Below are 54,737 nucleotides of genomic sequence, written 5' to 3' on the forward strand. Positions count from 1 at the left end.
GGCTGATGGCGCAGGGCCGCACTGAGAAGGCGGATGGCGCGGGGGCGGTCGCCGCGCTGCAGGGCGACGGCTCCGGCGAGGCCGAGGGCCGTCGGATCATCGGGGTAGAGCTTGAGGAGCTGATCGAGCGCCGCGGCGCCCCGCGCGATGTCGCCGCGCTGCAGCAGAGCCAGCGCTGCGCCGAGCTGCTGGCGTGGGGCCCGCCGGGGTGCGGCGGGCGGCATCAGCCGACCTCTTCGATCAGCGGCAGGACCTCGGGCAGGGCGGTGAAGCGCCGGAAGCGCGAGGTGTCTTTCGGATCGTCGTCGAGATCCATGGCCCAGACGTGCTCGGAGGGGACGTGGACGCCCCAGGCGCCGGCCTCGATGGCGGGGACGACGTCGGCGCGCATGGAATTGCCGATCATCATGGCGCGCGGGGCACCTTCGCCGTGGCGCGAGAAGATGCGGCGGTAGACCGGCGCGGTCTTGTCGGAGACGATCTCGATGGCGTCGAAATATTCGGCAAGGCCGGAAGCGGCGAGCTTGCGCTCCTGGTCGAACAGGTCACCACGGGTGATGAGGATGAGCGTATAACGGCCAACGAGGCTTTTCAGCGTGTCCTCGACGCCGGGGAAAGCCTCGACCGGATGTTGCAGCATCTCGCGGCCGATGGCGAGGATATCGGCGATGGTCGATGCGGGCACCTTGTTGTCGGTGACCTCGATGGCGGTCTCGATCATCGACAGGATGAAGCCCTTCACGCCATAGCCATAGTGCAGCACGTTGCGGCGCTCGGCGGCGTGCAGGTGCTCGGTGAGGTGCGGACCTACGACATGGGGCTTCAGCAGCTCGACGAAACTCGCCGTGGTGAGCTCGAAATAGCGCTCGTGATGCCACAGCGTATCGTCGGCATCGAAGCCGATGGCTTTGAGTTCAGGCATTGGTGAGCGCGTCGCGATCCTTCTTGCTCAGGCGCTCGGAGGCGCTCTTGAGCTGGCCGCAGGCGGCAAAGATATCGCGGCCGCGCGGGGTGCGCACCGGGCTGGCGTAGCCGGCGCGATTGACGATATCGGCGAACTGCTCGATGCGCGAGGAGGTCGAGCATTCGTAGTTCGAGCCGGGCCAGGGATTAAAGGGGATCAGGTTGATCTTGGCCGGGATGCCGGCCAGCAGGCGCACCAGCTCGCGCGCGTCGGCGTCGGAGTCGTTGATGTCGCGCAGCATGACATATTCGAAGGTGATGCGGCGCGCATTGGACAGGCCCGGATAGTCGCGGCAGGCCTGGATGAGCTCTTTGAGCGGATACTTCTTGTTGATCGGCACAAGGAGGTCGCGCAGGTCGTCGCGCACGGCATGCAGCGAGATTGCAAGCATGACGCCAATTTCGGAGCCGGTGGGGCCGATCTGCGGGACGACGCCCGAGGTCGACAGGGTGATGCGGCGCTTCGACAGCGAGATGCCGGAATCGTCCGAGGCGATCAGCAGGGCCTGCTTGACGTTGTCGTAGTTGTAGAGCGGCTCGCCCATGCCCATCATCACGACATTGGTGACGGCACGGCTGTCGCCGGTGGAGCCACCGGAGCCGCGCGGGGCCGGCACGAGGCCGCCATCGTCGGGCCGGGTGCCGCCGGGGAAATCGCCCAGGCGTTCGCGGGCCATCAGGATCTGGCCGAGAATTTCGCCGGCGGTCAGATTGCGGACGAGCTTCTGGGTGCCGGTGTGGCAGAAGGTGCAGGTGAGGGTGCAGCCGACCTGGGAGGAGACGCACAGCGTGCCGCGGTCGGCCTCGGGGATATAGACGGTCTCGACCTCGACCGGCGGCATGTTGGGGTTCTGCGGGTCGCGGAAGCTGAACAGCCACTTGCGGGTGCCATCGACCGAGATCTGTTCGGAGACGATCTCGGGACGGTCGAGCAGAAAGGCGTCGCCCAGGCGCTGGCGCAGGCCCTTCTGGATATTGGTCATGCGATCGAAATCGGTGACGCCGTTGTGGTAGATCCAGTTCCACAGCTGCGAAGCGCGCATTTTCGACTCGCGCTCATCAAGGCCGAACTGGGTCAGGGCCGCGCGCAGTTCGGGGCGCATCAGGCCGACAAGCGACTGGCGCCGCGCCGGCTGGCGGGCGGGATGGGCGATATGATCTAGATCGAGTGCGATGCTCATCGGCACGGCTTTCCTGGGCAGCAGCTGACCCGGCGCATCGGGCGCAAGATTGCGGCATCTAACATAGTCGCGCGCGCCACGCAAAACAGCCCCCGGCATGGCGGGGTTGCAGTGCGTGGGCCGCTGGCCAGCCGTGCTGTCGCCGGTGGGTGGCTAGCAGTCGCCTTCGATGGCGCGCGAGGCGGCGGTGGCGCCCGACAGCGAGAAGGTCTCGGAAATCTTGATGCCCTTTTCGCTGGTGCCTTCGATGGTGACCGAGGAACCGGCGCGCAGGGCGCCCGCGAGATTGTCGTTCTGGGCCGGATCGAGCAGCCAGGCCGCATCGCGCTGGGTGAAGAGCTCGTAGCTGCGGCCACCGACATTGGCGGTCGCCGGGGTGTCGGCGGCGAAATTGAAGCCCGCCACGACGTTGAACTCGTTGCGCACGCTCTCGGATGGCCGATGCGTCAGATAGAGATAGGCCTCGGTATAGCCGTCGGGGATGGGATCGACCGAACGGGCCTTGGCGAGGGCGAAGCAGACCTTGCCGGTCGCTTCGGTGGCGGCATAGGCCGACCAGTCGCGATATTCGCCCAGAAGCCGGACCGACTGGCCCAAGGCGGGGCCGGCCATCGAAACCAGAAGAACAGACAGGGCGGCGCAGGAGCGCAAGATCATGGAAACGAGCCTTTCGGTTCCGGTTGGTGGGTGGGGCGGAGGACCCGCCTCAGCCACCTAACGCAGCCGCCCCTCGATCAGGTGCACGCTTTCTGAATTTCATTCATCGCCGCGGTGACGCCAGACAGCGAATAGGTGTCGCTCATGACGTTGCCCTTGGACGAGGTGCCCTTGACGACAAGCTTGGAGCCGGCCTTGAGGGCCTCGACGAAACCGGGTTCATCCGCCTCGACGGCGAGCCAGGCGGCTTCGCCCTCGGTGACCATGCGATAGGTCTTGCCGTCGATGGTGGCCGAGGCATTGGAATTGGTCGGGTCGAACGGGTAGCCGACCATGGTCTGCACCTCGTTGCGGGTGCCGAGCCCCTTGCGGTTGATCACCAGGAAATGAATGGGGCTGCGCCGCACCTGACGACCGTCGATCTGCTGCGGACCCCAGCTTTCCGGCTGGGCCGAGATATAGCACATGGCACCGTTCGCATCCGTGCCGGACCAGGCGGTCCACACGTTGAAGGTTCCCAGCTGTTTGATTTCCTGTGCGGCTGCGGGGGCAGCCAGCATGATGGCCGCCATGAAGCAGCCAACCAAGCCTAAGCGCTTTGATGTCATCGCCCGAACACCTTTGTCCGATGTTGCAGTTCTGGCCAGCTGCACCACGGCACCGTGCCGTTTGGAGATCACCGTGGTCGTCAACCGCCGCTGCATTTGAATTAAGTCGACCTATCGTTGGTAATCGTGACGGCATTTTGGCGTGATGCAGCGCTCTGTTCCCTGTTTGCGCCGTCGTAGTGAAGGAAGCGTTAACTTGGCTCACGCAGCCAGGGGATAGGTTTCCTCGACACGATAGGGACCGCCGCCGACGGAATCGCGGCTCGAATAGAGCACGAAGCGCTCCACGGGGAACTCGTACGGACCGAAATGACCGGCAAAGGCAATGGACTGGGCGACGTCGATCGGGGAGACATTGCGCAGGCGCGCCAAAGCCACGTGAGGCAGGAATTTCCGGCCTTCCGGGCGCAAACCCAGCCGTTGCAGCACCCGCTCCTGCGCCGCCTGAAGACGCGACAGGGCGGCATTGGGATTGGCCCCGGCATAGAGCGCGCGCGGCTTGTCGCCGCCGAAGGTGCCGAGATGATCGAGGCGGATGGTAAACGCTTCGGAGTTCACCAGATGGTCAAGCATGTCGGCGACTTCGTTCGCCGTGTTGTGATCGACATCCCCGATAAAGCGCAAGGTAATGTGATAATTCTCGGGATCGATCCAGCGGGCGCCATGCAGGCCGCCGCGCTTGAGGGCCAGAACATCGGCCACGTGGCGGGGCACTTCGAGACCGGTAAAGAGCCTGGGCAAGACCTGACCCTCCTCTCGCCGCAGCGGAAAAGACGTGATTCGCTGGTGGTTTCAGTCAAGCGTAGCCCGTGATTTTGCGGATGGGCAATGGGGTCGCCGGGGCTTCCCGCGTCAAAACAAAACGGCCTTACGGTTGCGACATTACGCTTCAGTCATGCCGTGGGCCGAAACCTTGTAATTGCAGGGGTGTGCCGCCATATTGATCATCGACGCTTGGTGCAGGATTGCGGTGGCGCAACTGCATTGCCAGTGAGGAGAAAATCTACAATGGCTGAATTCGACCGTCCGACTATCGCCGCACAGCGGGCTGGGACCGCCGCGGCCATCGACGAGGGCCTGCGCAGCTACATGCTGAAGGTCTACAACTACATGGGCATGGGGCTGGTCGTGACCGGTCTCATCGCTTATTTCGCCAATGCGGCGGCCATAACGACCGACCCGAATGCTGCGGCTGCACAGCTGCAGAACGGTGAGTATCTGACCCAGTGGGGCGCGCTGCTTTATGGTAGCCCGCTGATGTGGGTCGTGGCGCTTGCGCCGCTCGGTTTCGTGCTGGTGCTGAGCTTCGGCATCAACAAGCTGAGCGTTCCTGCCGCGCAGGCGACGTTCTGGGGTTTTGCGGCCATCATGGGCCTCTCCCTCAGCTCGATCTTCATGGTCTATACCGATGCCTCGATCGCCAAGGTGTTCTTCATCACCGCGGCCACGTTCGGTTCGATGAGCCTTTACGGCTATACGACCAAGCGCGACCTGACGAGCATCGGCAACTTCCTGATCATGGGCCTGATCGGCCTGATCATCGCTTCGGTGGTCAACATCTTCCTGCAGTCGGGCATGATGGACTTCATCATCTCGGTGGTGGGTGTGCTGGTTTTCGTGGGCCTGACCGCCTATGACACCCAGAAGATCAAGGAAAGCTATCACGAGAGCCTTGGCGCCGAGGCGCTGGCCAAGGGCGCCATCATGGGCGCGCTGAGCCTCTACCTCGACTTCGTCAACCTGTTCCTGATGCTGCTCCGCCTGTTCGGCAATCGCGAGTAAGCATCGGTCTCAGGACCAAATCTTTCGGGGCCGCGGTGAAAACCGCGGCCCTTTTGTTTGTCCGGCGTTCCGTGATGCCGGCGTGATGGCCGGCGCGGGCGCGGGCTGACACGGCAGCCGGAACCTGATCTTTTGGCCCTATCGTGAGCTGGTCCGGGGGAGGATTTCGATGGGACACGACGCCGCCGAGAACACCAAACAGTATGGCCAGGTCGACAAGCTGCAGGCGCGGGCGCGGCTGCATCAGCTCTATTCGCGGCAGGAGACGCCGTGGTTCCCATTTGTCTTCTCTCAGGGCGGGGTGAACGCCGGCGACAGCGTGCTCGACATCGGCTGTGGGCCGGGATGGTTCTGGGCCGCTTCGAACGACAGTGCGCCGGATGGGTTGTCGGTCACGCTGTGCGATCTCTCCGAGGGCATGGAGCGCGAGGCCACCGAGCGGGTCGAGGGGTTGGCGCGGGACTGGCGCGTTGCCGCGAGTGTCGCCGACGTCACCGCGCTGCCGTTCCAAGACGAGAGTTTCGACGCGATCTTCTGTCTGCACATGCTCTATCACGTCACCGACCAGACCCGCGCCGTCGACGAATTGCACCGGGTGCTGCGGCCCGGCGGGCGGCTTGTCGTCACCACCAATGGCCGCGAGGACATGCTGGCACTGTATGGCCTCGCCGGGCGGGCCTTCGATATCGACCCGACCAATCCTGCCGCGGCGCTGTTCGGCTTCGAAGATGCCGAGCGCCTGCTGAAGGACCGGTTCGGCAATGTCGCCCGCCACGACCACCAGAGCGGTCTGTCCATCACCGATAAGAGCCATGTCTTTGACGCGCTGACCTCCTACCCGCCGGGCGACACCGCGCCGCCCGAGCAGCTCGAGGCGCTGCGCACCGCGATCTCGGAGGCCTTTGCTGCGGGCGGGGGCAGGCTCGAGGCGGACAATCAACGCGCCGCTTTCGTCAGCGTGAAGAAGCGCCCCGACTAGCCGAGCCGCTTTTCCATGGGGATGCCGGCAGACTGCGCCGCCGAGGCGTCGGCAACGGCGTCACGCCAGCCAGCCGCGCGATAGAAGCGGTGGGCGGTGCGGGTGCTTTCCAGGCGCCCGATGGTCGCGCCGCGGCTTTGCATCGCCTGTTCCAGCACGGCAAGGAGTGCCTTGGAGACGCCGCGGAAGCGGGCCCAGGGCGCGACGTAGTTGAGGCCGATCTCGTCGTCGCGGTTGAGGCAGCCGACCGCGGCAAGTTCGCCGTCGCACTCGGCCACCAGCATGAGCCGTGCGTGGGCGAGCATGCGCGCAACACCCTCGGGCGCCTTGTTGGCCGTCCAGGCGGCGATGTGTTTTGGATCAGCGTGGTGGTCGTCAGCGCATAGCGCGGTGATGGAGGCGATCAGCACGGCGCTCATAGCCGGGATATCAGCCGGCGTGGCCGGCCGGACCGTGATCACTTGACGACGGCCATCTCCAAGGCGCGCAGCACATTGGCGAGTTCATGGCCGCGCTTCAGAACGCGCCCATCCTGACCGGTGACGAGATACTGGCCTTGGCGATTGCGCAGCTTCGGGTTTTTCTCGACGACGTAGATGGGACGCTCGGAGGCGCGCTTGTAGATCGAGAACAGGGCGCGCTCGCGCAGGAAATCCATGGCGTAGTCGCGCCATTCCCCGGCGGCGACCTTGCGACCATAGAGGTTGAGGATGCTGGTGAGCTCGCGGCGGTCGAAGCTGACGGCTGCCGGCGCCGGGCTGGAAGGCTTTGGGGGCGCCGCCGTCGTGGCGAAGTTGACCAGGTTCCCAGAAGATTTGCCAGAGCCCTGGCGCTTTATCTCGTCGGCCATTCAGCCTCCCGTCGTCTCTCTGTCATGATCGCGCCGATCGGTCGGCTTGTCCAGATTAGAGCTGCTGCGAACGCAGAATCCCAGATTCGGTCACAATGCGTCCCTCATCACGCCAGAATGCGGGATCATAAAACAATCATTGCCTCCAGTGGTCGGCATCAGGGTTGATTGAGCCCCCAAACCTAGATGCTCTGGTGTCGGCCGCTTCTACATGCACAGTCAGTCAGCTCCCGCCGGTTCGTCCGACGGGAGTTTTTTCATCTGCGGGTGCGGCTGGATTGAGCGGGGCTCAGTGGGTGATGCTGGCAGCGCCGAGGATGGGGCCGGGCAGGCCGTCGCTTTCCTGCTGCACCATGATGACCGCGCCATTGGTGTCGCCAGTCAGCACTTCGGAGACGGGCAGCTTGAGATGTGCGCCGTCGGCGCCATCCCACATGCCCAGAAGCTGGCGGCCGGTGACGATCTGCGTATAGGCGAGGGTGCGGCCCCGGTTTTCGCCACGGTCGATCTCGACTTCCGCGCGATCGATGAAGGTGACGAGCCAGACCACCGCGTCGGGCAGGTTCGGATCGGCGGGGATCTCGACCTCGATCATGTTGTCATGTTCGTTCAGCGTCATCTCAAGCGGCAGGGAGGCCTTGCCGAGCGCCGCATCGACGTCGTGGCTCTTCGAGCCCACGACATTGGTGCTGCCGTTGACGACCATCTGCGGGGTGTAGATGCGCGAGGACCCCCAGGCGGCGGCGTAGTCGCGCTGCAGCTCGGAATTGTCCGCGTGGCCGAAGGTGTCCTTCCAGCCGATATAGTCCCAGTAGTCGACGTGATAGGCGAGCGCGACGATGTCCTGACGCTGGCCCAACTGGTCGAGCATCGCGTCGGCCTTGGGGCAGGAGGAGCAGCCCTGAGAGGTGAACAGTTCAACCACCGCCCGGGGCTCGAGGCGCAGTTCCGCAGCCATGGACGCGGGCGCGAGCAGGAGGGGCAGGACAAGCGTGCCGATGAACAAACGAAGAGACATGGCACTTTTGTATGCAGCGCCACGGAGCGGCGCTACTCAATTCGACGCGATATTTCGTGATTATGCGCCCGGCGCGTGGCCGGGCGCTAAATCGTATCAGGCCGCGACGAGGTTGCGCAGCACGTAGTGCAGGATGCCACCGTTGCGATAGTAGTCGAGCTCGTTGACCGTATCGATGCGGCAGCGGGTGGTGACGTTCTCGACCGAGCCATCGGCGCGGACGATCTTGACCACCACATCGGAACGCGGCGTGAGGGTTTCGAGGCCCTCGATGCTGACCGTCTCGGAACCGTCGAGCCCCAGGGTCTGCCAGCTCTGGCCCTCGGCGAACTGCAGCGGCAGGACGCCCATGCCGATCAGGTTCGAGCGATGGATGCGCTCGAAGCTCTGGGCGATGACCGCGCGGACGCCGAGCAGCCGGGTGCCCTTGGCCGCCCAGTCACGCGAGGAACCGGTGCCGTATTCCTTGCCGGCGAAGACGACCAGCGGGGTGTCCGAAGTCTGGTAAGCCATGGCCGCGTCGTACATCGGCATGGTTTCGCCATCGGGGCCCTTGGAGAAGCCGCCTTCGACGCCCGGCACCATCTGGTTGCGGATGCGGATGTTGGCGAAGGTGCCGCGCATCATCACCTCGTGATTGCCGCGACGGGCGCCATAGGAATTGAAGTCCTTGGGCGCGACCTGGCGTTCCACGAGGTACTTGCCCGCCGGAGTGGAGGGCTTGAACGAGCCGGCCGGCGAGATGTGGTCGGTGGTGATCGAATCGAGGAACAGGCTGAGAATGCGCGCGTCCTTGATGTCGGTGACCGGTTCGGGCTCCATCTTCAGGCCCTCGAAATAGGGCGGGTTCTGCACATAGGTCGAGCCGGCGTTCCACTTGTAGGTCTCGCCGCCTTCGACGGCGATGCCCTGCCAGTTCTCGTCGCCCTTGAAGACGTCGGAGTAGCGGCCGAGGAACATCTGCGGGGTGATGACGGTGCGCACCACCTCGGCGATTTCCTGATTGGTCGGCCAGATGTCCTTCAGATAGACGGGATTGCCGTCCTTGTCGGTGCCCAGCGGATCGGTGGTCAGGTTGACGTTCATCGAACCGGCGAGGGCATAGGCGACGACCAGCGGCGGGGAGGCCAGGTAGTTGGCGCGCACGTCCGGATTGACGCGACCCTCGAAGTTACGGTTACCCGACAGCACTGAGGTGGCGACGAGATCGTTCTCGTTGATGCAGGCCGAAATGGCTTCCGGCAGCGGACCCGAGTTGCCGATACAGGTGGTGCAGCCGTAGCCGACCAGATTGAAGCCCAGCGCATCGAGATCGGCCGTCAGGTTGGCCGCGTTGAGATAGTCGGTGACGACCTGCGATCCGGGGGCCAGCGAGGTCTTCACCCAGGGCTTGGACTGCAGGCCCTTTTCCAGCGCCTTGCGGGCAAGCAGGCCGGCGGCGATCAGCACGTTCGGGTTGGAGGTATTGGTGCACGAGGTGATCGCGGCGATCACCACATGGCCATCCTGAAGGCCATAGTCCGAGCCGGTGACCGGGAAAGCGGCCTCTTCGGGGATGTCGTCGACGCCGGTGGCGCCTTCATCGACAAAGCGGCTCTCGCTGCGGCTGTCGGGAGTCTCGGTGCGCTCGATGCGGCCGCCCGCCAGTTCCTTCAGCGCCTCGGCGAACTTCTGCGAGGCTTCGGACAGGGCGACGCGATCTTGCGGGCGCTTGGGGCCCGAGATCGAGGGGACGACGGTGGAGAGATCGAGTTCCAGCGTATCGGTGAACACCGGATCGGCTGCGTCGGAGGTGCGGAACATGCCCTGGGCCTCGGCATAGGCCTTGACCAGCGCAACGCGCTCGGGCTCGCGGCCCGAGGTTTCGAGATAGTTCAGCGTGTCGTCGTCGATGGGGAAGAAGCCGCAGGTGGCGCCATATTCGGGGGCCATGTTGGCGATGGTCGCCTGGTCCTCGAGGGTCAGTGCGTCGAGGCCGGGGCCGTAGAATTCCACGAACTTGCCGACGACGCCCTTCTTGCGCAGCATTTCGACGACGGTCAGCACCAGATCGGTAGCGGTGATGCCTTCGGCAATCTGGCCGGTGAGCTTGAAGCCGACGACCTCGGGAATGAGCATGGTGATCGGCTGGCCGAGCATGGCGGCTTCGGCCTCGATGCCGCCGACGCCCCAGCCGAGCACGGCCAGGCCATTGACCATGGTGGTGTGGCTGTCGGTGCCGACGAGCGTATCGGGATAGGCATAGGTGTCGCCGGTCTCTTCATCGACGCGGGTCCACACGGTCTGGGCCAGATATTCGAGGTTCACCTGGTGGCAGATGCCGGTGCCGGGAGGGACAACGCGGAAGTTGTCGAAGGCTTTCTGGCCCCAGCGCAGGAACTCGTAGCGTTCGCCGTTGCGCTGATACTCGAGATCGACGTTCTGGTTGAAGCTGAGCGGCGTGCCGAAGCTGTCGACCATCACCGAGTGATCGATGACCAGATCGACCGGCACCAGCGGGTTGATCTTTTGCGGGTCGGCGCCGAGCTGGGCGGTCGCATCGCGCATGGCGGCGAGATCCACAACGGCGGGCACGCCGGTGAAATCCTGCATCAGCACACGGGCGGGGCGATAGGAAATTTCGTGGTCGGACTTGCGGGTCGTCAGCCATGTGGCGACGGCCTGAATGTCCTGCTTGGTGACCGTGACGCCATCTTCGAAGCGCAGCAGGTTCTCGAGCACCACCTTCATGGCGTGCGGCAGGGCAGAGACGCCCTCGAGCCCGTTCTTTTCGGCTTCGGGGATGGAGAAATAAGAATAGGTCTTATCCCCGACGGTCAGGGTAGATCTGGATTTGAAGCTGTCGAGGGATTTCGAGGTCACGGTATCGCCTTCCGCTTGAGTTGCAAGGCGCCGCCTCGGCCCTGACAGGAACCCAAAAGTCCCGTAAAACCGGGGGGCAGAGCGGCTTGACTGGAAACATTCCAATCTGGTCAGGCTTATAGAGAAACAAGTTCGCGCTTGCCAGTGGGCAGTTTGGTTCATAGGCATTCGCCATGATCGCCGCACGCGCAGACCAAAATGCACCCAGTGCCCCCCTTTTAGAGGTTGCGGGGCTTTGTGTCAGCCGCGGGGTGCGCCGGCTGGTCGATGGGCTCGATGTTTCCGTCGGGGCCAATCAGGTGCTGGAATTGCGCGGGGCCAATGGCGTCGGCAAGTCGACGCTGCTGCTGGCGCTGGCGGGAATCGTGCGGCCCGAGGCGGGCAGCGTGCGGTTCGCCGGGGGCGGGCCCGAAGTCGATCCGCGCGAACGCATGCAGCTCATTTCCTATCAGCACGGGCTGAAACCGCGGCTGAGCGTCGTCGAGAACCTCAGGTTCTGGCAGGCGCTGCATGGCGCCAGTGGCAGCGCTATCGAGCTGGCGCTGGAGGCGGTCGGGCTCGGCGGGCTCGGGGCGCTGCAGACGGGGTATCTCAGTTCGGGGCAGGTGCGGCGGTTGTCGCTGGCGCGGCTGCTGGTGTCCGAACGGCCAATCTGGCTGCTGGACGAGCCGACGGCGGCGCTTGATGCCGAAGGTGAGGCGCTGGTGGGGCGGCTGATCGATGCGCATCGGCAAAAGCCGGACGCGGTGATCGTCGTCGCGACGCATCATGCGCTGCAGCTGGCCGATCCGACTGGGCTCGTCACCGTGACGCTGGGGAAGGGCGCATGAACGCGTTCCGGGCGGTGCTGGTGCGGGACCTGAAGCTGTCGCTGCGGGCCGGTGGCGAGGCACTGGTGCTGGTGCTGTTCTTCGTGCTGGTCGCGGTGATCGTGCCCTTCGCGGTCGGGCCGGACCGGCCGCTGCTGGCGCGACTGGGACCGGGGATCGTTTGGATCGCGGCGTTCCTGTCCATGCTGCTGGGGCTCGACCGGTTGTTCCGCGCGGATGAGGAGGATGGGGCGCTGACGCTGATGCGCTTTTCGGGCCTGCCGCTCGAAGCGATCGTTGTCGCGAAAGTGATGGCGCACTGGCTGGTGACGGCGCTGCCGCTGATCGTTGCGACGCCGCTGCTGGCGGTGCTGCTGTCGATGGAGTGGGGCGCGTGGTGGGTCACGGTGCTGGCGTTGGTGCTGGGTACGCCGGCCCTGACGGCACTGGGGGCCGTGGGGGCTGCGGTGACGGTGGGGTTGCGCGGTGGCGGGCTGCTGGCGCCGGTGCTGATCGTGCCGCTGGGGATTCCGGTGATCATTTTCGGCGTCGGGGCCACCGATCCGCTGGCCGGCAGCGGCGCGTTGCTGCTGCTCGGCGCGCTGAGTTTGCTGACCTGCGCCTTTTCGCCCTTCGCGGCGGCGCTTGCCTTGCGTTCAGGGGCAGAATAGACCGCTTTTCATGAGTGTCGACGCGCCCGCCAAAGCCAATTGGTTCAGCCAGCTTGCCCACCCCGGTCAGTTTCTGCGGTGGAGCCGGTTCGTCCTCGTGCCGCTCGCTGTGGTGACTGCAGCCACCTTCGCCATCGGGCTGTGGCTGAGCTTTTTCGGCTCGCCCGAGGACTACCAGATGGGCGACATGGTGCGGGTGATGTATGTGCATGTGCCCAACGCCTGGCTGAGCCAGTTCGTCTATGTGGCGATGGCGATTTCGGCGCTCGGCACGCTGGTGTGGCGGCATCCGCTGGCCGATGTGGCGAACAAGGCCGCGGCACCGTTGGGCGCGGTGTTCACCGCGCTGGCGCTCTACACCGGATCGCTGTGGGGCCGGCCGACCTGGGGCACCTATTGGGAATGGGACGGGCGGATGACCTCGACGCTGGTCCTGTTGTTCATCTACCTGGGCATTGTCGCGCTGTGGCGCAGTTTCGACGACCAGCTGCGGGCGGGGCGGATCGTCGCCGTGGTGACGCTGGTGGGCGCAATCAACATTCCGATCATCAAGTTCTCGGTCGACTGGTGGAACACGCTGCATCAGCCGGCGAGCGTCTTCACCGCAGAGGGGCCGAAAATGCCGGGGTCGATCCTGGCGCCGCTGCTGGTGATGATGCTGGCGTTCACGCTGCTGTTCGTGTTGCTGCAGACTATACGCATGCGCACCGAAATCCTGCGGCGGCGGGCCGAAACCCTGAGCCGTCAGGCCGCCATGCAGGGGGTGTCGCGATGATCGCCGAGGGTGCGCATGCCGGGTTCATCGCCTTCTCCTACCTGGGGGTTGGCATTATGACGCTCGGCACGATCGGCTATGTGCTGTGGGACGCGCGGCGGATCAAGGCGCGGCTTGCGGCGCTCGACAAGGCTGGCATCCGGCGCCGGTCGGAGCGCCGGGACTCGTGAGCCGTCCGCAGGTCATCCGGATAGCGCTGGCCGTGTTGCCGCTGGTGCTGCTGGTCGGGCTGGTGGTGGTCTTTGCCACCAGCATGAACCGGGACCCTTCGCTGGTGCGCTCGGTGCTGATCGACAAGCCGGCGCCGACGTTCGCCTTGCCCGCGGTCGCCGGCAGTGGTGTCGATGGCTTCGATACGGCGTCGCTGAGCGGCGATGGCGTGACTGTGGTCAATGTGTTCGCCAGCTGGTGCATTCCGTGTCGTGACGAGCACCCGCTGCTTGAGCGGCTGAAGGCGGAAAGCGGCGCGGCGCTGTTCGGGATCAACCAGAAGGATGCGCCGGACAATGCGGTGGCGTTCCTCAATGACCTCGGCAATCCCTATGACCGCATCGGTGCGGACCGGGACGGGCGCGTGTCGATCGATTGGGGCGTCTATGGGGTGCCCGAGACCTTTGTCGTCAATGCTGCGGGGATCATCACCTACAAGCATGTCGGGCCGATCACGCCGCGCTCGCTGAGCAAAGAGGTTCTGCCTGCAATCGCCAAGGCAAAGGCGCCCGAATAAGGGAACGAGTCGGGCAAGAAACCGTTTTGTCCTCAACGCCGCAAAACGCGGCTCGCAATTGAGGAGAAGACACATGCCGACAGGAACCAGCCTGCGCAATGTCGAACAGGGTATGAAGGTCTACGATCTGGACCGCCATCATATCGGCAAGGTCGAATATGTCCGCTTCGGCGACGACGATCCGTCGACCCCCGAGGTCGAGGCCGCCGGGAGTTCAGCCTATCCCGAAGACAACAACCACTCGATCATCGAGGACCTCGCCGAGGCTTTCCGCAGCGACGATCTGCCGGAAGAAGTCCGCGAGCGCCTGCTGTCGCAGGGCTTCGTCCGTCTCGATGCCGATGGGCTGTTCGCAGCCGACCGCTACATCACGCCGGACCAGATCACTTCGGTGACGAGCGAAGGCGTGACGCTGGGCGTGAGCAAAGACGATCTGATGAAGCGGCCGTAATACCGCTCCGACGCTCTGACGATTTGTGGCCCTGTCCAGCCTGGACGGGGCCTTTTGCTGTCCTGGGTCAGTTTGCTGTCCTGGGTCAGGCGGTGGGATCGACCGGCGGTATGGCCTGCGCGTTGGCCTTCTTGTCTGCCTCGTCAGGCGCGTATTTCGTCAGCAGCGACAGCTGCAGCATGGAAAACACGATGGTCACCGGCATGACGCCCCATAGCTTGAAGCCGGCATAGAACCTGTCGCCCGCCTCGGTGTCGGCAAAGAACATTTCCGAGCCGCGCCAGGCGATCTCGTTGAGCACGGCGAGCCCTAGAAAGAACAGGCCCCAGCGCAGCGTGAGCACCTGCCAGCCCTTTTCCTTCAGCTGATAGACTTCGCCGAAGACATATTTCAGCAGCGACTGGCCGAACAGCAGACCACCCAGCAGTGTGCCTCCAAACAGCAGGTTGACGATGGTCGGCTTGATCTTGATGAACAGCGAATCCTGAAACCACAGGGTCAGACCGCCGAAGACCAGAACCATGGCGAAGGTGATCAGCGGCATGACGGCGACGCGCTTGAACAGCAGCCAGGAGATCGCCAGCGAGATGGTCATCGCCACCATGAAGGGGGCGGTGGCGAAAATGATCGGGCTGGCGAACCAGCTGCGCAACAGTTCGCTGCTTTCCAGCCAGCCTTCACCGAAGCTGGTGCAGATAAAGAAGATGATCAGCGGCCCGATCTCGAGCCCCAGGCGGATCATCTGCGGGCGCAGCTCGTCCCAGTTTAGCTCTTCGGTCTTGCTGTCGTCTGTCATGAAGTGGTCCCTGCGATCGCTGCCGCAAAATCGCGCGCGGCGAACGGCTCAAGATTGTCGACGCCTTCGCCGACCCCGATGAAATGCACCGGCATGGCGTGCTTGTTGGCGATGGCGACGAGGATGCCGCCGCGCGCCGTGCCATCAAGCTTGGTCATGACCAGCCCGGTGACGCCGGCACGCTTACCGAAGATATCGACCTGATTAAGGGCATTCTGGCCAGTCGTCGCATCAAGGGTGAGCAAGGTTGCGTGAGGGGCAGAGGGTTCGACCTTCTTGATGACGCGGATGATCTTTTCGAGCTCGCTCATCAGTTCGTCGCGGTTCTGCAGGCGCCCCGCGGTGTCGATGATCAGCACATCGGCGCCTTCGGCCCGGGCGCGCTCGACCGCTTCATAGGCGAGGCCCGAGGCGTCGGAGCCGGCCGGCTTGGCGACGACCGGCGCGCCGGTGCGCTGGCCCCAGACCTGAAGCTGTTCGATGGCCGCGGCGCGGAAGGTATCACCGGCGGCGAGCATGACCTTCTTGCCGTCACGGGCATAAAGGCTGGCGAGCTTGCCGATCGTGGTGGTCTTGCCCGAGCCGTTCACGCCGACCATGAGGATGACATAGGGCGTTTTCGCCGGATCGATGACCAGCGGCTGGGCCACGGGATCGAGCACTGAAACGATCTCGCGCGACAGGACGGCGCGGACCTCTTCGTCAGTGACGTCCTTGTCGAAGCGGTCGCGGCGCAGCGCATCGGTGACGGTGACGGCCATGTCGACGCCGAAATCGGACTGGATCAGGATATCCTCCAGATCGTCCAGCATCGCCTGGTCGAGCTTTTTCTTGGTGAAGACCGCCGCGATGTTCTCGGTCAGCTGGTCGGAAGAGCGCTTGAGCCCGGAGGCGAGACGCTGGAACCAGTTGAGCTTTTTCGGCGCCTCGGGCGGGGTGATGTCTTCTACCGGCTCGGTGGGTTCGGCCGCGTCGTCGTCGACACGCTCGGCATAGTCCGAGGTCGCCTCGGGCGGGCCGGCGGGTGGCTCTTCGCTCTCGGGCGTGACCTGCATGCCGGCGTCGTGCATCGCCGCCTCAAGCGCGATCTCTTCGCCGGGGGGCAGGATCGGCGGGTCGTTCTCGTCGATGGTCTCGAGGACGTAGTCCTCGTCGCTCATACCGGCCTGCGGGGCCTCAGGCTCAGGCGGCTCAGGCGCGGCTGGCACCGGCTCGGCCTCGCTCTCGGGCGTGACCTGCATGCCGGCATCGTGCATCGCCTCTTCGAGGGCAATCTCGTCGGCCGGGGCGAGGATGGGCGGGTCGTTCTGGTCGATGGTTTCGAGGACGTAATCCTCGTCGCTGAGACCGGCCTGTGGGGCTTCGTCGTCAGTTGTCTCACCAGGTTCCGGCGCAGGCGCAGGCGGCGGCTCGGTTTCGGCCTCGGGCGTGATGCGCATGCCGGCTTCATGCATTGCCGCTTCCAGCGCGATCTCCTGATCGGGCGGCAGGATGGGCGGCACATCGGTGTCGATGCGTTCGACGAGATAGTCCTCATCGGAGAGACCGGTAGAGGACACTTCCGGTGTATCGGCCGGCGGGGCCGGAGTGGGCTCTGGCGGGGTTTCGGCGCGACCGAACAGCCGCGAGAAAAAGCCTTTTTTCTTTTCAGCCATCAGGCTGCGCTCCTGAGTGCTTCGCCGATGAGGCCATCGGGGGTGACGCCGACAATACGGGCAGACACCAGTTCGCCCTGATGATGCCCCGGGATCGACACGGGGATGAAGTGTTCCTGACGGCCGAGGCCGTCGGTTTCGACCAGAACGGTCTCGACGGCGCCAAGACGGGTGGTTGCGAGTTTTTGAAACTGGACGTCGCCAAGGGCCCGCAGCCGGGCGGCGCGGCGCTTTGCAAGACTGCGATCGACCTGCGGCATGCGGGCCGCCGGGGTGCCCGGCCGCGGCGAATAGGGAAAGACATGCAGATAGGTGAGGTCGGCCTCGGTGACGAAGCTGAGCGAGTTCTCGAACATCGCGTCGGTCTCGGTGGGAAAGCCGGCGATGATGTCGGCGCCAAACACCATGTCGGGCCGTAACGCGCGCAGCTTGCCCACCACCTCCAGCGCCTCGGCGCGGGAATGGCGGCGTTTCATGCGTTTGAGGATCATGTCGTCGCCGGACTGCAGCGACAGATGCAGATGCGGCATGAGGCGCGGATCGGTGATGGCTTCGTAGAGCGCTGGATCGGCTTCGATCGAGTCGATGGAGGAGATGCGCAGCCGCGGCAGATCGGGCACGTGGCGGAGGATCTGCTGCACCAGCTTGCCGAGTGTCGGCGTGCCCGGCAGGTCCGGGCCGTAGGAGGTGATGTCGACTCCGGTCAGCACGACTTCGCGATAGCCGTTGGCAACAAGCTTGTTGATCTGGTCAACAATCTGCCCCATGGGCACGGAGCGGGACGGGCCGCGGCCGAAGGGGATGATGCAGAAGGTGCAGCGATGGTCGCAGCCGTTCTGTACCTGCACGAAGGCACGGGCGCGCCCGTCCATGCCCTCGATCAGATGACCGGCGGTCTCGGTCACCGACATGATGTCGTTGACCTGCACCTTGTCGTTGAGCGGCACGCCGAAGGCCATGGGCGCGTAGCTGTCGGCCTTCAGCTTGTCGGCATTGCCGATGACGAGGTCGACTTCCGCCATGTCGCCGAAGCTGCGCGCTTCCGTCTGGGCGGCGCAGCCGGTGACGACGATGCGTGCCTTGGGGTTGTCGCGGCGGGCCTTGCGGATCGCCTGGCGGGCCTGGCGCACGGCCTCGCTGGTGACGGCGCAGGTGTTGACGATGATCGCATCATCGAGGCCGGCCTTTTCGGCCTCGGTCTTCATCACCTCGGACTCATAGGCATTGAGCCGGCAGCCGAATGTCAGCGTCTCGATGGCCATCAGGCGGCATCCTCCGCCGCGCGGGTGAAGGCGCCGGTCATCGGATCGAATGTTCCGGCGAACTCGCGTTCGGCCGGGCCGGTGAGCAGCACGTGCTCGTCAGCGCGCCATTCGACGAAGAGATCGCCGCCCGGCAGCGTGACGGTCGCCTTGCGACCGGTGCGGGACGTCCGCACCGCATTGACCAGTGCGGCGCAGGCGGCGGTGCCGCAGGCTTGGGTAAGGCCGGCGCCGCGTTCCCAGGTGCGCAGAATGATGTGGTCGGGAGCGACGACGCGGGCGATCGAGATATTGGCGCGCTCGGGGAAGATCGGGTGGTTTTCGAGCAGCGGGCCGAAGCGATCGAGCGCGTAGTTCCACACGTCGTCCTCGACCCAGAAGGTGGCATGCGGATTGCCCATGGAAGCCACGGAGGGGGTGTGCAGCACCGGCGCGTCGATGGGGCCGACCTGCAGTTCGATGCCGGTGGTGTCGTAGAACTCTTCGGCCAGCGGAATGTCTTCCCAGCCGAAGCGCGGCTTGCCCATGTCGACGGTAATCAGCCCATTCTCCAGCTCGTCGCCGGTGATGATGCCGGCGAGGGTCTGGAAGACGAAGTGGCGCGTGCCGGTTTCGGCGGCGAGCGCCTGGACGACGCAGCGCATGCCATTGCCGCACATTTCGGCCAGCGAGCCGTCGGAGTTGAGCACCTCGACATAGTTGTTGGTGCCAGGCGTCTTCGGATCATGGATGGCCATGATCTGATCGAAGCTGGTCATCGGGTCGGCATTGAGCGCGACGGCGGCACCGGGCGCGACGCGGCCGGCGCGCCCGCGCATGTCGGCGACGATAATCTGGTTGCCCAGCCCGTTCATCTTGAGGAAGGGGGCCGTGCTGGTTGTGGCCGAAGTCATGGCAGTGCCCGGGCGCCGTGGTCTGATGACGCCTATATGGCGGATCACGGCGGCAATTGCCAGTGGCGGGGCGTTTTGGCTTTGCTGGCGGATGCCATCAAGAGCGCCTCACCCTCCCGTCTGTGAAGGGCGAGGCGCTTCGGTGTTGCGTCGGTCGCTAGCCCTTGACCTCGGCCCAGCCGTTGGTCTTTTCGCTTTCGAAGACCGCGTCGATGACGCGCATGGTCTTGATGGCGTCCTCGACGCCCCAATCCAGCTTTTCCTCGCCCAGGACGGCGCGGGCGAAGGCGTCGACCTGCAGCGTATACTGGTCGCAGGGCGGCAGGATTTCGCGGCGGCTCAGATGGCCCTCCGGCGAATAGCCGGGGTCGATCAGGATGGCGGTGGCCTCATCCTCTGGGGCGTTGAAGGGCACGATGATCTCGACGCGGCCCTTGGTGCCGATGAGCTCGAGCGACTGGTGGCCCACAGACTGGGTGGAGCAGGTGAAGCTCGCCTGCTTGCCGCCGCCGAAATCGGCTATGACCGAGGCGAGGCGATCGGTGTGCATCTGCGGATCGCGATCGATCAGCGAGACGACGCGCTGGGGTTCGGACTCGAAGAGGAAGCGGGCGCCGGTGATCGGGTAGCAGCCGATGTCGTAAACGCCGCCGCCGCCGATATCGGCCTGGTTGCGCACATTGGTGGGGTCGGTGAGGAAATAGGTGAAGACGCCGCGCACGGCGCGCAGTTCGCCCAGCTCGCCCGAGCGGGCGATTTCGCGGGCACGGTGCCATTGCGGGTGGAAGCGCACCATGAAGGCTTCGTAGTAGACGATGTCGTCGGGGATCTCGCGCAGGCGCTCGGCCTCGGCGGCGTTCAGCGCGGCGGGCTTTTCGCACAGCACGTGCTTGCCGGCCTTTGCCGCGGCGAGCGTCGTTTCGACATGCAGGTGGTTGGGCAGCGGGTTGTAGATAGCGTCGACATCGGGGTCGTTGAACAGCGCTTCATAGCTGCCGTGGATCTTCACGTTCTTGCCCTCGAGGCCGAGTTCCTTGACATAGGCCTCGGCCTTGCTGCCGTCACGGGACGCGACGGCGACGACCTCGCCCAGTTCGGATTTCAGGATGGCCGGTGTGACCTTCTTGAGACCGATATTGGCGGTCGACAGAATGCCCCACCTGATTTTCTTCGCCATGACACTTCCCTCCTCGTCTAGACGGGTTGTGTTAGCGACTGGGGGACAGGGCGGCAAGGGGAACGGACGGGGCAGGGCTTGCGGCCGCCATTGCCTCGCGACCATCATGGCCCGGCCGTGCAGCTGTTTCGGGGCGGCGGAGTGTGTTTACTGGATCACCGGGACAAGCCCGGTGATGAGGGCCGGGAAATATGGGGCAGACTGCGGGCGATTTCACCTGTGTGGCCCGCATCTCGCGCCCGCCTCGTGGTTCGACACGCTCACCATGAGGCTTCGCGGGCTTGTGGCTCGACAGATGTCGGAACCGGTTGGTCCTGGATCAGTGCTTCCGCGCCTCACCCTGAGCCTGTCGAAGGGCGAGCCGTCCGCACGGACGCGCCCTACGCCACCTGGCCGGCGGCCCAGCCGGAGGCCCAGGCCCATTGGAAATTGTAGCCGCCGAGCCAGCCGGTGACATCGACGCATTCGCCGACGAAATAGAGGCCGGGGACGGTGCGGGCCTGCATGGTGGCGGAGTCGAGGCCTTTGGTGTCGATGCCGCCCAAGGTGACTTCGGCGGTGCGGTAGCCTTCGGACCCGGTCGGCTTCATGGTCCAGTGGCGCAGCGCCTCTTCGATGCGGGCGAAGGTCTTGTCGGACATGTCGCCGAGCATAGTGGTGATGCCGAGTTCTGTGGCGAGCATCTGTGCGAGGCGTTTCGACAGATGCTGGCTGAGCACGGTCTGCAGCTGCAGTTTCGGGGTTTCGGCGCGGGCCTGGCGCAGGATGTCGGTCAGTTCGCCATGCGGGAACAGGTCGATGGCGATGGCATCGCCTTCGCGCCAATAGCTCGAGACCTGCAGGATCGACGGGCCGCTCAGGCCGCGGTGGGTGAAGAGCAGGGCTTCCTCGAAGCGGGTTTTGCCGGTGCCGACGGTGACCGGATCGACGGCAATGCCGGAAAGCGGCGCGAGGCGTTCGAGCAGGCGCGGCTCGAAGGTCAGCGGCACGAGTGCGGGGCGGGTTTCGGTGACGGCGAGGCCGAACTGCTCGGCGAGGCGATAGGCGAAGCCGGTGGCGCCCATCTTGGGGATCGACTTGCCGCCGGTGGCAACGATCAGGCTGTCGCCAGTGAAATTGGCAGCGGCGGTCGCAACGGTGAAGATGCCGTCGGCGTGGGTGACGCCCTCGATCTCGATGCCGAGCCGCAGGTTGGCGCCAGCCTTGGTGAGTTCGGCGGTCAGCATGTTGACGATCTGCGTGCTGGCGCCGTCGCAGAACAGCTGGCCGAGGGTCTTTTCGTGATAGGCGATGCCGTAGCGCTCGACGAGGTCGATGAAGTGCTGCGGCGTGTAGCGGGCCAGCGCGGACAGCGCGAAGCGTGGGTTGCGGGACAGGAAGCGGTCGCGCCCGGCCTTGGTGGTGGCGTTCACATTGGTGAAGTTGCAGCGCCCGCCGCCCGAGATGCGGATCTTGTCGCCAGCCGATTTGGCGTGGTCGAGCAGCAGCACCTTGCGGCCGCGCTTGCCGGCCTCGATGGCGGCCATCATGCCGGCAGCGCCGGCGCCGAGGATGATGATGTCGTAGTGGTTGAGCGGCGTGTTCATGGCGCGGGGCATACTATGTTGCGGCTGCCTGCGATAGGGGCCGAGGCGGCAGGCAGGGCGCGGCTTCGCCATCCGAGGATAGGCAAACTCCTATTGTCGGTGCGGTTTGCCGATTGACTAATTGCGCAACAGGCGTAGAACACCCGCGCCGTAAACAAGGAGCCGGTGCATGCGCATCGCCCAGAACACGATCGTGACCTCGACGCTGGCCGGCGGCCAGCGCGTCGGTGCGTCGGCGGCCAGCAAAACCACCAAAACCCCCTGAGCCGATCCCCGGGCATCTCCCGCCGGGGAGAGGCCCGAAGCCAATGTGCCGCGGGGCCGATCGCGTCCCCAGCGCGGGGGAGTGAGGCAAAAAGGACTTTCGAAATGGGTTATCGCGTCGCAGTCGTCGGGGCCACGGGCAATGTGGGCCGGGAAATGCTGAACATTCTGGCGGAGCGGAATTTTCCTGCCTCCGAGGTGATCGCGCTGGCTTCGGCCAAGTCGCAGGGCCAGGAGATCAGCTATGGCGACAAGCGCCTGAAGGTGCGCAATCTCGAGCATTTCGACTTCACCGGCGTCGATTTCGCGCTGATGTCGGCGGGCTCGGGGATCTCCAAGGCCTATGGCGAAAAGATCGGCCGCACCGGCTGTATCGTCGTCGATAATTCGAGCTTCTGGCGCTACCATTCGGACGTGCCGCTGATCGTGCCTGAGGTGAATGCCGAGGTGCTGGACGGCTATATGGCGCGCAATGACCGCAAGAACATCATTGCCAACCCGAACTGCTCGACGGCGCAGCTGCTCGTGGCGCTGAAGCCCCTGCATGACTTCGCCAAGATCAAGCGCGTGGTGGTTTCGACCTATCAGTCGGTTTCCGGCGCCGGCAAGGAAGGCGTCGACGAGCTGTGGGCGCAGACCAAGGGCATTTTCGTCAACGACAAGCCCGAGACGCGCAAGTTCACCAAGCAGATCGCTTTCAACGTCATTCCCCATATCGATGTCTTCATGGAAGACGGCGCGACCAAGGAAGAGTGGAAGATGGTGGCCGAGACCAAGAAGATCCTCGACCCCAAGGTCAAGCTGATCGCAACCTGTGTGCGTGTGCCGGTGTTCGTGGGCCATTCAGAAGCGGTGACGCTGGAGTTCGAGAACCCGATCACCGCCGACGAGGCGCGCGACATCCTGCGCGAGGCGCCGGGCGTCAGCGTGATCGACAAGCGCGAGGACAGCGGCTACGCGACGCCGGTGGAAGCGCAGGGCGACAACGACACCTATGTCAGCCGCATCCGCGAGGATTCGACGGTCGAGAACGGGCTGGCGCTGTGGGTGGTGTCGGACAATCTGCGCAAGGGTGCGGCACTCAACACGGTGCAGATTCTCGAGACGCTGATCGAGCGCAATCTGGTGGACAACAAGGCGGCGTAAGGGGCACCTGCGCCGACGCGGCCCGTTTCAGAGGTCCATTTTCCTCCTCATCACCGGGCGTGTCCCGGTGATCCAGGGGGCCGCGCACGATCGCTTCTGGATGGCCGGGATAAACCCGGCCATGAGGGCCGAGGGCGTATGTCGTGCGGCAGATGCGCCAAACGGCGGCGCTGCCGGACGCTGTTTTCCATGGCGTTACACTCTCGATCGGACCTTTGATGCCGCTGCGCCATATTCTGCTCTCCTTTGCCGTCGCGACCGTTCTGGGCATGAGCTTCGTTGCGGTGCGCTGGGGTGTCGATGAGGTGTCGCCGCTGTTGATGACGGCGGCGCGCTATGCGCTTGCGGCTTTCCCGGCGCTGTTCTTCATCAAGCGCCCGCCGGTCAGCTGGCGGCTGCTCGCGACCTATGGGCTGCTGATCGGGGTGGGGCAGTTTGGCCTCTTGTTCCTCGCCATCAAGCTCGGCATGCCGGCGGGGCTGAGCTCGCTGGTGATCCAGCTGCAGGTGTTCTTCACCATCGGGCTCGCCTTCGTCTTCTTCGGCGAGCGGCCGAGGCCGTGGCAGATCATCGGGGCGCTGGTCGCCTTCGGCGGTATCGCGGTGATTGCGCTCGAGCGGCTGGAGGGCGCGGCGCTGCTGCCGCTGGTGCTGACTATTGCCGCCGCCGGGTTCTGGGGGTTCGGCAACATGGCCTCGAAGCGGGCCGGGCGGATCGACATGACCGGTTTCGTCGTCTGGTCGGCGCTCTTTCCCGTGCTGCCGCTGGTTGCCGGCGCCGTGCTGCTCGACGGGCCGGGGATATTCGCGGCCGCGGCGCAGAACCTCACCTGGCGCGGCCTGGCTTCGGCCGCCTTCATGGCCTGGGGGGCAACGCTGTTCGGCTTTTCCATGCTGGCGCGGCTCTTGAGCCTCTACCCCGCGAGCCAGGTCTCGCCTTTCATGCTGTTCGTGCCCGTCGCGGGCATCGCCAGCGCCGGGCTGCTGCTGGGCGAAACGGTAACCGGGATCGAGATCGCCGGCAGCGCGCTGGTGTTCCTGGGCCTGATGATCAATGTTTTCGGCGGACGCCTGCTGCGCAGGTTCGCATGATCATCTTGCGTCCGCCGCGCCCGGACGAGGGCGAAACGCTGGCGCGGCTCTTCACCGCGTCGCGCAAGCTGCTCGATTTCCTGCCGCAGCTGCATACGCCCGCAGAAGACATCGTCTTCATCACGACAAAGGTGCTGCCGGCCTACCGCATCACGGTGGCCGAGGTGGACGGGGCGATCGCCGGCTACATGGCGGATGAACCCCATGAAGTGCAGCAGCTCTATCTCGATCCCGGCTTCCTGCGGCAGGGTATCGGCACGGCGCTGATGAATGACGTCAAGGCGCGCAATGACTGGCTCGCGCTTTGGTGCTTCGAACAGAACCACCGCGGCCGCGCGTTCTACACCCGGCACGGCTTTGTCGAGATCGGCCGGTCCGATGGCGACACCAACCCCGAAGGCGCGGCCGATATCCGCTTCCGCTGGCAGCGGGGATAGCCCACCGGCAGCACTGCTGGCACTATGTCCGGCGGCAGGGGGACGGGCGCATGCGGGCGGCGATTTACACGAGATATGGCGGGCCGGAGCGCCTGCGGCTGGCGGAGGTGGCACCGCCGCAGGCGCAGGCGGGACGGATGATCGTCCGCGTCATGGCGGCCTCGGTCAATTCGTGGGACTGGGACAAGCTGACGGGCAATCTGCTGGGGCGGATCGGCGGGCCGTTCGGGCCGCAACACAGGTGCCTCGGCGCCGATATTGCGGGTGTGGTCGAAAGCGTCGGGCCGGATGTGACGGCTTTCCGGGTGGGCGACCGGGTGCTGGGGGATCTCACAGAGAGCGGCTGGGGCGGCTTTGCCGAGCTGGCGTCCGCCGATCCGCGCTATTTCACGGCCGTGCCCGAGGCACTGGATTTTCCCGAAGCGGCGACGATTGCGCAGGCGGGGCTGCTGGCCTGGCAGGGGCTCACCCTCGGTGGGGCACTGCAGCCGGGCAGATCCGTTCTGATCAATGGCGCCGGCGGCGGCATGGGCAGTTTTGCGGTGCAGATGGCAAAGCGCGCCGGCGCGATCGTGACCGCGGTCGACAGCGCGGCGAAGGCCGGTCTGATGCGCGAATTAGGTGCCGATACGGTGCTCGACTATCGAAGAACCGATTTCGCCGCGCTGGACGCGCGCTATGACGCGGTGCTGGATGCCATGGCGCGGCGGCCGATGCGGGCGCAGCTTTCGGTGCTGAACCGGGGTGGCCGTTATGTGGTCGCTGGCGGGTCGGTGCGGGCGCTGCTCGCCACCGCGCTGCGGGGCCAAACGCTTGGCCGCGAGGCGGATACGCGCTGCGACCTGCTGTTCTGGCGCCCCGATGAGGGTGATATGGCGGTCGTGGCGCAGATGGTGGCGTCGGGCGACATCCGGGTGCCGATCGACGAGGTCTATCCGCTGGCCGAGACGGCGCGGGCGATGGCAAGGATCGGGGCCGGAGAGAGCCTCGCCAAGCTGGTCGTCCTGCCGCAGCTCTAGTCGGCCAGCAGGCTGGCGAAGCGGGCGGTGTCGACATTGCCGCCCGAAATGACGATGCCGGTGCGACGGCCCGCCGTAGGGACCACGCCGGTGAAGGCGGCGGCTGCGGCCAGCGCGCCGGTCGGTTCGACGAAGAGCTTCATGCGCTCGGCGAAAAACCGCATGGCATCGATCAGCGCGGCATCCGGAACGGTGACGATCTGGTCGACGAGGTCGGCGATTATGGGAAAATTGATGGCGCCGAGCGCCGGGGTGAGCGCCCCGTCGGCGATCGAATGCGGCACCGGAATGGTGACGATGCTGCCCTGTTGCAGCGACTGCCGGCCATCGTCGCCGGCTTCGGGTTCGACGCCGATTATACTGATCCCGGGGTTGAGATGGCGGGCGGCGATGGCGCAGCCGGCGAGGAGCCCGCCGCCCCCCAGTGGCACGACGAGCGTATCGAGATCGGGGACATCGGTCAGCAGTTCCAGCGCTACCGTCCCCTGACCGGCGATGACATCGGGGTGGTCGAAGGGCGGAATGAGGGTCAGGCCGCGTTCGCTGGCGAGGCGGCGGCCGATCTCGGTGCGGTCTTCGGTATAGCGGTGATAGCTGATGATCTCGCCGCCATAGCCGGCGGTCGCGGCGCGCTTCATGGCGGGCGCGTCGTGCGGCATGACGATCGTCGCCTTGGTGCCGAGCATGGCCGCGGCGCAGGCGATGGCCTGGGCGTGATTGCCGGAGGAAAAGGTGACGATGCCGGCGGCGCGCGCCTCGTCGGGCAGCGCAGCGATGGCGTTATAGGCGCCGCGGAACTTGAAGGCGCCGACGCGCTGGAAATTCTCGGGCTTGAAAAAGAGTTCTCCGCCGGCCGTTGCATCGGCGGTGCGCGAGGTGAGGACCGCGGTGCGGTGGGCCTTGCCGGCGAGGCGCGCGGCGGCGGCTTCGACATCGGCGAAGCCGGGACGAGGGAGCGGTGTGGTCATCAGTGGTCCGGGGTCGTGGCGGGGCCAGGGTCCATGCCGACCGAGTGGACGGCGACGTCGCGCAGATGCTGGCGCATGGCGGCTTCTGCGGCAATGGGGTCGCGGCTGGAAATAGCGGTGAGAATGGCCGCATGCGCGGCGACGAAACGGCTGGCGCGTTCGGCGGTGTGCGAGGCCTCGCGCATCAGCGTCCAGTCGGCGCGGCGGCGCACGTCGAGCACAGTGTCGAGCATTTCGAGCAGCAGCGGATTGCCGGCGATCTCGGCGATCAGCCGGTGAAAGCCGATGTCGGCCTTTTCATAGTCGCTGGCGCTGGTGGTTTCGTTCACAGCGGCGGCCGCCCGGCGGAGGTTTTCGACATTGGTTCGCGTGGCGTGAATGGCGGCAAGCCGCGCCAGTTCGGGCTCGATGACGAGGCGGGCCTCCATCACCTGGACCGGGCTGACCCGGTCGCTGAGGCGTCCGCTGGGCGGAGCGCCGACGAAGGTGCCCTGGCCCTGATGCCGCCAGATGGCGCCTTCGCGTTCCAGCCGGTCCAGCGCCTGGCGGATCGCGCGCCGCCCGATGCCGAGTTCTTCGGCCAACTGGCGTTCGGGTGGCAGGCGCGCACCCTGTGGAGCGTCGGCAATGCGCTGGCGTAGCGCTGACAGGGCGGCGAGGGCGGGGGGCAGTTCGAGTGCGGTCACATCAGCTCAGCAGTTGAATGAGGTCCCAGATCATCTTGGCTGACGTTATGAACAGAAAGAAGGCAAAGCACAGCTGAAGGGCGCGCTGCGGAATGGCGTGGGCGATGCGGGCACCCCAGGGCGCGGCAATGACGGTGCAGGGGATGAGCAGCGCCGTGCACAGCACGTTGACATAGCCCAGCGACAGCGGCGGCAGATTGGGCTCGCCCCAGCCCAGGATGATGTAGCCGATGGTGCCGGGGACGGCGATGACGAAGCCCATGGCCGCCGCGGTGCCGACGGCGCGGCGCATGTCATAGCCGAAAAAGGTGAGGAAGGGGACGCTGAGCGTGCCGCCGCCGATGCCCATCATGGTGGAGATGAGGCCAACGACACCGCCGAGTCCGATCTTGACGGGCTGATTGGGGAAGTCATTGAACACGGCATTGCCTTCGCGCCGGAACACCATGCGCAGGGCGACGATGAGCGCCACGGTGGCAAAGATGGCGGTGAGCACCCAGCCTTTCAAAAACCCGGCGAGAATTGTGCCGAGGACCACGCCGACAAAGACGGACGGTGCCCAGCTGCGCAGCAGCGGGAAATCGACGGCCCCGCGCTTGTGGTGACTGCGCACGGAACTGAGCGAGGTGACGATGATGGTCGAAAGCGAGGTGGCGACGGCGACATGCATGCGCACATCGGGGTCGATATTCATGGTGGTGAACAGCTGGTAGAGCACCGGCACGATGATGATGCCGCCGCCGACGCCGAGCAGGCCCGCCAGGATGCCCGCCGCGAGCCCGGCGACCAGGACGACCGAGAGCCAGATAACAAGTGTCGAGCCATCCATGCCCAGTGCGGCGAAATCCATGCGTGTTCCCTCCAGAAGCCTTACCAATCCGAACCAATTTGTTCGTCGTATCAGTCACGCAACTAGCAGATGCAGGGCTGCGAGGCCAGTGAGTTCAGCGCCTGAGGGGTCGACCGTGAATTGGTTTTCATTGGTTTGACGTGCGTAAAAGGCCGCTGTGGTCCCGGGTTTCTGCGCATCGCGGCGGTTACCCTAACGGCAGATGTTCTCCGCGCTGCCCGGGGTGCGTGCTAGGGCCGCCCTGCGGTACGCTGGTGACGGGGTGGCGGCGGGTACGGAGGATGAGGCCATGGCCCGACCGCCTGGACGCGTCCCGTCACTGGCGTATGGACGCCGGGAACGTGCCGCAGGCTTGACGCGGGGGGGCTGAGGCCGCAAACGGGGAGTCTCTCCTTTTTCGTCGCTCCGCGTTCGCCGGATCCGGCCAATCTTCAGATATCGCTCATGTCCGCGCCCCGCCTCGCGCATCCGCCGCGCCCGAAATCGCCGCCGCTCAGCGAACTGACGCCACGCCAGGTGCAGTGGATCGTCGGTGGCGCGGCGATGACGCTGGCGACGCTGCCGGGGCAGACGATCTTCATCGCGCAGTTCAACACGGCGCTGCGCGAGACCTTCGGGCTGAGCCATGGCCAGTTCGGCGGGCTGTATACGATCGCGACGATGTCGAGCGCGACGCTGCTGGTGTTCGTGGGTGGACTGGTCGACCGGTTCAGCGCGAGGGGGCTGGCGGTGGCGGCGATTGCCGGGCTGGCCTTGACGGCAGTGGCGATGGGGCTCCTGGGGCATGTGGTGCTGCTGGTGATGGCGCTGGCCTGCCTCAGATTCTTCGGGCAGGGCATGCTGAGCCTGATCGCAATGACGACCATGTCGCGCTGGTTCAACCGGTTTCGTGGACGGGCGCTGAGCTTTGCCGGGCTGGGCTTCACCATGGGCGATGCGACACTGCCCTTCATCATCACCATGTCGATCGCCGCGTTCGGCTGGCGGCAGGTGTGGTTCGGCACCGCCTGCATGCTGGTCGCCGTGGTGGCGCCGCTGATCTGGGTGCTGTTTCGCGATCCGCCCGATGGCAAACGGGCCAAGGCGAGCGGCACGATCAACCCAGACGGGGCGACGAGTTCGACGCTGACCGGGGGCCGTTGGACGCGCGGCAAGGTGCTGCGCGATCCACTGTTCTATTCGGTGCTACCCGGCATCATGGGGCCTCCGGCAATCGGCACACTTTTCATTTTTCACCAGGCGCATCTGGCCGAACTGCGCGGCTGGGACCTGACGGTGCTGACGGCGCTGTTTCCGTTCCTGAGCCTGACGGCAGCAGGGACGAGCGTTTTCGCCGGGTTCCTCGTCGACAAGTTCGGCGCCTACCGGATGATGCCCGTGGTGCTGCTGCCACTTGCCACCGCCTGTCTCGTCGTTGGCACGCTGTCGCCGGTGTGGGCGATTCCGCTGATCTTCATGTGCATCGGGCTCACCATGGGGCTGATGAACCCGGTGGTCGGATCGCTGTGGGTCGAGATCTACGGCAATACGCATCTGGGCGCGATCCGCGCCATGGTGACGGCGGCGATGGTGGCGGCTTCGGCGCTCGGGCCCGGACTGGCCGGCGGGCTGATCGATATCGGCATCGACCTCGACTGGCAGGCCTTCGGCTACATGAGCTACTGCGTGTTCTGGAGCGTGATGTATCTGCTGTTGCAGCGGCGGTTCGAGGCGCGCAGCACGGGGCTGATCGCGGAACTCGGCTAGCTGCGCAGGCAAGCATGGATCAGATCCAGCGCGTGGCGGCCTTGCCATGAGTGGCGGCACTGCGCTCTAATCCGAATGCGGCAGGGAAGAGGCTGCCGCGTTCTGACGGGAAGAGACCACTTGAAATATGCAATAGTCGGCACTGGCGGTCGCCATGCCATGTTCCGCAAGGCGATCACCGAGACGCATGCGGACAAAAACGAACTCGTTGCCCTGTGTGATGTGAACGCCACCCGGTTGGCCTTGTCGGCCAGCAAGGTGCCCGACCCCGGCGGCAACGGCATCGCCACCTACCCCGCCGAAGATTTCAGCCACATGCTGGATGAGCAGAAGCCGGATGGCGTCGTGGTGACGGTGCCGGACTATCTGCACCACGAATATATCGTTGCGGCGCTGAAGGCCGGGCACGACGTTCTCACCGAAAAGCCGATGACGGTCGACCTCGACAAGCTGCGGGCGATTCTCGAGGCGCAGGCTGAAAGCGGCAAGTCGCTCAAGGTGACTTTCAACTACCGCTATACGCCGGCGCGTACGCAGCTGAAGGACATTCTGATGAGCGGGGCGATCGGCGAGATCGAGGCGGTGGATTTCCGCTGGTACCTCGACCGGGTGCACGGGGCCGACTATTTCCGGCGCTGGCACCGCTACAAGGAGAAGTCCGGCGGGCTGCTGGTCCACAAGTCTACGCATCATTTCGACCTGATGAACTGGTGGGTGAACTCGACCCCCAAGACCGTCAGCGCCAATGGCAAGCGGGCGTTCTATACGCCGGAAATGGCCAAGGAACTGGGGCTGGAAGATCACGGGCCGCGTTGCCACGGCTGCCCGGTTTTCGACAAATGCGATTACCGGCTCGACCTCGCCAATGACGCAGCGCTGCGCGAACTCTATCTCGATGCCGAGGATGACGACGGCTATGAGCGCGACAAATGCGTGTTCGCCGATGACATCACCATCGAGGACACGATGCAGGTTCAGGTGCGCTACGCCAATGATGTGTTCCTCAACTATACGCTGTGCGCCTACAGCCCGTGGGAAGGCCTGGAGATCAAGTTCCACGGCACCAAGGGCGAGCTGACGCACCGGCATGTCGAGGTGCACGGCGTCTTCGGTGGCGAGCGTGACAAGGCCGTCCAGGACAACATGACGACCACGCTGCATGTCGCGGGCAAGCGCCCGGAGCAGATCGAGGTGTGGGAAGGCGAAGGCGATCATGGCGGCGCCGACCCGGTGATGCTGGGCTATCTGTTCGACCCCGAGGGGGTAGAACCGGATCGCTACAATCGCGCCTCGACCCACAAGGAGGGTGCCTGGTCGATTCTCACCGGTATTGCCGCCAACGCCGCCATCGCCGAGGGCCGGACGGTGGATGTCGACGCCATGCTGGCGGCAGCCGGGATTTCGTTGGAGCGCTAGCGGAACGCCCGCCCACCGCGCCACGCGGTCGTCATGCCCGGGCGAAAACCCGGGCATCTTCTCCCCGAGAGGGGGAGAGGGCGATGGGGTCCGGTCTTGTTGGGTCACTCTCTCCGAATGCTCGGAGCCTGCAGTCTGTCTTTCGCCCCTCACCGGCCGCCATGCCGGCGATGCGACCCCTGGATGGTTTTGCAGCGCTGGCGCAGAAGTGTTGCTGCAATAGCTCCGTGGCGTGCCGCTTTGGGCAGAATTAAATGCCGCAGGCTGGCAGTCTCGGGCGTCCGAGATCGCGGCGTTTTTTGAGAAAATACGGATTAAGATGTAGTTTTGTTGTCTGCGGAGGGCGGATGCCGTAAACGTGCTGCCGTTCAGAAGGGTGTTTCATGCGGTCGATTGAACTTGCCCTGGTCACGTTCTTCGTCGGCGCAGCATTTCTTGCTGCCGCCTACGCTTTGGGCATCTTCAGCGCTGAAGTCTGCTGGACGGGCGAAGGCGAAGCGGCCGACTATGAAATTGTCTCCTGCGCGTTCTTTGCGCATGTGCGCAAGCAGGTCGGGTTCGGATTTGCGCTGAACTGGTCGATTGGCCTGTGCGTCCTTCTACCGTTCTTTGTCTATTGCGTGTCCGAGACCATTCGTCAGGGCTCGGCGGCCATCCTGGAAATGTCGCGGCGCCGGATGTTCGTGTGCACGGACTGGTCGGTGCCCGATACCGAGACGATCATGGGCCTGCTGCGCAAGCGCCAACGCCTGCTGGTGATAATTGTGGCGGGCCTCGCCGGCTTGCTGGCGACGATGTTCATCGTGACCGATTTCGAGCGGGTAACCGGGCAATATTACGTGTCGCCGGCGCTGCTGGCCGACGCGCGGCTGGGCGATACGGATTTCGAGGCGGACTGGTCGATCGCCGCGCCGATCTGCGTTTACACCGCGGACGCGAGCGCCGCCTGTACCGCGCTGACGCGCAAGATCGAGATGAACGGGGTGTTCGCCGGTGTGGTCTATCTCTATCTGCCGTTCGTCGGCGGCATTGCGGCCGTGACCTTCATGGCGGCATTCGGGCTCTTCGTGCGCTTCGTCTTTGCGGCGGATCTGCGTGCGGCGAACATCCAGGTTGTGCCGGACCTGCGCTCGACCGATCCGCGGCGGGGCTTCGAGGTACTGGAGCGGTTTTTCCTGTGTTCAGTGGTCGCCTGTTTCGTGGTGTTCGCCATGGGGTATCTGGTGACGTTGCAGAACGTCTATCTGCGCAGTGAAAGCCCCAATATCTTCGCCTTCGTGCTGCCGCTGCTGCCGTCGGTGAATCCGGCGGTGCTGCTGCGCGAGCTCGAAACCACCATTCGGCTGATCTTTGCCAATGGCAGCATCATCGTGGTGACGAGTTTCGGGCTGCTGTTCCTCGCCGTGGTGCTGCTCAGTGCGGCGGCCGTTCTCGGCCAGGCCGCAACGGCGGCGCGCGCGCGGGTGCTGCGGGCCCTCGCCGGGCCTCAGCTGGATCCAGGGTTCGAAGCCTATCTCGGCGAGTTGACGCCGGCCGTTGCCGAGCGGCGTCTGACCGCGAGTGTCGCCTGGCCGCGGGGCTGGCCGCTGGTGAATGTCTCGCTGGTGTGGCTGGTGCTGGCGACGATCTCGCTGCTGTTCGTCGTCATCGGCTTTTATCTCGTTGTGGCCGGCCTGGCCTTTGCGATCCGCCACGCCTGCGCGCGCAAGACAACGACGTAAGGCGGCAGTGGCTTTCGCAGCGCCGTGGGATGAGAAGGGGCGCAGTGAGCAGGCGGGTTCCTGCCCTGAATTCCTGCCCGGACTCTCACCCCGATTGTCGGCAGGATTCTTGGCGGCGTCACAATTGGCCGCTAGGCGCTGGCGCGGAGGCGCCCCGACATGAGTGATGAATTGATCCTGACCAATACGTTGGTCGTTCTCGCCGATGAGGTAATCCTGGGTTCGGTGAAACTGGTCGATGGCAGGATTGCCGAGATCGGCAGCCCGTTTGCCGGTGGCCTGGACCTCGAGGGCGATTATCTGCTGCCTGGTCTGGTCGAGTTGCATACCGATCATCTCGAGAACCACTATGCGCCACGCCCCGGGGTGCGCTGGAACCCCGTGAGTGCGGTGCAGGCGCATGATGCGCAGGTCGCGGCCGCCGGCATCACGACGGTTCTCGATGCGTTGCGGGTCGGGTTGAACCCGGACGACGGCATGTCGGCCGCCGATATCTGGCAGCTGGCCGAAGGGATTCGCGCCAGCATCGTCTCGGACCGGCTGCGCGCCGACCATTACCTGCATCTGCGCTGCGAAGTGGCGGCCCCCAATTGCCTCGAGACGTTTCACACGTTCGAAGCGGACCCGCTGGTCAGGCTTGCCTCGCTCATGGATCACTCACCGGGGCAGCGGCAGTTCGCCTCGATCGAGGCCTATCGCAGCTATTACCAGCGCAAGAAGCGGCTGAGCGATACCGAGTTCGAGCGGTTCGCCGAGCGGCGGATTGCGGAGTCTCAGGAATTTGCAGCGCAGCATCGCAAGGCGATTGCCGAGTTGGCGCGCGAACGCGGTATCACGCTTGCCAGCCATGACGATGCGACGGTGGAGCAGGTGAGTGAAGCCGAAGCGCACGGCATCGCGATTGCCGAATTTCCGACGACGCTCGAAGCGGCGGATGCCTCGCGGCAGGCCGGGATGTCGATCCTGATGGGGGCGCCCAACGTGGTGCGCGGCGGCTCGCACTCGGGAAATGTCTCGGCGGGCGAGCTGGCGCGCGACGGGCTGCTCGACATCTTGTCCTCGGACTATGTGCCCTCGAGCCTGCTGCAGTCGGTGTTCGCGCTGGAAGACGAGATATCGCTGCCCGCAGCGGTGGGGCTGGTGTCACGGCAGCCGGCGCGATCGGCCGGGTTCACCGATCGCGGCGAGATTGCCGTGGGGCGGCGGGCCGATCTGGTGCAGGTCAAGCTGCTCGACGACGTGCCGCTGGTCCGCACCGTGTGGCGCGAGGGCCGCCGGGTCATCTGAGGGCGGGAACGACGAGGCCGCCGCGGGAAATCCCGCAGCGGCCCCGGTAATTTCGGAGACTGGGCGCGTCAGTTGATGCGCTTGCCGTCCTTGTCGAACAGGTGGGCCACCGACACGTCGGGGGTGACGCGCATCTTTTCGCCGGGACGTACGGTGACGCGCTCGCGGAAGATGCCGGTGATCGACTGGCTGCCGAGCTTGGCGATGACCTGGGTTTCGGAACCGGTCGGCTCGAGCACGACGACTTCAATCTCGATGCCGTTCGGGTCGATCTGCAGGTGCTCGGGACGGATGCCGTAGGTGCCGGCGCCCTTCACGGTGACGTCCGGAACCGGCAGCAGGATGCCGTCGGGCGTCTTGAAGCCCTCGGGGGTGATCTCGCCCTTGATGAAGTTCATCGACGGCGAGCCTATGAAGCCGGCAACGAAGGTGTTGACCGGGCGGTCGTACAGCTCGAGCGGCGAGCCCATCTGCTCGATGACGCCATCGCGCATGACGACGATCTTGTCGGCCATGGTCATGGCCTCGACCTGATCGTGGGTCACATAGATCGTGGTGGTCTTCAGGCGCTGATGCAGTTCCTTGATCTCGGAGCGCATCTGCACGCGCAGCTTGGCGTCGAGGTTGGACAGCGGCTCGTCGAACAGGAAGACCTGCGGGTCACGCACGATGGCGCGGCCCATGGCGACACGCTGGCGCTGACCACCTGAGAGCTGGCGCGGCTGGCGATCGAGCAGGTTCTCAAGGCCCAGGATCTGCGCGGCGCGATCCACCTTTTCCTTGATCTGGTCCTTGGAGACGCCCTTGAGCTTGAGCGAGAAGCCCATGTTCTGGGCGACCGTCATATGCGGGTAGAGCGCATAGTTCTGGAACACCATGGCGATGTCGCGTTCCTTGGGCGGCAGGTCGTTCACGACGCGATTGCCGATGCCGATCTCGCCCGAGGTGATCTCTTCGAGGCCCGCGATCATGCGCAGCAGGGTCGACTTGCCGCAGCCGGACGGGCCGACCATGACGACGAACTCGCCGTCCTCGATGTCGAAGGACACGCCCTTGAGCGCTTCGAAGTTGCCGTAGTGCTTGCCCGCCTTGTTGATCGTAACGTTGGCCATGATGGTACTCCCCAGAATGCGGTGGTCCCGCTTGTGGGCGACACAATCGGTGCCGGCGGGAGGAACGTCAAGACGCCGGTATACGACTAAAGTCGCAGAAATCTCTAATACTAAAGTCGCATGTCTGACTGCGGGCGCGGCTGGTGGCAGTCAGTCCTGGCGGCAAATCGGCTGAACAGGGTCGGCGGCGGGCCGCGCAAATGGGCCCGCTGAAGCGGCGCGGTGGTTAACGCTGGTTCATATCAATACTCAATCCAAATTTAAGTCATGACCCTTAGCAATGTGCGGAATGGTGAGTGTTCACCTGACCTGGAGCCATTCCGACGTGCCGTCCTTCGTGACCCGCATAGCAAGAGCCGCATTCAGGCCCGCCGATCTCACGGCGTTGGCGACGTTTGTGATCATGCTGCTGATCGCGTGCTTTGCCGGGTGGCAGAGCCAGGTGCTGCAAGAGCAGCGTCAGCAGGCCGATGTGATCAAGGAAGCCAATCTGGTCCGGGCGCGGCTGGATGGAAATATCACGGCCACGATCCAACTGGTGCGCGGCCTGGTTGCCACGATTGCGACCGAGCCGGACATGGATCAGGCCCGCTTTTCGCATCTGGTGGAAAGCCTGTTCGAAGGCGATAGCCTGTTGCGCAGCCTGGCGGCGGCGCCCGATCTGGTCGTCACCCGTGTCTATCCGCTGGCCGGGAACGAAAAGGTGCTGGGGCTCGACTACCGGCAGCACGCCGAGCAACGCGATGCCGTGCTGCAGGCTATCGAAAAACGTCGGATGGTAATGGCAGGTCCGCTCGAGCTGGTGCAGGGCGGGCAGGCATTCGTGACCCGCTTTCCGGTTTATCGCACTGACGCAAACGGTCGGGAGACATCGCTCTGGGGGGTGCTGTCGGCGACGATCGACGTCCAGACGCTCTATGCGCGCAGCCGGTTGGCCGCCGCCGAGAAGGCGATCGACTTCGCCATTTCCGCGCGCACCGAGGCGGGGCCGGTCGCAGCGCCGTTCTATGGCAATCCAGAGGTGCTCGAGCGCGACCCGGTCAAGCTCGACATCGCGCTGCCGTCCGGCAACTGGCAGATCGCCGCCATTCCGCAAGGCGGCTGGGTGGGGGTATCAGGGCGTGCGCTGGGTATCGGATTTGGGCTGGCGCTGCTGGCGCTGGTGGTCAGCGTGCCGATCCTGCTCAACGGCCGGCTGATGCTCGAACGCCAGGGCACGCTGGAAGCGCTGCGGGCCCGCGAGGCCGAACTCGACACCCTGTCGCGTCGGCTCGGGCTGGCGCTCGATACGTCGGAGATCGGCGTTTGGGAGTATGACCTCGAAACCAACGGTCTCGTATGGGACACGCGCATGAACCGGATGTTCGGCATGCCCAACGACGGCAAGGCGCGCACGCCGGCGGACTGGCGCAGGGCGCTCCATCCCGACGATGCCGAACGCGCGATCAGAGAATTTCAGCGCGCGCTGAATGTAACGGGCCGCTACCATTCGGAATATCGCATCCGAGCGGCGGACGGGACTGTCAAGAATATCCGGGCGATGGGGACTGTCTACGACACGCCGGGCCGCAGCACCAAGCTGGTCGGGGTCAACTGGGATGTGTCGCAGGACGTCGCGCTCAATGAAAATCTGAGGTTGGCGAACCGGCTGAGCGAGGCCCGCAATGCCGAGCTGGAGCAGGCCAAGGCGGCGATCGAGCACAATTCGCTGCACGATTCGCTCACCGGCCTGCCAAACCGGCGCTATCTCGACGACGTGCTGGCGCGCTGGTCGGACCAAGGCCAGACCAAACTGGCGCTGCTGCATATCGATCTCGATCGGTTCAAGCAGATCAATGACACACTGGGCCATGCGGCCGGTGACGCCATGTTGCGCCATGCCGCACAGGTGTTGCGCGCCAATGTGCGCAGCGGCGACTTTGTCGCCCGGATCGGCGGCGACGAGTTCGTCGTCGTGTCGCTGAGCGATGTCGAGGATACGAGTCTGGCGCAACTCGCCGACCGGATCATCACGAAAATGCGCGAACCGGTGTTCTTCGACGGGCACGAGTGCCGCTGCGGGGTATCCGTGGGCATAGCGAAGGCGGGCGACGCCGACTGTGACGCGCCGCAGGTGCTGGTGAATGCCGATATCGCTCTCTATCGGGCCAAGAGCCGCGGTCGCAACCGGTTCGAGTTTTTCACCAATGCGCTGCAGGCCGACGTCGTCCGCACCAAGATGCTTGCCGACGAGATTCTGAACGGGCTCGAACAGCACCAGTTCATTCCCTATTTCCAGCCGCAGTTCGATGCGCATACGCGCGAGGTGGTCGGCGTCGAGGCGCTGGCGCGCTGGCAGCATCCGACCAAGGGGCTGCTGCCCCCGTCGCATTTCCTCGACGTCGCCGAAGACCTCAATGTGGTCGCAACGATCGACCGCATGATCATGGAACAGTCGCTGACCCTGCTGGCGAAGTGGCGGAACGGTGGGCTCGGTATCCCGAAAATCGCGGTCAACGTCTCGTCGCGGCGGTTGCGCGAGGACCAGCTCATTCCGTCGCTTCGGCAACTGGACATCCAGCCCGGCATGATGTCGTTCGAACTGCTGGAGTCGATCTTCCTCGACGAGACCGACGATACGGTGATGTGGAACATCGAGGAGCTGAAGGATCTGGGGATCGATATCGAGATCGACGATTTCGGGACCGGCTATGCATCGATCATCAGCCTGATGAAGCTCAAGCCGAAGCGGCTCAAGATCGATCGTCAGCTGGTGATGCCGATCGTCACGTCCCAGGCGCAGCGCCGGCTGGTCGAGTCGATCGTCGAGATCGGCCGGTCAATGGACATCGAAGCGGTAGGCGAGGGCGTCGAGACGATGGCGCATGCCGATATTCTGCGCGATCTGGGGTGCTCGGTGCTGCAGGGCTATGCTTTCGCGCCACCGATGAGCGCCGCGGACCTCGAGGCTTTCGTCGCAAGGCGCGGCTGGATCGTCGCCGGCTAGGCTGGGTCTTGTCTCTGGGAATTGGCTGGGGTGGCCAGCTGACTGGCCGGAAACATCAAAACAGTTCAGCGTCGCCGTTGGAAAGATGACCGGCCGAGGTCAGCGAGGGCACGCGCAGTTCGTCGAGGACCAGTTCGGCCCAGATCTCGTCGTAGACGGCGGGATTGGTACCAGGCGGCAGCAGGGCGAACTGACGCACGGCCAGAGCCATGTTGTTGCAGCGCTGCTCGATACGGTCCTGTCCCTGCAGCGCCGAGATGATCATTCGGGCCACTTCCTTGCGCGTTTGTGCCGAAGGCGCATCGCTGCTGGACAGCAGTTCGAGCGCTTCAGTTATCCCATCCACCAGGGCGGCTGACTGCCGGGCGGTCTCGTCCAGTTCGCGCGCAAGTTTGTTCAGAGTCATATGTGGTCGGCCTTCGGAACGTACAGCTCTAACAGTCTAACTCCCTTCTTTCTAAATCGCTCCTACGTGCGAATAAAGTGCGGTTGACCACGACCCATGTGGTTAGCCCTTCACTAAGGAATTCGTCATAAGCATTTTGGAGGCCTAGGCTTTTGAGGTGACATGGATGGCGTTGGCGGGATCCCTGCCGGGAATGGATGGCGTTGTGACAACGGTGCACCAGGGCGATTGCCTGGTCTCCAGCAATCCTGACCAGACATTTTCGACCGTATTGGGCAGTTGCATTTCAGCCTGCGTGCGCGACACCGTCGCCAATGTGGGCGGCATGAACCACTTTCTGCTCGCCGAACAGTCCGGCTCGGCCAAGGATCGCTATGGTGCTTCGGCGCGCTACGGCGCGTTCGCCATGGAACAGCTGATCAACAAGGTGCTCAGCCAGGGGACCGGGCGTAAGGCCAATATCGAGATCAAGGTTTTCGGTGGCGGCAAGATCAATTCCGCGCTCGACGATGTCGGCGCCAAGAATATCGAGTTCGTGCGCGAGTTCCTCGCCAACGAAGGCTATCAGTCGGTCAAGGAAGACCTGGGTGGCAATTTCGCGCGCCGCGTAATGTTCAAGCCGCATTCCGGCAGGGCATTCATCAAACGGCTGGACAACACCGCCAAGGATTCGATCGCACGTGAAGAGCTGGCCGTGGCACGCAGCCGCCGCAGTGCGGTCAAGGCGGCGCCGGTCGACGATATCGAACTGTTCTAGGCGCGGGGCCATGCGCCCCGCCGGCCCGCCGGCCCGCCGGTTAGCGAAAAGCTACCGCAGCGGTCTGTCGGCAAGGTTTGCTTAACCATAATGCGACAAGGTGCGGCCGATTGCCTGCAGGGCTTTGAGCATGCGTCGCACGACATTTGCACTCATTGGCTTTTCCAGCTGCGTCGCGGTTCTTGCCGCGGCCGTGGCCGGTTATCTGTTCATGGGCCCGGTGGCAGCGCTGGTGGCTGGTGCATCGTGTGCAGTTGCCGCAGGAGCGCTGATGGTTTGGGTCGGGGTCAGGGCAGACCGGGCATATGCCGAACGGCTGGTGACACTGGGGCAGGCCGTCGGGCTTGCCGATGCGGTCGCCGCCACGCCCGAAAGTCTGGTCGCGAACATGTGCCAGCGGCTGGAACGAGCTGGTGGCTACAAAGCTGCCTTCGGGACGCTGAAACGGGCCGTTGTGCTGTTCGATGCCGAGGATCGCGCCATGGCGCTGAGCGCCGGCATGCAGGTGCTGCTGCCCGATGCGTGCGAGGGCATGAGCCGCTCGGAGTTGCTGTTGCCCGAAGCCGATACGGAGAGTGGCATCGCCCAGTACGGACCGCGCCGCTTTGTGGTGGGTGAGACGGCGCTGGCGGCGGGCCGGACGCTGGTCGAATTGCGCCCCGAGGGCGGGTTCATCGGCGCCGAGGATCTCGAGGACTTCACGCTGGCACTGGCGGCGGGACGCACGAGCTATCGATTCGACGACTGGGGTATGGCGCATGACCCGGTCAAACGGGCGCTGGGCCTGGCGATGGAGCGGCTGGACGTGGCGGTGGCGCCGCTGCTGGCGATGCGGACAACCGGCGGCTTTGCAGCCGAAGGGCTCAGTGCCCAGGCGGGTGACCTGACTGAAATGATTCACACGCTGACCGAAGAACGCGACAGCGCGGCACTCGCTCGGGCAGGACTGGAAGTGAAGATGGATGCCATCATGAATGCCATCGATCGCTACCGCAGCAGCGTGACGGCGCTGGCCGCTCTGGCGGACGACAGCCGCGCCGGGCTGGAGCAGGCGAGCGCGGCGATCGCTCGTGGACGCGATGGTACGCAGGCGGCTCGAAAGATGCAGAGTGAAGCGCGCGAACTGGCGGACCAGGCCGGGCAGGCCGCGGCGCTGGGCGAGACCCAGGCGGGGGGCGTGCATCAGGCGGCGCAGGCGATCGAGGCGCTGGTCGCGCAAATCGAGGATGTCGGCTTCCGCACCAACCTGCTGGCGCTCAACGCGGCGGTCGAAGCGGCACGCGCCGGAGAGCATGGTGCCAGCTTTGCCGTGGTGGCGCAGGAAGTCCGCACGCTGGCGCAAGCGTCGCAAGCGGCAGCCCGGCAGATCAGGGGCGCCGTGGAGAGTGCACGTGACCAGGCAGATAATTCAGCCAAGGTGTCTGAAAGCGTAAAAAATACCATCGCTACCCTAAATGTGCATTTAGAGAATTTAAGCGATGAGACTGCCAAGATCGCCGGGGCCCTCGAGGAGGGAAGCGGTGCCATCGATCAACTCGACGGTAATGTAGCCGCCGTGGGGACAGAAGCAGCGCGCGCGTTGCAGGCACCCCAGCGGCGAATGGTTGGAGTTTAAGGGCGTGACAAGTGACTCGGGCGAGATCAAGCTCACCGAACAAGAATTCGCACGCGTCAAGGCGCGTGTGTACCAGCAGGCCGGCATTTCGCTGTCGGACTCCAAGCGCACCCTGGTGGTTTCGCGCTTGTCCAAGCTCGTACGCGAGCGCCAGCTCAAGGACCTGACCGGATATCTCGACTATCTCGAGCGCAGCAATGATGGCGCTGCGAACCAGGATTTCATCAACGCGCTGACCACCAACCTGACGCGGTTCTGGCGCGAAGATCACCATTTCGATCACATGGTCGAATATGTCGGCCAGTTGATGAAACAGCCGCAGCGCAGTTCCGCAGGCAAGCCGCGGCTGCGCATCTGGTCGGCCGGCTGCTCGACGGGGCAGGAGCCCTATACGATTGCGCTGCAGCTGCTGTCGTCCTTTCCGGACCTCAAGCGCTGGGATTTCCGCATTCTGGCGACCGATATCGACACCAATGTCGTCGCCAAGGCGCAGGCCGGGGTCTATCCCGATTCCGAGCTGAACGGGCTGAGCAGCGAGCGGGCGCGCATGTTTGAGAGTGGCGGCAGCGGGCTGGTGCGCATTCCCCAGGCGGCGCGGCAGGTGATCTCGTTCAAGTCCTTGAACCTGATGAACAAACCCTGGCCGATGAAGGGGCCGTTCGACGCGATTTTCTGTCGCAACGTGGCCATCTATTTCGACAAGCCGACGCAGACCGAGCTGTTCCGCCGGCTAGGTGAACTGCTGGCGCCGGGTGGGTTCATGTATATCGGCCACTCGGAAAATGTCGGTGGCAACAACACAAACTTCCGCCTCGTGGGCAAGACCATCTATCAGGCGAAGGCGCCGCAGCAATCGAGGACCGCGGCATGACCATCAAGGTACTTGTCATCGACGACTCCGCGCTGATCCGCGAAGTGCTGACGCGCACCCTGAACAAGGACAAGGACATTGTTGTCGTCGGAACGGCAAATGATCCGATCGACGCGCGCGCCAAGGTCAAGCAGCTCAACCCAGACGTGCTGACGCTCGATATCGAGATGCCCAACATGAACGGGCTGCAGTTTCTCGACAAGCTGATGCGTCTGCACCCGTTGCCGGTGGTGATGGTGTCGACACTGACCACCAAGGGCGCGAGCGAAACGCTGCTGGCGCTGGAGCTGGGCGCGGTGGATTTCGTCGCCAAGCCCAGTGCGGACCTAAGTGGCGGCGTCGAGGCATTCGGCGAAAACCTGCGCCACAAGGTGCGGGCTGCCGCACAATCTGACGTGCGTGGACGCAGCATGACTGCGGCAACAGCGCCCAAGACGGTCATCACGCCCCCGCGGACGATGAAATCGCCGAACGGCGCGCTGATCGCCATCGGCGCATCGACCGGTGGTGTCGAGGCCATCCGAGTGGTGCTCAGTCAGCTGACCAACGATTGCCCGCCAGTGGTAATCGCGCAGCACATGCCGCCGGGCTTTACCCAGCGCTTTGCCGCGCGGCTCAACGAGGTGACCGAGCTCGAGGTGGTGGAAGCGCAGGATCGCCAGCCGCTGCAGCCGGGTCACGCCTATGTGGCGCCGGGCAATTACCATCTGCGAGTCGAACGCAGTTCGGGCGTCCTGAAATGCAGGATCACCCAGGACGAGCTGTCCTCGGGGCATCGGCCCAGCGTCGACGTGCTGTTCACGTCGGTCGGCAAGGTCGTCGGGTCGATGGCGGTTGGTGCGATCCTTACCGGCATGGGCCGCGACGGCGCGACCGGGATGAAGGTGATGCGCGACGCGGGCGCCTATACCGTCGGCCAGAGCGAGAACTCAGCCCTCGTTTACGGCATGCCGCGAGTGGCGTTCGAAGAGGGCGCCGTGGTCGACCAGGCACCCGTTGAACAGATTGCGGGCCGTCTTGCGGCGGCCCTGATGCGTTTGCGCAAGGCGGCCTGACGGCCGAATTGATGGATTGGTAACAGATGTTCTTTAGGGTCACACAGAGGCGTGACCCCTGTGGAACGTCCGGTAGCGAGAAGGCTTAGCGGAGCAAATGCCGAAGGCTAGTGCAATCAGCGTGATGATCGTCGACGACCAGCAGTCGATGCGCGGCATCTGCAAATACATCCTGAACCAGCTCGGTTTTACGACCATCATAGAGGCCAAGAGCGGCCGCGATGCGTTGGGAAAACTCGAAAAGGCCAGCGTGGATCTGATCATTTCCGACTGGAACATGGACGACATCGACGGGCTGACGTTGCTGCGGGTGATCCGCAAGCATCCCAAGACCCAGGCGATGCCCTTCATCATGGCGACCGGCCGCTCCGACAAGGAGCAGGTGAAGGAAGCGATTTCGGCGGGTGTGAACAATTACATCATCAAGCCGTTCGACGCTTCGACGATGAAAAAGCGCATCGAGGCGGTGATCGGCGCGCTGTCGTGATCTGCTGCCGCCGTGCTATGATGGCGGTGCCAACGACCGGCGGTTTCTGACCCCCGAGATGGTTTCCGAACACGATCTAAACCAGTTGCTGATGCGCACCGAGCCGGCCATGGCCGACACGGTGCGGGCGCTTGCGGCTCTGATCGGCGAGGTGGCGCCTACGCTCGAGGGAATGATCCGGATCGGCTGGGGCAGTATCAACTATCGCCATGCGACGGCCGGGTTCGTCTGTGCCGTGTTCCCCATGCAGGACCACGTCTCGCTGGTGTTCGAGCATGGTCGGCAGCTGAATTCGCCCATGTTGCAGGGTGACGGTGCGCAGGTGCGGTTCATCCGAATCGAACCGGGGGCGCTGCCGGATCGAGACGCGCTTGCCATCCTAATCGCCGAGGCCATTGCGCTCAGGGCCTGAGCCATGCAGAAACGCCGGGCAGCTTTGAGCGGAGACAAGTGATGGCACGCATCGGCCTCGTGGCGCATGACGACAAGAAAGACGAACTGGTCGCCTGGTGCGCACGGCACAAAGCGTTCCTGTCGCAGCACGAGCTCTACGGCACCGGCACCAGCGGCGGACGCGTCGTGGACGGGACCGGGCTCGAGGTCACGCTGCTCAAGAGCGGGCCGCTGGGCGGTGACGCACAGCTGGGCGCGATGATCGCCGAGGAGCGGCTGGATGCGCTGGTGTTTTTCCAGGATCCGCTGACGGCCATGCCGCATGATGTCGACATCAAGTCGCTGACCCGGCTGGCCACACTTTACGACATCCTGTTCGCGCCAAACCGGCGTACGGCGGACGCGATTCTCGCCTCCATTTGACCATCTGGTCAAATCCTTTCGCTTGATGTATCCACCGCCTCCAATCGTACGGGCCGGCTTTGTTGACCGGCTGGCACGCTTATGCGCTATTTGGCACCAACCAGCGACAGCAGATCGCGGATGACATCAGGACGGGGGCGGCGTGTCGTTTGACGCAGTGATTGACGTTCAGCACGTCTCGAAGAGTTTCGGCGGCCTGAAGGCCGTGCAGGACTGTTCCATCAAAGTTGCACGCGGCTCGATTACCGGGCTGATCGGACCGAACGGCGCGGGCAAGTCCACGCTGTTCAATCTGGTGGCCGGAAATATTGTACCCGACAGTGGTGCGGTGATCTTCGACGGCCGCGATGTGACCGGCATGAAGCCGCACGAGCTGTTTCATCTGGGCATGCTGCGCACCTTCCAGATTGCCCATGAATTCTCCAACATGACGGCGATCGAGAACCTGATGGTGGTGCCGCCGGGCCAGCCGGGCGAGAGCTTGCTGAAAACCTGGATCGCGCCGGGCGCAGTGCGCGCCGCCGATCAGGCGGTGCGCCAGAAGGCATCCGACGTCATCGATTTTTTGAAGCTCGGGCATGTGAAGCACGAGCTGGCCGGCAATCTGTCGGGCGGGCAGAAAAAGCTTTTGGAACTGGGGCGCACCATGATGGTCGACGCCAAGGTGGTGCTGCTCGATGAGGTGGCGGCAGGCGTCAACCGCACGCTGCTGCAGGATCTGGCGGCCAATATCGAGCGCATGAACAGCGAACTCGGCTACACCTTCTTCGTCATCGAGCACGACATGGACCTGATCGGACGGCTGTGCGACCCGGTGATCGTGATGGCGCAGGGCGAAAAGATCGCCGAAGGGCCGATGGCCGAGATCCGGGCCAATCCGGAAATCATAGAGGCCTATTTCGGCGCACCGGTGGAGGCAGACTGATGGCGCTGCTGGAGATTACCGACCTCGTCGGCGGCTATGGCGGCGCGCCCATTCTCAATGGCGTCAACATGGCGATCGAGGCCTCCGATATCGGGGTGATCGTGGGCCCGAACGGCGCGGGCAAATCGACGACGCTGAAGGCGATCTTCGGGTTGCTGAAGGTGACCGGCGGCTCGATCCGCTTTGCTGGCGACGAAATCCAGAACTCCCTGCCGGACCGGTTGGTGCCGCGCGGGCTCAGCTTCGTGCCGCAGGAAAAGAACGTCTTCACCTCGATGAGCGTCGAGGAGAACCTCGAGATGGGCGCCTTCACCCGGCGTGACGATTATCGTCCGACGATCCAGTGGATCTACGACATGTTCCCGGTGCTGGCGGAAAAACGCCGGCAGCCGGCGGGCGAGCTGAGCGGTGGGCAGCGCCAGATGGTGGCGATGGGCCGGGCCTTGATGAGCCAGCCCAAGCTGCTGCTGCTCGACGAGCCCTCGGCCGGGTTGAGCCCGCGCTATGTGATCGAAATCTTCGAGCAGATCGTCAAGGTGAACGCGGCCGGCGTCGCGATCCTGATGGTCGAACAGAATGCCCGGCAGGCGCTGGCCTTTGCCTCGCGCGGGTTCGTGCTGGCCGGCGGCGCCAATCGCTTCACCGGCACTGGCGCCGAACTGATTGCCGATCCCGAAGTCGCCAAGAGCTTTCTGGGAGGCTGAGGGCACACGCATGAACGAGTTGGTCTTCTTCTTCAATACGGTGATCGTGTCGGGCGTGGTGCTTGGCTCGGTCTATGCGCTGGGCGCAATCGGCATCACGCTGATCTTCGGCATCCTGCGGTTCGCGCATTTCGCGCATGGCGACATGATGACCATGGGCGGGTTCGTTGCCTTCCTGCTCGCCATGGGGGCGACGGCGCTGGGGCTGACCGTGCCGTGGCTGCCGACCGGCTTCGTGGTGCTGCCGCTGGCGATCGTCATCACTGCGGTGCTGGCGCTGGGGATCGATGCGGGGTTCTATGCCCCGCTGCGGCGGCGCGGCGCCAAGCCGGTGACGCTGCTGATTGCCTCGATCGGCGTGACGCTGATCATCCAGGGGCTGATCCGGCTGTTCTTCGGTTCGGGGGTCTGGAGCTTTTTCGGCATTCCGAACGCCGAAGGCGTGACGCAGACCAAGGAACTCTATCGGCTGGCGCTGCCCATCGAGGGCGTGACGCGGACGATCAATTTCACCCAGCCGCAGGTGCTGATGGTGCTGTCGACGGTGATCGCCGTGGTGGCGCTGCAGTTCTTCCTGACGCGCTCGCGGCTCGGCAAGGCGATGCGCGCCATGGCCGATAATGCCGATCTCGCGCAGGTTTCCGGCATCAACACCAAGCTGGTGGTGCGGGTGACCTGGATCATCGCGGGCGGGCTGGCGGCGCTGGCTGGCACCATGCTGGCGCTCGATGTGTCGCTGAAGCCGGACCTGGCGTTCAATATCGTCCTGCCGTTGTTCGCGGCCGCAATCGTCGGCGGGCTGGGCAAGCCGCTCGGTGCCATTGCCGGCGGCTTTTTGATCGGCTTTGCCGAGACGGCGGCGATCTTCAACTGGTCGGTGCTGCTGCGGCCGTTCAAGGACGGCTTGCCGTTCGACATTCCGCCGACGCTGGCGATCGTGCCGACTGAGTACAAACTGACCGTCGCGTTCGTCATCCTGGTTGTCGTGCTGCTGTGGCGGCCGACGGGTATCTTCAAGGGAGCCTCGTCATGATCGCACGTCGTTCCCTGATGCTGTTCGGCGGGCTGTTCGCGCTGTTCGTGGTGATCGGCCTGATGCTCGGCGCAGCCAATATCTCGCTGCTCCTGGTGCAGAGTTTCGCCTATGCGCTGATTGCGCTCGGGCTCAACATCCAGTGGGGCTACGGCGGGCTGTTCAACTTCGGCATCATGGGCATGCTGATGCTGGGCGGCGCGGCGGTGACCTTCGTCTCCTTCCCGATCAACCCCGAGTTCTGGGACTCCGATGGACCGATGATGCTGGGGCGGGCGCTGCTCGCTTTCGGCGCCGGGTTCCTCTTGGTGTTCGGCGCGAGCAAGCTCGACCGGGTGGGCATTCGCGGGCGCTGGAAGACCACGCTGACGGTGATTGCCTGGATTGTCGCTTATGCGATCTATCGCAGCCAGATTGATCCGGCTGCGGCCTATATCGAGGCCAGCTCGGGCTGGGTCGGCGGGCTAGGGCTGAACCCGATCCTGGGCTGGGCCTTCGGTGGCGTGCTCGCTGCCGGGGTGGCGTGGATTGTCGGGCGCATCAGCCTGGGGCTCAGGACCGACTACCTCGCCATCGCGACGATCGGTATTTCCGAGATCATCCGGGCGCTGCTCAAGAACATGGACTGGCTGACGCGCGGCACGCTGACGGTGTCGCCGATGCCCTGGCCCGTGCCGCAGCCGCAGGACCTGCAGGCGACCGGCGTGGCGATCACCGAGAGCTTCATCTATTCGCGCCTGGCGTTCCTGGGGATTGTTGTCGTGATCCTCGCCATTGGTTTTTTCCTGGTGCAGCGCGCCTATGGCGGGCCATGGGGCCGGATGATGCGGGCGATCCGCGACAACCACATCGCCGCCGGCTCGATGGGCAAGAACGTGACGCGCCGTCAGCTCGAAATCTTCGTCCTCGGTTCGGTGCTGATGGGCATCGGCGGGGCGATCCTCACCACCTTCGCGCAGATCTATGATCCGGGCTCGTATCAGCCGATCAACCACACCTTCCTGATCTGGGTGATGGTGATCGTCGGCGGTGCCGGCAACAACTGGGGCGCAGTGTTCGGCGCGCTGCTGATCTACATAACCTGGATGGTGTCCGATCCGGTCGCGCAATTCATCCTGAACTGGGTGTCTGAGCGTTCGACCGACATGGGCTGGGGTGCCATCCCGGACATCCAGTCGCGCGCCAGCCAGATGCGGGTGTTCGTGCTGGGCGTCGTGATCACCGTGGCGCTGCGCTACGCACCGCAGGGGCTGATCCCGGAAGTCGTGAAGCGCGAAAGCTAGCGCGCGCCGGGCAGGCTGCTCAGCAGCGCCAGGATCACGCGTTCGAGGTCGCGTTCCATGGATGGGGCGAGTGCCGCGAACTCGGGCATCTGCAGCACCTGCCGTGCAGCCTCGGACGGATGCGCGCTGGGCCACATGCCGGCGACATAGGTATGGATGGTCATGCCGGCCCAGGCGCAGTCTGTCGGGCTGATGGTGGGCAGGCAATCGTGGATCAAGGCGCCCAGCCGATCGGCCATGGCGGCAAGGTGGCGCTTGAGCGCGACGAGGATCTCCACCGACACGTTCTGTTCGAGCGTGGCGAACAGGATCGACAGCAGATGCGCGAAGCGGGGATGCTGCAAATAGGCATCCGTAGTGCTGCGAGCGACCGCTGCGGCATCGCCCTCAGGGACGGCGCGCAACAGGTCTTCCAAGGTGACCAGAAAGCGGTCGATCTCCTCGTGCAGGAGGCTGATCAGCACCTCCTCGCGGCTTTCGAAATAGCGATAGATATTGGACTTGGTGAACCCGGCACGGGCCGCGATGGCGCTGAGGCTGGTGCCTCGTGGTCCCTCAGAGTCGAACAGGTCGGCCGCCGCCGCGAGAATGGTCTCGCGGCGCAGCTCGCGCTGCTCGGGTTTGCGGGCGCGCTGGAAGCTGGCGGGGATCATGCGCTCAGGCGTCGAGGCTGACGACCGGGTAGTGGACGTCGGTCAGCTGCTCGGAGATCTGCCACAGCCGCATGGCGGTAGTCGGGTCCTTGGCGGCGCTCGAGATGCGGGCGGCTTTGGGCGCGCCGCGCATTTCGAACAGGCCATTCGGCCCGTAATACTCGCCCGGCTTCACTGTCGGGTTAGTGGCCGCGTAGAGCTGGGGCAGGGCGCCGGCCGCAGATGACTGACCAAGCAGTTTGATGAAGACGCCACTGACCGCGCCCATCACGCCTTCCGTGCCCGGACCGTTTGCCACCAGATCGGTGCTGGACATGCCCGGATGGGCGGCAAGACTGGTGATGCCCCAGCCACTGGTGTCGCTGCGGCTTTGCAGCTCGATGGCAAACACGAGGTTGGCGAGCTTTGACTGCCCGTAGGCCCGTGAGGGACTATAGTTCTCCGTCGCCTGCAGATCGTCGAAATCGAGGTGGCCGAAGCGGTGCGCCAGCGAGGAGACGGTGACGACCCGGCCATTGGCGGCGCTGAGCAGGGGCAGCAGCGCTGCGGTCAGGGCGAAATGGGCCAGATGGTTGGTGCCGAACTGAAGTTCGAAGCCGTCCTCGGTGGTCTGGCGCTCGGGCGGCATCATCACGCCGGCATTGTTGATCAGCAGATCGAGGCGGTCGAAATCAGCGACCATGCTCTCGGCGAAAGCCGTGACATTTGCGATCGCGCCGAGATCGAGGCTGCGATAGGCGATGTTGGCGTCGGGCACCTCGGCGCGAATGCGCGCCATGGCGTCGTCGGCCTTTTTCTGACTGCGTCCGGTGAGGATGACTTCGGCACCGGCCCGGCTCAGGGCAAGCGCGGTCTCATATCCGAGCCCGCCGGTGGCGCCGGTGATGACGGCGCGCTTTCCGGTCTGATCGGGAATATCCTTGGTTTTCCAGCCCATGGCGGCCTCTCCAGTCAACTTGTGTTACGCGGGAGATAAGAGACCGGTGTTCTCTTTTCAAGGTCATGGGCGGTAGTCGGTCTTGTATAATGTCCAGATATGGACTATGCGTCTATCTGGACAGCAGAAGGAGGGCGCCATGGCCGGGTTTCCCGAGCGACAGCAGACGCCAGTCACGGGTACGCCTACGCAGCTTGATGCCAGCCGGTTTGCGCCGGATAGCCGGCGGCGGCTGAGCGGGCCGGCGCTGCGTACCTTTCTTGCCATTGCCGATCTGTGGCGATTGAACGAAGAACAGCGACGGCTGGTGCTGGGCTACCCGTCGCGTTCGACCTTTCACAACTGGGCCAAGCTGGCCCGCGAGCACCGGGAGATCACGCTCGATGTCGACACGCTGACGCGGCTGTCGGCGGTGTTCGGCATCCATCAGGCGCTGGGCGTGCTGCATGCCGAGGAGGCCGAGGGGATCACCTGGCTGCGTGGTCCGCATGCGGCGCCGCTGTTCGGCGGGCAGCCGCCGCTGGCGCTGGTGGTTTCGGGGACTCTCGACGGGTTGCTGCAGGTGCGACGCTTCCTCGATGCGGCGCGCGGCGGGCTCTACATGGCGCCCAATGCCGCCGACGCCGATTTCACCCCCTATGGAGACGACGACCTGGTGTTCAGCTGATGGCACTGGTTGCGCCGCCGCATCCGAGCTATCGGCTGATCCCGTCACGCTTCCCGCCGGTCGGCCTGTTCGACACGGTGGCGACCGCCGCCGATCTGCCGGCTGCGATGGAACTGGCCGGGTGGACCAATGATCGGCTGGTGCCGGAGCGGTTGGCCCGGCTGCCACAAGACGAGTGGGTGCATGGCCGTGCCAATAGTTCGATCATCCTCGCCGCGTTCCTGCATGTGGCGCCGGGCGGCGGACGGTTCAACGGGCCGGACCTCGGCGCCTGGTATGCAGCCGACACGCTGTCGACGGCAATGGCGGAGGTAGGGCATCATCTGCGGCGCGAGGCAGTGGCGCGGGACGTGGCAACGATCACGCGGACCTACCGGGCCTATAGCGCGCGGCTGGCGGGGCAGTTCGTCGATGTCCGCGACCAGCCCAGCCTGTACGATCCGGCGGACTATGCGGTCAGCCAGAGTTTTGGAGAGCGACAGCGCGCCGAGGGGCAAGATGGCATCGTGTTCAACAGCGTGCGTCGGGCCGGTGGGGTGAACGCGGTCGCGTTTCGTCCCAGCAAGGTGCTGGAGGTGGTGCAGGCGGCGCACTACAACATCACCGTGTCACGCGATGTCCGGCGGATCACGGTTTCTCAGGTGCGCGGCTGAAACGGAAAAGGCCCGGGCAATGCCCGGGCCTTCGCAGTTCACATGGTGTCGATGAGGCTTATTGCACCGGGCCGACTTCGGTGAAGGCGCCGTCCTTATAGTCGACCTCGACGATGATGCCGTCGACGTCGCCGGCCTCGTCAAAGTCGAGCGGACCGCCCGCACCTTCGTAATCGATGTCGGTGCCAGCTGCGATCAGCTCCTTGGCCTTCTCCCACTCGCCCGGGAGGATCTTCTCGCCCGGAGCAGAGGCGACTTCACGCAGCGCGGCCGACAGGCCTTCGCGATCGGTCGAGCCGTTCTTTTCGACAGCCAGCGCCAGGAGGAAGCCGGCATCGTACGCCTGCGGCGCATAGGTCGCAGCCGGGTCGTTACCGGCATCGGTGGCCAGCGAGACATAGGCGTCGGCTGAAGCACCTTCGTAGGCACCGGCGCGGGTGGCGATGAAGTTATCGATATTGGCGCCGGAGATGGCGTCGCCAATCATGCCGTCACCGCCGATATAGGTGGTGAAGTTGCCGCTTTCGTTGGCCTGCTGCAGGATGGTCAGGCCCGAACCCGAGATATAGGCCAGAACGACGAGGTTCTGCGAACCGGCAGCAGCCAGCTGGCCGAGTTCGGCGCGGTAGTCGGCCTTGCCGTCTTCATGAGCGACGTTGGCGGTCACGGTGCCGCCGTTCTCGGCGAAGCGCTCGGCGAACACGTCGGCGAGGCCCTTGCCGTAGTCGTTGTTGACGTAGGTCAGCGCGACATCGGTGATGCCCTTTTGGCTCAGCAGGTCGGCCAGCTTGACGCCCTGGAAGGCATCGGACGGCGTGGTGCGGAACAGCAGGTCATTGTCCTCGACGGTGGTGACGGCCGGGGCCGAAGCCGACGGCGAGATCATCACCACATTGCCGGGGATGCCGGCGGCAGTGGCCGCACCAATGGTGGCGCCGGTGCAGAAGGCACCCATGATGGCGGTCACCTGATCGGTGTTGACCAGCTTGTCAGCTGCGGGGCCGGCGACGGAGGGGTCGCAGGCGCTGTCGCCGGTGACGGAGACGATCTGTCCGCCATCGAGAATGCCGCCCTGGTCATTGACGTGGTCGAAGGCGAGCTGTGCGCCGGCAACGATCGGCGGCGCCAGGCTTTCGATCGGGCCGGTCAGGTCGGCGAGGATGCCGAGCTTCACGTCTTCGGCAAGCGCCGGCACCGCCACGCTGAATACGGCTGCGGCGGTTGCCAGGCCGATAATGGTCTTGTTCTTGGTCATGGTGTCCCTCTCGACAGGTTATGCGCCCCAGTGCTTTTCCAGCACTCTTTAAAAGAGAACGCATAACTACAATTCGGGGGCGCCTAGACGCCCCGCTGGGGCGCGATATTGCATGTTTGCCGCGCCAGAGTCACCCCCACTCACAAGCTGAGGAGCGCGATTGCGGTCGGGTTGTGCGTTCGGGTTCTGCATGGGAAACAGACGGTAAAGGGACCCGGCGCCGCGCCGGATCAGCGGAGGGATGCCGAGATGCCGAATTGGCTGCGCCATGTTGTAGTTGCCCTCGTTCTGGCGTCGATGCCGCCCGCCACCGCCCAGGAAGCGGACGGCGAGTCTTCGATCGTCGAACTCGACGCCAGCGATGGCGCGGAAGCGGGCGAGGCACCAGCACCCCCGACGCCGTGCGGCACGCAGCAGTTGAGCATTGCCAGGATGGGTTGGCCGTCCGCTGCGTTGCTGGCGGAAATTCACGAGCGGGTTTTGACTGCGCAATACCAGTGCAATGTCGTGCTGCAGGAAGGCGATCTCGCTGCCACGGGCTCTTCCATGGGCGCGAGCGGGCAGCCGGGCGTAGCGCCGGAGCTGTGGGTGGCGCGGATTGCCGATATCTGGAACGCGGCGATGCAGGGCCAGCAGGTGCGCCAGGCGGGAGTCAGCTATGACGAGCCGGTGTTCGAGGGCTGGTTCGTGCCCGACTATGCCGTCGAGCGTTGGCCCGACCTGACGACGATCGAAGGGCTCAAGGCGCATGCCGCCGAGTTCGCGGAAGACGGCGAAAAGCCTCGCTTCATTTCCTGTCCGCTCGATTGGGGCTGCGCGCTGGTCAACCGCAATCTGCTGCGCGCCTACGAGCTGGACGGCCTGTTCGAGGTCGTGGCACCTGCCAACCGGTTCGAGATGGACACGCTGATCGCCGAAGCGGTGGGGCGGCAGCAGCCGATACTTTTCTATTACTGGCGGCCGAACGCCATCCTGTCGCAGTTCGCCTTTCAGCCGGTGACGCTGGCGGGCTACGATGCCGACGCCTTTGCCTGCCTCGGGCGGGCGATCTGCCCCTCGCCGCAGCCGACCGGCTTCGCACCCGATCCTGTGATCGTCGCTCTGGCCGAGTGGGTCTATGTCAACGCGCCGCAGGTGGCGACCTATTTCGGCCGCGCCCGCATGCCGTTCGCCGAGATGAACCAGATGCTGCAGCAACTCGGCGAGACGGGGGAAACGGTCGAGAGTGTTGCCGACCGGTTCGTCGCCGAGCGTGGTGAGATCTGGCGTCCCTGGGTCGGCCTGCCCCCCGAGGAGCCGAGCGCGCAGGACTAAGCGCGCGTTCGACTTTCGGTCACGGAGCAATCATAAGTTTCCAACAAGCAAATCTGCAGGCGAATATTTTACCTCAAAGCGCTTCGGATTAAGTACATGCGAGAAAACTGAAACTATATGACTATTACTTGTATTACGCTGTTGTGATCACTTTTTTAAGCGATACTGCTTAAGCTTAGCCGGAATCGGTTTGACCTCTCCGTCTCGCTGCGTTAGATAGCCGCTCCTTCATAGGATATACGGAGAATAATGCATGCAGACCATTTGGAAGGGCGCGCTGGCCGCGGCCGGGTTCTCGCTCATCGCCGCAGCAAGCCTGCCTGTTCAGGCACAGGATACCAACACTTGCGGTACGGACCGCACGATCGATATCGCCGAGATGACGTGGCCTTCGGCTGCGGCGCTGGCGCATATCCACGCAACCATTCTCGAGGCGGGCTTCGGCTGTGACGTTGAGATCGTCACGGGCGACACCGTGCCGACCTCCAGCTCCATGCTGTCGCGCGGCACACCTGCCGTTGCACCGGAGCTGTGGACCAGCGCCATTCAGGACCAGTGGGAAAAGGGCATCGAGGACGGTGAAGTCGTCGAGCTCACGAAGGCCATCAGCGATGGCACCATCGAAGGCTGGTTCATCCCGAAGTACGTGCAGGACGCACATCCCGAGCTGAAGACGGCCGAAGACGTGATCGCGCGTCCCGACCTGTTCCCGGATCCGGAAGATTCCAGCCAGGGGCGCCTGTATTCCTGCCCTCCGGGTTGGGCTTGCGAGCTGTCGACCTCGGCCCTGTTCGAGGCCTTCGACATGGAAGACACCTGGAACCTGTTCTCGCCGGGTTCGGGCGGTGCGCTTGATGCATCGATCGCGCGTGCTT

57 protein-coding genes (2 of these 57 only partly in view) are annotated in these 54,737 nt (G+C 64.6%); 33 read left to right on the forward strand and 24 right to left on the reverse strand.

The genetic code is table 11. The features are described 5' to 3' along the window. The 5 genes from ACN0TK_RS00805 to ACN0TK_RS00825 all read right to left on the reverse strand — a co-directional run. On the reverse strand, positions 1-224 hold the beginning of the coding sequence (locus ACN0TK_RS00805) for a tetratricopeptide repeat-containing sulfotransferase family protein (protein ID WP_417307527.1). It extends 1,552 nt beyond the left edge of the window; the window shows 224 of its 1,776 coding nt (coding positions 1-224); its start codon is at positions 222-224; its stop codon lies beyond the left edge, outside the window. Next, positions 224-922 (reverse strand): HAD family hydrolase, encoded by a 699-nt coding sequence (locus ACN0TK_RS00810; protein WP_417307528.1) that lies wholly within the window; start codon positions 920-922, stop codon positions 224-226. Before ACN0TK_RS00810 ends, ACN0TK_RS00805 begins: the two co-directional genes overlap by 1 nt. After that, the gene (rlmN, locus tag ACN0TK_RS00815) at positions 915-2,144 is read right to left on the reverse strand and encodes a 23S rRNA (adenine(2503)-C(2))-methyltransferase RlmN (protein WP_417307529.1); all 1,230 of its coding nucleotides are present in this window, start codon (positions 2,142-2,144) and stop codon (positions 915-917) included. The genes ACN0TK_RS00810 and rlmN overlap by 8 nt, the downstream gene beginning before the upstream one ends. Positions 2,145-2,297: 153 nt before the next feature. Next, on the reverse strand, positions 2,298-2,801 hold the full coding sequence (locus ACN0TK_RS00820; protein ID WP_417307530.1) for an invasion associated locus B family protein: 504 nt from the start codon (positions 2,799-2,801) through the stop codon (positions 2,298-2,300). Between the two features lie 77 nt (positions 2,802-2,878). Further along, positions 2,879-3,361 (reverse strand): invasion associated locus B family protein, encoded by a 483-nt coding sequence (locus tag ACN0TK_RS00825; protein ID WP_417307531.1) that lies wholly within the window; start codon positions 3,359-3,361, stop codon positions 2,879-2,881. A gap of 10 nt (positions 3,362-3,371) precedes the next feature. Here ACN0TK_RS00825 and ACN0TK_RS00830 point away from each other — a divergent pair, with 10 nt between their 5' ends. After that, positions 3,372-3,509 (forward strand): hypothetical protein, encoded by a 138-nt coding sequence (locus tag ACN0TK_RS00830; protein WP_417307532.1) that lies wholly within the window; start codon positions 3,372-3,374, stop codon positions 3,507-3,509. Positions 3,510-3,610: 101 nt separating this feature from the next. Here the strand turns inward: ACN0TK_RS00830 and thpR are convergent, their stop codons facing one another. Next, positions 3,611-4,150, reverse strand: a complete 540-nt coding sequence (gene thpR, locus ACN0TK_RS00835) for an RNA 2',3'-cyclic phosphodiesterase (RefSeq protein ID WP_417307533.1) — start codon at positions 4,148-4,150, stop codon at positions 3,611-3,613. 267 nt (positions 4,151-4,417) lie between these two features. Here thpR and ACN0TK_RS00840 point away from each other — a divergent pair, with 267 nt between their 5' ends. After that, the gene (locus tag ACN0TK_RS00840) at positions 4,418-5,191 is read left to right on the forward strand and encodes a Bax inhibitor-1/YccA family protein (RefSeq protein WP_417307534.1); all 774 of its coding nucleotides are present in this window, start codon (positions 4,418-4,420) and stop codon (positions 5,189-5,191) included. Between the two features lie 169 nt (positions 5,192-5,360). Further along, entirely contained in the window at positions 5,361-6,170 is an 810-nt protein-coding gene (locus tag ACN0TK_RS00845) for a class I SAM-dependent methyltransferase (protein WP_417307535.1), read from the forward strand. On the opposite strand, the gene ACN0TK_RS00850 is transcribed toward ACN0TK_RS00845, so the two are convergent. The 4 genes from ACN0TK_RS00850 to acnA form a co-directional block, all read right to left on the reverse strand. Continuing rightward, positions 6,167-6,589 (reverse strand): GNAT family N-acetyltransferase, encoded by a 423-nt coding sequence (locus ACN0TK_RS00850; RefSeq protein ID WP_417307536.1) that lies wholly within the window; start codon positions 6,587-6,589, stop codon positions 6,167-6,169. The two genes, ACN0TK_RS00845 and ACN0TK_RS00850, sit on opposite strands and share 4 nt — an antisense overlap. Before the next feature lie 38 nt (positions 6,590-6,627). Then, a complete protein-coding gene (locus ACN0TK_RS00855) occupies positions 6,628-7,020 on the reverse strand; it encodes a DUF2794 domain-containing protein (protein WP_417307537.1) in 393 nt (130 codons plus the stop codon). 289 nt (positions 7,021-7,309) lie between these two features. After that, on the reverse strand, positions 7,310-8,038 hold the full coding sequence (locus tag ACN0TK_RS00860; RefSeq protein ID WP_417307538.1) for a DUF1223 domain-containing protein: 729 nt from the start codon (positions 8,036-8,038) through the stop codon (positions 7,310-7,312). Positions 8,039-8,134: 96 nt separating this feature from the next. Then, positions 8,135-10,900: an aconitate hydratase AcnA gene (acnA, locus tag ACN0TK_RS00865; RefSeq protein ID WP_417307539.1), complete on the reverse strand. Its 2,766-nt coding sequence runs from the start codon at positions 10,898-10,900 to the stop codon at positions 8,135-8,137. 173 nt (positions 10,901-11,073) lie between these two features. Between acnA and ccmA the strand changes: the two genes are divergently transcribed. The 6 genes from ccmA to ACN0TK_RS00895 all read left to right on the forward strand — a co-directional run bounded on the left by ccmA (position 11,074) and on the right by ACN0TK_RS00895 (position 14,333). After that, complete coding sequence (ccmA, locus tag ACN0TK_RS00870; protein WP_417307540.1) at positions 11,074-11,730, forward strand: heme ABC exporter ATP-binding protein CcmA; 657 nt, start codon at positions 11,074-11,076, stop codon at positions 11,728-11,730. Further along, positions 11,727-12,380: a heme exporter protein CcmB gene (gene ccmB, locus ACN0TK_RS00875; RefSeq protein WP_417307541.1), complete on the forward strand. Its 654-nt coding sequence runs from the start codon at positions 11,727-11,729 to the stop codon at positions 12,378-12,380. Before ccmA ends, ccmB begins: the two co-directional genes overlap by 4 nt. 10 nt (positions 12,381-12,390) lie before the next feature. Next, positions 12,391-13,155: a heme ABC transporter permease gene (locus ACN0TK_RS00880; protein WP_417307542.1), complete on the forward strand. Its 765-nt coding sequence runs from the start codon at positions 12,391-12,393 to the stop codon at positions 13,153-13,155. Then, entirely contained in the window at positions 13,152-13,325 is a 174-nt protein-coding gene (locus tag ACN0TK_RS00885) for a hypothetical protein (protein ID WP_417307543.1), read from the forward strand. Before ACN0TK_RS00880 ends, ACN0TK_RS00885 begins: the two co-directional genes overlap by 4 nt. After that, positions 13,322-13,882, forward strand: a complete 561-nt coding sequence (locus ACN0TK_RS00890) for a DsbE family thiol:disulfide interchange protein (RefSeq protein ID WP_417307544.1) — start codon at positions 13,322-13,324, stop codon at positions 13,880-13,882. Before ACN0TK_RS00885 ends, ACN0TK_RS00890 begins: the two co-directional genes overlap by 4 nt. A gap of 73 nt (positions 13,883-13,955) precedes the next feature. Further along, positions 13,956-14,333, forward strand: coding sequence for a hypothetical protein (locus ACN0TK_RS00895; protein ID WP_417307545.1), 378 nt, complete (start codon positions 13,956-13,958; stop codon positions 14,331-14,333). Between the two features lie 85 nt (positions 14,334-14,418). On the opposite strand, the gene ACN0TK_RS00900 is transcribed toward ACN0TK_RS00895, so the two are convergent. From ACN0TK_RS00900 to ACN0TK_RS00925, 6 genes are all read right to left on the reverse strand, one after another. Next, positions 14,419-15,129, reverse strand: a complete 711-nt coding sequence (locus ACN0TK_RS00900) for a septation protein A (protein ID WP_417307546.1) — start codon at positions 15,127-15,129, stop codon at positions 14,419-14,421. Then, the gene (ftsY, locus tag ACN0TK_RS00905; RefSeq protein ID WP_417307547.1) at positions 15,126-16,784 is read right to left on the reverse strand and encodes a signal recognition particle-docking protein FtsY; all 1,659 of its coding nucleotides are present in this window, start codon (positions 16,782-16,784) and stop codon (positions 15,126-15,128) included. Before ftsY ends, ACN0TK_RS00900 begins: the two co-directional genes overlap by 4 nt. After that, entirely contained in the window at positions 16,784-18,046 is a 1,263-nt protein-coding gene (gene mtaB, locus ACN0TK_RS00910; RefSeq protein ID WP_417307548.1) for a tRNA (N(6)-L-threonylcarbamoyladenosine(37)-C(2))-methylthiotransferase MtaB, read from the reverse strand. Before mtaB ends, ftsY begins: the two co-directional genes overlap by 1 nt. Next, positions 18,046-18,939 carry a diaminopimelate epimerase gene (gene dapF, locus ACN0TK_RS00915; protein ID WP_417307549.1) on the reverse strand — a complete coding sequence of 298 codons (894 nt, stop codon included), beginning with the start codon at positions 18,937-18,939 and terminating at the stop codon, positions 18,046-18,048. Before dapF ends, mtaB begins: the two co-directional genes overlap by 1 nt. Before the next feature lie 157 nt (positions 18,940-19,096). Further along, positions 19,097-20,116 carry a Gfo/Idh/MocA family protein gene (locus ACN0TK_RS00920; RefSeq protein ID WP_417307550.1) on the reverse strand — a complete coding sequence of 340 codons (1,020 nt, stop codon included), beginning with the start codon at positions 20,114-20,116 and terminating at the stop codon, positions 19,097-19,099. Positions 20,117-20,496: 380 nt separating this feature from the next. Beyond that, positions 20,497-21,702: an NAD(P)/FAD-dependent oxidoreductase gene (locus ACN0TK_RS00925; protein WP_417307551.1), complete on the reverse strand. Its 1,206-nt coding sequence runs from the start codon at positions 21,700-21,702 to the stop codon at positions 20,497-20,499. Between the two features lie 369 nt (positions 21,703-22,071). Between ACN0TK_RS00925 and ACN0TK_RS00930 the strand changes: the two genes are divergently transcribed. The 4 genes from ACN0TK_RS00930 to ACN0TK_RS00945 all read left to right on the forward strand — a co-directional run bounded on the left by ACN0TK_RS00930 (position 22,072) and on the right by ACN0TK_RS00945 (position 25,659). Next, complete coding sequence (locus tag ACN0TK_RS00930) at positions 22,072-23,112, forward strand: aspartate-semialdehyde dehydrogenase (protein ID WP_417307552.1); 1,041 nt, start codon at positions 22,072-22,074, stop codon at positions 23,110-23,112. A gap of 218 nt (positions 23,113-23,330) precedes the next feature. Continuing rightward, a complete protein-coding gene (locus ACN0TK_RS00935) occupies positions 23,331-24,203 on the forward strand; it encodes an EamA family transporter (RefSeq protein WP_417307553.1) in 873 nt (290 codons plus the stop codon). Next, the gene (locus tag ACN0TK_RS00940) at positions 24,200-24,640 is read left to right on the forward strand and encodes a GNAT family N-acetyltransferase (RefSeq protein WP_417307554.1); all 441 of its coding nucleotides are present in this window, start codon (positions 24,200-24,202) and stop codon (positions 24,638-24,640) included. The genes ACN0TK_RS00935 and ACN0TK_RS00940 overlap by 4 nt, the downstream gene beginning before the upstream one ends. Before the next feature lie 50 nt (positions 24,641-24,690). Next, positions 24,691-25,659 (forward strand): NAD(P)-dependent alcohol dehydrogenase, encoded by a 969-nt coding sequence (locus ACN0TK_RS00945; RefSeq protein WP_417307555.1) that lies wholly within the window; start codon positions 24,691-24,693, stop codon positions 25,657-25,659. Here ACN0TK_RS00945 and ACN0TK_RS00950 read toward each other — a convergent pair. Genes ACN0TK_RS00950 through ACN0TK_RS00960 form a run of 3 tightly spaced genes read right to left on the reverse strand, consistent with a single transcriptional unit; the run spans position 25,656 to position 28,163 of the window. After that, on the reverse strand, positions 25,656-26,627 hold the full coding sequence (locus tag ACN0TK_RS00950; RefSeq protein WP_417307556.1) for a threo-3-hydroxy-L-aspartate ammonia-lyase: 972 nt from the start codon (positions 26,625-26,627) through the stop codon (positions 25,656-25,658). The genes ACN0TK_RS00945 and ACN0TK_RS00950 overlap by 4 nt on opposite strands. Beyond that, positions 26,627-27,313, reverse strand: coding sequence for a FadR/GntR family transcriptional regulator (locus ACN0TK_RS00955; RefSeq protein ID WP_417307557.1), 687 nt, complete (start codon positions 27,311-27,313; stop codon positions 26,627-26,629). Before ACN0TK_RS00955 ends, ACN0TK_RS00950 begins: the two co-directional genes overlap by 1 nt. 1 nt (position 27,314) lies before the next feature. Next, positions 27,315-28,163, reverse strand: a complete 849-nt coding sequence (locus ACN0TK_RS00960) for a sulfite exporter TauE/SafE family protein (protein WP_417307558.1) — start codon at positions 28,161-28,163, stop codon at positions 27,315-27,317. Between the two features lie 444 nt (positions 28,164-28,607). Here ACN0TK_RS00960 and ACN0TK_RS00965 point away from each other — a divergent pair, with 444 nt between their 5' ends. The 4 genes from ACN0TK_RS00965 (at position 28,608) to ACN0TK_RS00980 (ending at position 34,333) form a co-directional block, all read left to right on the forward strand. Continuing rightward, positions 28,608-29,909, forward strand: a complete 1,302-nt coding sequence (locus ACN0TK_RS00965; RefSeq protein ID WP_417307559.1) for an MFS transporter — start codon at positions 28,608-28,610, stop codon at positions 29,907-29,909. A gap of 120 nt (positions 29,910-30,029) precedes the next feature. Continuing rightward, on the forward strand, positions 30,030-31,325 hold the full coding sequence (locus ACN0TK_RS00970; protein WP_417307560.1) for a Gfo/Idh/MocA family protein: 1,296 nt from the start codon (positions 30,030-30,032) through the stop codon (positions 31,323-31,325). 383 nt (positions 31,326-31,708) lie between these two features. Further along, a complete protein-coding gene (locus ACN0TK_RS00975; protein WP_417307561.1) occupies positions 31,709-33,046 on the forward strand; it encodes a hypothetical protein in 1,338 nt (445 codons plus the stop codon). Between the two features lie 159 nt (positions 33,047-33,205). Further along, positions 33,206-34,333 (forward strand): alpha-D-ribose 1-methylphosphonate 5-triphosphate diphosphatase, encoded by a 1,128-nt coding sequence (locus ACN0TK_RS00980; RefSeq protein WP_417307562.1) that lies wholly within the window; start codon positions 33,206-33,208, stop codon positions 34,331-34,333. A 68-nt stretch (positions 34,334-34,401) separates the two neighbouring features. Here ACN0TK_RS00980 and ACN0TK_RS00985 read toward each other — a convergent pair whose 3' ends face one another. Next, positions 34,402-35,445 carry an ABC transporter ATP-binding protein gene (locus ACN0TK_RS00985; RefSeq protein WP_417307563.1) on the reverse strand — a complete coding sequence of 348 codons (1,044 nt, stop codon included), beginning with the start codon at positions 35,443-35,445 and terminating at the stop codon, positions 34,402-34,404. 289 nt (positions 35,446-35,734) lie between these two features. Between ACN0TK_RS00985 and ACN0TK_RS00990 the strand changes: the two genes are divergently transcribed. Next, the gene (locus ACN0TK_RS00990) at positions 35,735-38,431 is read left to right on the forward strand and encodes an EAL domain-containing protein (RefSeq protein ID WP_417307564.1); all 2,697 of its coding nucleotides are present in this window, start codon (positions 35,735-35,737) and stop codon (positions 38,429-38,431) included. Between the two features lie 55 nt (positions 38,432-38,486). Here ACN0TK_RS00990 and ACN0TK_RS00995 read toward each other — a convergent pair whose 3' ends face one another. Continuing rightward, positions 38,487-38,837 carry a hypothetical protein gene (locus ACN0TK_RS00995; protein ID WP_417307565.1) on the reverse strand — a complete coding sequence of 117 codons (351 nt, stop codon included), beginning with the start codon at positions 38,835-38,837 and terminating at the stop codon, positions 38,487-38,489. Between the two features lie 205 nt (positions 38,838-39,042). Between ACN0TK_RS00995 and ACN0TK_RS01000 the strand changes: the two genes are divergently transcribed. The 11 genes from ACN0TK_RS01000 to ACN0TK_RS01050 all read left to right on the forward strand — a co-directional run bounded on the left by ACN0TK_RS01000 (position 39,043) and on the right by ACN0TK_RS01050 (position 48,383). After that, positions 39,043-39,594, forward strand: coding sequence for a chemotaxis protein CheD (locus ACN0TK_RS01000; protein ID WP_417307566.1), 552 nt, complete (start codon positions 39,043-39,045; stop codon positions 39,592-39,594). A gap of 130 nt (positions 39,595-39,724) precedes the next feature. Beyond that, positions 39,725-41,209: a methyl-accepting chemotaxis protein gene (locus ACN0TK_RS01005; RefSeq protein WP_417307567.1), complete on the forward strand. Its 1,485-nt coding sequence runs from the start codon at positions 39,725-39,727 to the stop codon at positions 41,207-41,209. A gap of 4 nt (positions 41,210-41,213) precedes the next feature. Beyond that, positions 41,214-42,080 (forward strand): CheR family methyltransferase, encoded by an 867-nt coding sequence (locus ACN0TK_RS01010; protein ID WP_417307568.1) that lies wholly within the window; start codon positions 41,214-41,216, stop codon positions 42,078-42,080. Further along, positions 42,077-43,135: a protein-glutamate methylesterase/protein-glutamine glutaminase gene (locus ACN0TK_RS01015; protein WP_417307569.1), complete on the forward strand. Its 1,059-nt coding sequence runs from the start codon at positions 42,077-42,079 to the stop codon at positions 43,133-43,135. Before ACN0TK_RS01010 ends, ACN0TK_RS01015 begins: the two co-directional genes overlap by 4 nt. 97 nt (positions 43,136-43,232) lie before the next feature. Beyond that, on the forward strand, positions 43,233-43,622 hold the full coding sequence (locus ACN0TK_RS01020) for a response regulator (RefSeq protein WP_417307570.1): 390 nt from the start codon (positions 43,233-43,235) through the stop codon (positions 43,620-43,622). Positions 43,623-43,680: 58 nt separating this feature from the next. Continuing rightward, positions 43,681-44,034: a DUF1801 domain-containing protein gene (locus ACN0TK_RS01025; protein ID WP_417307571.1), complete on the forward strand. Its 354-nt coding sequence runs from the start codon at positions 43,681-43,683 to the stop codon at positions 44,032-44,034. A gap of 41 nt (positions 44,035-44,075) precedes the next feature. Continuing rightward, the gene (locus ACN0TK_RS01030) at positions 44,076-44,438 is read left to right on the forward strand and encodes a methylglyoxal synthase (protein WP_417307572.1); all 363 of its coding nucleotides are present in this window, start codon (positions 44,076-44,078) and stop codon (positions 44,436-44,438) included. A gap of 142 nt (positions 44,439-44,580) precedes the next feature. Beyond that, the gene (locus ACN0TK_RS01035; protein WP_417307573.1) at positions 44,581-45,363 is read left to right on the forward strand and encodes an ABC transporter ATP-binding protein; all 783 of its coding nucleotides are present in this window, start codon (positions 44,581-44,583) and stop codon (positions 45,361-45,363) included. Then, positions 45,363-46,067, forward strand: a complete 705-nt coding sequence (locus ACN0TK_RS01040) for an ABC transporter ATP-binding protein (protein WP_417307574.1) — start codon at positions 45,363-45,365, stop codon at positions 46,065-46,067. Before ACN0TK_RS01035 ends, ACN0TK_RS01040 begins: the two co-directional genes overlap by 1 nt. Before the next feature lie 10 nt (positions 46,068-46,077). After that, complete coding sequence (locus ACN0TK_RS01045) at positions 46,078-47,100, forward strand: branched-chain amino acid ABC transporter permease (protein WP_417307575.1); 1,023 nt, start codon at positions 46,078-46,080, stop codon at positions 47,098-47,100. Continuing rightward, positions 47,097-48,383 (forward strand): branched-chain amino acid ABC transporter permease, encoded by a 1,287-nt coding sequence (locus ACN0TK_RS01050; RefSeq protein ID WP_417307576.1) that lies wholly within the window; start codon positions 47,097-47,099, stop codon positions 48,381-48,383. Before ACN0TK_RS01045 ends, ACN0TK_RS01050 begins: the two co-directional genes overlap by 4 nt. Here ACN0TK_RS01050 and ACN0TK_RS01055 read toward each other — a convergent pair. Next, positions 48,380-49,036: a TetR family transcriptional regulator gene (locus tag ACN0TK_RS01055; protein ID WP_417307577.1), complete on the reverse strand. Its 657-nt coding sequence runs from the start codon at positions 49,034-49,036 to the stop codon at positions 48,380-48,382. The two genes, ACN0TK_RS01050 and ACN0TK_RS01055, sit on opposite strands and share 4 nt — an antisense overlap. 4 nt (positions 49,037-49,040) lie before the next feature. Next, positions 49,041-49,973: an oxidoreductase gene (locus ACN0TK_RS01060; protein WP_417307578.1), complete on the reverse strand. Its 933-nt coding sequence runs from the start codon at positions 49,971-49,973 to the stop codon at positions 49,041-49,043. A gap of 139 nt (positions 49,974-50,112) precedes the next feature. On the opposite strand from ACN0TK_RS01060, the gene ACN0TK_RS01065 reads away from it, so the two are divergent. Together ACN0TK_RS01065 and ACN0TK_RS01070 are read left to right on the forward strand one after the other, a co-directional pair. Then, a complete protein-coding gene (locus ACN0TK_RS01065) occupies positions 50,113-50,640 on the forward strand; it encodes an MbcA/ParS/Xre antitoxin family protein (RefSeq protein ID WP_417307579.1) in 528 nt (175 codons plus the stop codon). Next, complete coding sequence (locus tag ACN0TK_RS01070) at positions 50,640-51,293, forward strand: RES family NAD+ phosphorylase (protein WP_417307580.1); 654 nt, start codon at positions 50,640-50,642, stop codon at positions 51,291-51,293. Before ACN0TK_RS01065 ends, ACN0TK_RS01070 begins: the two co-directional genes overlap by 1 nt. 58 nt (positions 51,294-51,351) lie before the next feature. Here ACN0TK_RS01070 and ACN0TK_RS01075 read toward each other — a convergent pair whose 3' ends face one another. Next, on the reverse strand, positions 51,352-52,548 hold the full coding sequence (locus ACN0TK_RS01075) for an ABC transporter substrate-binding protein (RefSeq protein WP_417307581.1): 1,197 nt from the start codon (positions 52,546-52,548) through the stop codon (positions 51,352-51,354). A gap of 249 nt (positions 52,549-52,797) precedes the next feature. Here ACN0TK_RS01075 and ACN0TK_RS01080 point away from each other — a divergent pair, with 249 nt between their 5' ends. Both ACN0TK_RS01080 and ACN0TK_RS01085 read left to right on the forward strand, forming a co-directional pair. Continuing rightward, complete coding sequence (locus ACN0TK_RS01080) at positions 52,798-53,862, forward strand: glycine betaine ABC transporter substrate-binding protein (RefSeq protein ID WP_417307582.1); 1,065 nt, start codon at positions 52,798-52,800, stop codon at positions 53,860-53,862. 253 nt (positions 53,863-54,115) lie between these two features. After that, positions 54,116-54,737, forward strand: the 5' portion of a protein-coding gene (locus ACN0TK_RS01085; RefSeq protein WP_417307583.1) for a glycine betaine ABC transporter substrate-binding protein. 398 nt of this gene lie beyond the right edge of the window; the window shows 622 of its 1,020 coding nt (coding positions 1-622); its start codon is at positions 54,116-54,118; its stop codon lies off the right edge, out of view.

The organism is Devosia sp. (assembly GCF_048261455.1).
Classification (GTDB): Bacteria; Pseudomonadota; Alphaproteobacteria; order Rhizobiales; family Devosiaceae; genus Devosia_A.

Excerpts from the sequence above, each read along its gene's own strand:
- ACN0TK_RS01060 (WP_417307578.1), bottom strand. The coding sequence starts at position 49,973 with ATGGGCTGGAAAACCAAGGATATTCCCGATCAGACCGGAAAGCGCGCC.
- ACN0TK_RS00845 (WP_417307535.1), top strand. The coding sequence starts at position 5,361 with ATGGGACACGACGCCGCCGAGAACACCAAACAGTATGGCCAGGTCGAC.
- ACN0TK_RS00850 (WP_417307536.1), bottom strand. The coding sequence starts at position 6,589 with ATGAGCGCCGTGCTGATCGCCTCCATCACCGCGCTATGCGCTGACGAC.
- ACN0TK_RS00950 (WP_417307556.1), bottom strand. The coding sequence starts at position 26,627 with ATGACCACACCGCTCCCTCGTCCCGGCTTCGCCGATGTCGAAGCCGCC.
- mtaB (WP_417307548.1), bottom strand. The coding sequence starts at position 18,046 with ATGGCCATCGAGACGCTGACATTCGGCTGCCGGCTCAATGCCTATGAG.
- ACN0TK_RS00935 (WP_417307553.1), top strand. The coding sequence starts at position 23,331 with ATGCCGCTGCGCCATATTCTGCTCTCCTTTGCCGTCGCGACCGTTCTG.
- ACN0TK_RS00930 (WP_417307552.1), top strand. The coding sequence starts at position 22,072 with ATGGGTTATCGCGTCGCAGTCGTCGGGGCCACGGGCAATGTGGGCCGG.
- ccmB (WP_417307541.1), top strand. The coding sequence starts at position 11,727 with ATGAACGCGTTCCGGGCGGTGCTGGTGCGGGACCTGAAGCTGTCGCTG.
- ACN0TK_RS00880 (WP_417307542.1), top strand. The coding sequence starts at position 12,391 with ATGAGTGTCGACGCGCCCGCCAAAGCCAATTGGTTCAGCCAGCTTGCC.
- ACN0TK_RS00980 (WP_417307562.1), top strand. The coding sequence starts at position 33,206 with ATGAGTGATGAATTGATCCTGACCAATACGTTGGTCGTTCTCGCCGAT.
- ACN0TK_RS01020 (WP_417307570.1), top strand. The coding sequence starts at position 43,233 with ATGCCGAAGGCTAGTGCAATCAGCGTGATGATCGTCGACGACCAGCAG.
- ACN0TK_RS00860 (WP_417307538.1), bottom strand. The coding sequence starts at position 8,038 with ATGTCTCTTCGTTTGTTCATCGGCACGCTTGTCCTGCCCCTCCTGCTC.
- ACN0TK_RS01050 (WP_417307576.1), top strand. The coding sequence starts at position 47,097 with ATGATCGCACGTCGTTCCCTGATGCTGTTCGGCGGGCTGTTCGCGCTG.
- dapF (WP_417307549.1), bottom strand. The coding sequence starts at position 18,939 with ATGACTTCGGCCACAACCAGCACGGCCCCCTTCCTCAAGATGAACGGG.
- ACN0TK_RS00820 (WP_417307530.1), bottom strand. The coding sequence starts at position 2,801 with ATGATCTTGCGCTCCTGCGCCGCCCTGTCTGTTCTTCTGGTTTCGATG.
- ACN0TK_RS00990 (WP_417307564.1), top strand. The coding sequence starts at position 35,735 with ATGGTGAGTGTTCACCTGACCTGGAGCCATTCCGACGTGCCGTCCTTC.
- ACN0TK_RS01045 (WP_417307575.1), top strand. The coding sequence starts at position 46,078 with ATGAACGAGTTGGTCTTCTTCTTCAATACGGTGATCGTGTCGGGCGTG.
- ACN0TK_RS00920 (WP_417307550.1), bottom strand. The coding sequence starts at position 20,116 with ATGGCGAAGAAAATCAGGTGGGGCATTCTGTCGACCGCCAATATCGGT.
- ACN0TK_RS00895 (WP_417307545.1), top strand. The coding sequence starts at position 13,956 with ATGCCGACAGGAACCAGCCTGCGCAATGTCGAACAGGGTATGAAGGTC.
- ACN0TK_RS00945 (WP_417307555.1), top strand. The coding sequence starts at position 24,691 with ATGCGGGCGGCGATTTACACGAGATATGGCGGGCCGGAGCGCCTGCGG.
- ACN0TK_RS00810 (WP_417307528.1), bottom strand. The coding sequence starts at position 922 with ATGCCTGAACTCAAAGCCATCGGCTTCGATGCCGACGATACGCTGTGG.
- ACN0TK_RS01075 (WP_417307581.1), bottom strand. The coding sequence starts at position 52,548 with ATGACCAAGAACAAGACCATTATCGGCCTGGCAACCGCCGCAGCCGTA.
- ACN0TK_RS01070 (WP_417307580.1), top strand. The coding sequence starts at position 50,640 with ATGGCACTGGTTGCGCCGCCGCATCCGAGCTATCGGCTGATCCCGTCA.
- ACN0TK_RS01005 (WP_417307567.1), top strand. The coding sequence starts at position 39,725 with ATGCGTCGCACGACATTTGCACTCATTGGCTTTTCCAGCTGCGTCGCG.
- ACN0TK_RS00925 (WP_417307551.1), bottom strand. The coding sequence starts at position 21,702 with ATGAACACGCCGCTCAACCACTACGACATCATCATCCTCGGCGCCGGC.
- ccmA (WP_417307540.1), top strand. The coding sequence starts at position 11,074 with ATGATCGCCGCACGCGCAGACCAAAATGCACCCAGTGCCCCCCTTTTA.
- ACN0TK_RS00985 (WP_417307563.1), bottom strand. The coding sequence starts at position 35,445 with ATGGCCAACGTTACGATCAACAAGGCGGGCAAGCACTACGGCAACTTC.
- ACN0TK_RS01080 (WP_417307582.1), top strand. The coding sequence starts at position 52,798 with ATGCCGAATTGGCTGCGCCATGTTGTAGTTGCCCTCGTTCTGGCGTCG.
- ACN0TK_RS00885 (WP_417307543.1), top strand. The coding sequence starts at position 13,152 with ATGATCGCCGAGGGTGCGCATGCCGGGTTCATCGCCTTCTCCTACCTG.
- rlmN (WP_417307529.1), bottom strand. The coding sequence starts at position 2,144 with ATGAGCATCGCACTCGATCTAGATCATATCGCCCATCCCGCCCGCCAG.
- ACN0TK_RS00855 (WP_417307537.1), bottom strand. The coding sequence starts at position 7,020 with ATGGCCGACGAGATAAAGCGCCAGGGCTCTGGCAAATCTTCTGGGAAC.
- ftsY (WP_417307547.1), bottom strand. The coding sequence starts at position 16,784 with ATGGCTGAAAAGAAAAAAGGCTTTTTCTCGCGGCTGTTCGGTCGCGCC.
- ACN0TK_RS00960 (WP_417307558.1), bottom strand. The coding sequence starts at position 28,163 with ATGGATTTCGCCGCACTGGGCATGGATGGCTCGACACTTGTTATCTGG.
- ACN0TK_RS00830 (WP_417307532.1), top strand. The coding sequence starts at position 3,372 with ATGAAGCAGCCAACCAAGCCTAAGCGCTTTGATGTCATCGCCCGAACA.
- ACN0TK_RS01065 (WP_417307579.1), top strand. The coding sequence starts at position 50,113 with ATGGCCGGGTTTCCCGAGCGACAGCAGACGCCAGTCACGGGTACGCCT.
- ACN0TK_RS01055 (WP_417307577.1), bottom strand. The coding sequence starts at position 49,036 with ATGATCCCCGCCAGCTTCCAGCGCGCCCGCAAACCCGAGCAGCGCGAG.
- ACN0TK_RS01040 (WP_417307574.1), top strand. The coding sequence starts at position 45,363 with ATGGCGCTGCTGGAGATTACCGACCTCGTCGGCGGCTATGGCGGCGCG.
- ACN0TK_RS01025 (WP_417307571.1), top strand. The coding sequence starts at position 43,681 with ATGGTTTCCGAACACGATCTAAACCAGTTGCTGATGCGCACCGAGCCG.
- ACN0TK_RS00825 (WP_417307531.1), bottom strand. The coding sequence starts at position 3,361 with ATGCTGGCTGCCCCCGCAGCCGCACAGGAAATCAAACAGCTGGGAACC.
- ACN0TK_RS01030 (WP_417307572.1), top strand. The coding sequence starts at position 44,076 with ATGGCACGCATCGGCCTCGTGGCGCATGACGACAAGAAAGACGAACTG.
- ACN0TK_RS00975 (WP_417307561.1), top strand. The coding sequence starts at position 31,709 with ATGCGGTCGATTGAACTTGCCCTGGTCACGTTCTTCGTCGGCGCAGCA.
- ACN0TK_RS01015 (WP_417307569.1), top strand. The coding sequence starts at position 42,077 with ATGACCATCAAGGTACTTGTCATCGACGACTCCGCGCTGATCCGCGAA.
- ACN0TK_RS00840 (WP_417307534.1), top strand. The coding sequence starts at position 4,418 with ATGGCTGAATTCGACCGTCCGACTATCGCCGCACAGCGGGCTGGGACC.
- ACN0TK_RS00940 (WP_417307554.1), top strand. The coding sequence starts at position 24,200 with ATGATCATCTTGCGTCCGCCGCGCCCGGACGAGGGCGAAACGCTGGCG.
- ACN0TK_RS00965 (WP_417307559.1), top strand. The coding sequence starts at position 28,608 with ATGTCCGCGCCCCGCCTCGCGCATCCGCCGCGCCCGAAATCGCCGCCG.
- ACN0TK_RS00900 (WP_417307546.1), bottom strand. The coding sequence starts at position 15,129 with ATGACAGACGACAGCAAGACCGAAGAGCTAAACTGGGACGAGCTGCGC.
- ACN0TK_RS00995 (WP_417307565.1), bottom strand. The coding sequence starts at position 38,837 with ATGACTCTGAACAAACTTGCGCGCGAACTGGACGAGACCGCCCGGCAG.